The organism is Pseudomonas oryzicola (assembly GCF_014269185.2).
Taxonomy (GTDB): Bacteria; Pseudomonadota; Gammaproteobacteria; order Pseudomonadales; family Pseudomonadaceae; genus Aquipseudomonas; species Aquipseudomonas oryzicola.
In genome coordinates this window covers 876,572-933,891 of the sequence record NZ_JABWRZ020000001.1, presented here as the reverse complement: position 1 = coordinate 933,891, position 57,320 = coordinate 876,572, and the positions used below count along the sequence as shown (strand labels likewise).

51 protein-coding genes and 1 other RNA gene (2 of these 52 running past the window's edge) are annotated in these 57,320 nt (G+C 60.5%); 27 read left to right on the top strand and 25 right to left on the bottom strand.

Annotation, left to right across the window (positions count from 1 at the left end; genetic code table 11):
- The 6 genes from carB to grpE all read right to left on the bottom strand — a co-directional run.
- Positions 1–1,846, bottom strand: partial view of a carbamoyl-phosphate synthase large subunit gene (gene carB / locus HU760_RS04210; RefSeq protein ID WP_186672891.1) — the 5' portion only. It extends 1,376 nt beyond the left edge of the window; the window shows 1,846 of its 3,222 coding nt (coding positions 1–1,846); its start codon is at positions 1,844–1,846; the stop codon falls past the left edge of the window.
- Positions 1,847–1,951: 105 nt separating this feature from the next.
- Positions 1,952–3,088 carry a glutamine-hydrolyzing carbamoyl-phosphate synthase small subunit gene (carA, locus tag HU760_RS04205; RefSeq protein WP_186672883.1) on the bottom strand — a complete coding sequence of 379 codons (1,137 nt, stop codon included), beginning with the start codon at positions 3,086–3,088 and terminating at the stop codon, positions 1,952–1,954.
- A 326-nt stretch (positions 3,089–3,414) separates the two neighbouring features.
- Positions 3,415–4,221: a 4-hydroxy-tetrahydrodipicolinate reductase gene (gene dapB / locus HU760_RS04200; protein WP_186672875.1), complete on the bottom strand. Its 807-nt coding sequence runs from the start codon at positions 4,219–4,221 to the stop codon at positions 3,415–3,417.
- Positions 4,222–4,234: 13 nt separating this feature from the next.
- Positions 4,235–5,359 carry a molecular chaperone DnaJ gene (gene dnaJ, locus HU760_RS04195; RefSeq protein ID WP_186672873.1) on the bottom strand — a complete coding sequence of 375 codons (1,125 nt, stop codon included), beginning with the start codon at positions 5,357–5,359 and terminating at the stop codon, positions 4,235–4,237.
- 197 nt (positions 5,360–5,556) lie between these two features.
- Positions 5,557–7,482, bottom strand: a complete 1,926-nt coding sequence (gene dnaK / locus HU760_RS04190) for a molecular chaperone DnaK (protein ID WP_186672871.1) — start codon at positions 7,480–7,482, stop codon at positions 5,557–5,559.
- Between the two features lie 101 nt (positions 7,483–7,583).
- Positions 7,584–8,141 (bottom strand): nucleotide exchange factor GrpE, encoded by a 558-nt coding sequence (gene grpE, locus HU760_RS04185; protein WP_186672863.1) that lies wholly within the window; start codon positions 8,139–8,141, stop codon positions 7,584–7,586.
- Between the two features lie 193 nt (positions 8,142–8,334).
- On the opposite strand from grpE, the gene recN reads away from it, so the two are divergent.
- Complete coding sequence (recN, locus tag HU760_RS04180) at positions 8,335–10,008, top strand: DNA repair protein RecN (RefSeq protein WP_186672861.1); 1,674 nt, start codon at positions 8,335–8,337, stop codon at positions 10,006–10,008.
- Positions 10,009–10,108: 100 nt separating this feature from the next.
- Here recN and fur read toward each other — a convergent pair whose 3' ends face one another.
- Positions 10,109–10,513, bottom strand: a complete 405-nt coding sequence (gene fur / locus HU760_RS04175; RefSeq protein ID WP_012274258.1) for a ferric iron uptake transcriptional regulator — start codon at positions 10,511–10,513, stop codon at positions 10,109–10,111.
- A 97-nt stretch (positions 10,514–10,610) separates the two neighbouring features.
- On the opposite strand from fur, the gene HU760_RS04170 reads away from it, so the two are divergent.
- Positions 10,611–11,144 (top strand): outer membrane protein assembly factor BamE, encoded by a 534-nt coding sequence (locus HU760_RS04170; RefSeq protein ID WP_186672854.1) that lies wholly within the window; start codon positions 10,611–10,613, stop codon positions 11,142–11,144.
- Between the two features lie 62 nt (positions 11,145–11,206).
- Here HU760_RS04170 and HU760_RS04165 read toward each other — a convergent pair whose 3' ends face one another.
- The gene (locus HU760_RS04165; RefSeq protein WP_186672852.1) at positions 11,207–11,641 is read right to left on the bottom strand and encodes a type II toxin-antitoxin system RatA family toxin; all 435 of its coding nucleotides are present in this window, start codon (positions 11,639–11,641) and stop codon (positions 11,207–11,209) included.
- A gap of 163 nt (positions 11,642–11,804) precedes the next feature.
- Between HU760_RS04165 and smpB the strand changes: the two genes are divergently transcribed.
- On the top strand, positions 11,805–12,287 hold the full coding sequence (gene smpB / locus HU760_RS04160) for an SsrA-binding protein SmpB (RefSeq protein ID WP_013974300.1): 483 nt from the start codon (positions 11,805–11,807) through the stop codon (positions 12,285–12,287).
- Between the two features lie 126 nt (positions 12,288–12,413).
- Here smpB and HU760_RS04155 read toward each other — a convergent pair whose 3' ends face one another.
- On the bottom strand, positions 12,414–13,181 hold the full coding sequence (locus tag HU760_RS04155; RefSeq protein ID WP_170032774.1) for an FCD domain-containing protein: 768 nt from the start codon (positions 13,179–13,181) through the stop codon (positions 12,414–12,416).
- 256 nt (positions 13,182–13,437) lie between these two features.
- On the opposite strand from HU760_RS04155, the gene HU760_RS04150 reads away from it, so the two are divergent.
- The 13 genes from HU760_RS04150 (at position 13,438) to HU760_RS04090 (ending at position 29,142) form a co-directional block, all read left to right on the top strand.
- Entirely contained in the window at positions 13,438–15,108 is a 1,671-nt protein-coding gene (locus HU760_RS04150) for a lactate permease LctP family transporter (protein ID WP_186672850.1), read from the top strand.
- A gap of 63 nt (positions 15,109–15,171) precedes the next feature.
- A complete protein-coding gene (gene lldD, locus HU760_RS04145; RefSeq protein ID WP_186672848.1) occupies positions 15,172–16,317 on the top strand; it encodes an FMN-dependent L-lactate dehydrogenase LldD in 1,146 nt (381 codons plus the stop codon).
- A 74-nt stretch (positions 16,318–16,391) separates the two neighbouring features.
- Positions 16,392–19,202: an FAD-binding and (Fe-S)-binding domain-containing protein gene (locus HU760_RS04140; protein WP_186672840.1), complete on the top strand. Its 2,811-nt coding sequence runs from the start codon at positions 16,392–16,394 to the stop codon at positions 19,200–19,202.
- 214 nt (positions 19,203–19,416) lie between these two features.
- The gene (locus tag HU760_RS04135) at positions 19,417–19,704 is read left to right on the top strand and encodes a PA2433 domain-containing protein (protein ID WP_186672838.1); all 288 of its coding nucleotides are present in this window, start codon (positions 19,417–19,419) and stop codon (positions 19,702–19,704) included.
- Between the two features lie 99 nt (positions 19,705–19,803).
- Positions 19,804–20,195, top strand: a transfer-messenger RNA (tmRNA) gene (gene ssrA, locus HU760_RS04130).
- 245 nt (positions 20,196–20,440) lie between these two features.
- Positions 20,441–20,689, top strand: coding sequence for a helix-turn-helix transcriptional regulator (locus tag HU760_RS04125; RefSeq protein WP_021205333.1), 249 nt, complete (start codon positions 20,441–20,443; stop codon positions 20,687–20,689).
- A complete protein-coding gene (locus HU760_RS04120) occupies positions 20,686–22,191 on the top strand; it encodes a YfjI family protein (protein ID WP_186672836.1) in 1,506 nt (501 codons plus the stop codon). Before HU760_RS04125 ends, HU760_RS04120 begins: the two co-directional genes overlap by 4 nt.
- Before the next feature lie 396 nt (positions 22,192–22,587).
- A complete protein-coding gene (locus HU760_RS04115; RefSeq protein ID WP_186672834.1) occupies positions 22,588–22,962 on the top strand; it encodes a hypothetical protein in 375 nt (124 codons plus the stop codon).
- A 569-nt stretch (positions 22,963–23,531) separates the two neighbouring features.
- The gene (locus HU760_RS04110; RefSeq protein WP_186672832.1) at positions 23,532–24,413 is read left to right on the top strand and encodes a hypothetical protein; all 882 of its coding nucleotides are present in this window, start codon (positions 23,532–23,534) and stop codon (positions 24,411–24,413) included.
- Positions 24,414–24,446: 33 nt separating this feature from the next.
- Positions 24,447–25,415, top strand: a complete 969-nt coding sequence (locus HU760_RS04105; protein WP_186672830.1) for a DUF4145 domain-containing protein — start codon at positions 24,447–24,449, stop codon at positions 25,413–25,415.
- A gap of 838 nt (positions 25,416–26,253) precedes the next feature.
- Positions 26,254–26,727 (top strand): PIN domain-containing protein, encoded by a 474-nt coding sequence (locus tag HU760_RS04100; protein WP_186672828.1) that lies wholly within the window; start codon positions 26,254–26,256, stop codon positions 26,725–26,727.
- A gap of 433 nt (positions 26,728–27,160) precedes the next feature.
- Positions 27,161–27,526, top strand: coding sequence for a hypothetical protein (locus HU760_RS04095; RefSeq protein ID WP_186672821.1), 366 nt, complete (start codon positions 27,161–27,163; stop codon positions 27,524–27,526).
- Positions 27,527–27,963: 437 nt separating this feature from the next.
- The gene (locus HU760_RS04090) at positions 27,964–29,142 is read left to right on the top strand and encodes an Arm DNA-binding domain-containing protein (RefSeq protein WP_186672819.1); all 1,179 of its coding nucleotides are present in this window, start codon (positions 27,964–27,966) and stop codon (positions 29,140–29,142) included.
- On the opposite strand, the gene HU760_RS04085 is transcribed toward HU760_RS04090, so the two are convergent.
- The gene (locus tag HU760_RS04085; RefSeq protein ID WP_186672818.1) at positions 29,128–30,036 is read right to left on the bottom strand and encodes a DUF4365 domain-containing protein; all 909 of its coding nucleotides are present in this window, start codon (positions 30,034–30,036) and stop codon (positions 29,128–29,130) included. The two genes, HU760_RS04090 and HU760_RS04085, sit on opposite strands and share 15 nt — an antisense overlap.
- Before the next feature lie 501 nt (positions 30,037–30,537).
- Here HU760_RS04085 and HU760_RS04080 point away from each other — a divergent pair.
- Entirely contained in the window at positions 30,538–30,780 is a 243-nt protein-coding gene (locus HU760_RS04080) for a hypothetical protein (protein ID WP_186672816.1), read from the top strand.
- Between the two features lie 22 nt (positions 30,781–30,802).
- Positions 30,803–31,066 (top strand): DUF3077 domain-containing protein, encoded by a 264-nt coding sequence (locus HU760_RS04075; RefSeq protein WP_170032786.1) that lies wholly within the window; start codon positions 30,803–30,805, stop codon positions 31,064–31,066.
- 66 nt (positions 31,067–31,132) lie between these two features.
- On the opposite strand, the gene HU760_RS04070 is transcribed toward HU760_RS04075, so the two are convergent.
- The 3 genes from HU760_RS04070 to gabP all read right to left on the bottom strand — a co-directional run bounded on the left by HU760_RS04070 (position 31,133) and on the right by gabP (position 35,864).
- Positions 31,133–31,693: a hypothetical protein gene (locus HU760_RS04070; protein WP_186672814.1), complete on the bottom strand. Its 561-nt coding sequence runs from the start codon at positions 31,691–31,693 to the stop codon at positions 31,133–31,135.
- A 187-nt stretch (positions 31,694–31,880) separates the two neighbouring features.
- Entirely contained in the window at positions 31,881–34,274 is a 2,394-nt protein-coding gene (locus HU760_RS04065; RefSeq protein WP_186672812.1) for a TonB-dependent siderophore receptor, read from the bottom strand.
- A 198-nt stretch (positions 34,275–34,472) separates the two neighbouring features.
- A complete protein-coding gene (gene gabP, locus HU760_RS04060; protein ID WP_186672810.1) occupies positions 34,473–35,864 on the bottom strand; it encodes a GABA permease in 1,392 nt (463 codons plus the stop codon).
- Positions 35,865–36,272: 408 nt separating this feature from the next.
- Between gabP and HU760_RS04055 the strand changes: the two genes are divergently transcribed.
- Positions 36,273–38,987 (top strand): aminotransferase class I/II-fold pyridoxal phosphate-dependent enzyme, encoded by a 2,715-nt coding sequence (locus HU760_RS04055; RefSeq protein WP_202883397.1) that lies wholly within the window; start codon positions 36,273–36,275, stop codon positions 38,985–38,987.
- 48 nt (positions 38,988–39,035) lie between these two features.
- Here HU760_RS04055 and HU760_RS04050 read toward each other — a convergent pair whose 3' ends face one another.
- From HU760_RS04050 to HU760_RS04035, 4 genes are all read right to left on the bottom strand, one after another.
- Positions 39,036–40,046: a zinc-dependent alcohol dehydrogenase family protein gene (locus HU760_RS04050; RefSeq protein WP_186672801.1), complete on the bottom strand. Its 1,011-nt coding sequence runs from the start codon at positions 40,044–40,046 to the stop codon at positions 39,036–39,038.
- A gap of 108 nt (positions 40,047–40,154) precedes the next feature.
- Entirely contained in the window at positions 40,155–40,745 is a 591-nt protein-coding gene (locus HU760_RS04045; protein ID WP_186672799.1) for an HAD family hydrolase, read from the bottom strand.
- Positions 40,742–41,611, bottom strand: a complete 870-nt coding sequence (tesB, locus tag HU760_RS04040; RefSeq protein ID WP_186672797.1) for an acyl-CoA thioesterase II — start codon at positions 41,609–41,611, stop codon at positions 40,742–40,744. The genes HU760_RS04045 and tesB overlap by 4 nt, the downstream gene beginning before the upstream one ends.
- A gap of 95 nt (positions 41,612–41,706) precedes the next feature.
- Positions 41,707–42,276, bottom strand: coding sequence for a GNAT family N-acetyltransferase (locus tag HU760_RS04035; RefSeq protein WP_186672795.1), 570 nt, complete (start codon positions 42,274–42,276; stop codon positions 41,707–41,709).
- A gap of 181 nt (positions 42,277–42,457) precedes the next feature.
- Between HU760_RS04035 and pmrG the strand changes: the two genes are divergently transcribed.
- The 3 genes from pmrG to HU760_RS04020 all read left to right on the top strand — a co-directional run bounded on the left by pmrG (position 42,458) and on the right by HU760_RS04020 (position 45,663).
- Complete coding sequence (gene pmrG / locus HU760_RS04030) at positions 42,458–43,144, top strand: lipopolysaccharide core heptose(II)-phosphate phosphatase PmrG (protein ID WP_186672793.1); 687 nt, start codon at positions 42,458–42,460, stop codon at positions 43,142–43,144.
- Positions 43,145–43,358: 214 nt separating this feature from the next.
- Positions 43,359–44,273 carry a histone deacetylase family protein gene (locus HU760_RS04025; protein WP_186672791.1) on the top strand — a complete coding sequence of 305 codons (915 nt, stop codon included), beginning with the start codon at positions 43,359–43,361 and terminating at the stop codon, positions 44,271–44,273.
- Between the two features lie 148 nt (positions 44,274–44,421).
- On the top strand, positions 44,422–45,663 hold the full coding sequence (locus tag HU760_RS04020; protein WP_186672789.1) for a TIGR03862 family flavoprotein: 1,242 nt from the start codon (positions 44,422–44,424) through the stop codon (positions 45,661–45,663).
- A gap of 35 nt (positions 45,664–45,698) precedes the next feature.
- On the opposite strand, the gene rhlE1 is transcribed toward HU760_RS04020, so the two are convergent.
- Entirely contained in the window at positions 45,699–47,030 is a 1,332-nt protein-coding gene (rhlE1, locus tag HU760_RS04015; protein ID WP_186672787.1) for an RNA helicase RhlE1, read from the bottom strand.
- A 55-nt stretch (positions 47,031–47,085) separates the two neighbouring features.
- Positions 47,086–48,006, bottom strand: a complete 921-nt coding sequence (gene yedA / locus HU760_RS04010; RefSeq protein ID WP_186672780.1) for a drug/metabolite exporter YedA — start codon at positions 48,004–48,006, stop codon at positions 47,086–47,088.
- A gap of 154 nt (positions 48,007–48,160) precedes the next feature.
- Here yedA and HU760_RS04005 point away from each other — a divergent pair, with 154 nt between their 5' ends.
- Positions 48,161–48,610 (top strand): Lrp/AsnC family transcriptional regulator, encoded by a 450-nt coding sequence (locus HU760_RS04005; protein WP_186672778.1) that lies wholly within the window; start codon positions 48,161–48,163, stop codon positions 48,608–48,610.
- Here HU760_RS04005 and HU760_RS04000 read toward each other — a convergent pair.
- The 3 genes from HU760_RS04000 to HU760_RS03990 all read right to left on the bottom strand — a co-directional run bounded on the left by HU760_RS04000 (position 48,607) and on the right by HU760_RS03990 (position 50,533).
- The gene (locus tag HU760_RS04000; RefSeq protein ID WP_186672776.1) at positions 48,607–49,212 is read right to left on the bottom strand and encodes a 3'-5' exonuclease; all 606 of its coding nucleotides are present in this window, start codon (positions 49,210–49,212) and stop codon (positions 48,607–48,609) included. The two genes, HU760_RS04005 and HU760_RS04000, sit on opposite strands and share 4 nt — an antisense overlap.
- Positions 49,213–49,221: 9 nt before the next feature.
- Positions 49,222–49,713 carry a LabA-like NYN domain-containing protein gene (locus HU760_RS03995; RefSeq protein ID WP_186672774.1) on the bottom strand — a complete coding sequence of 164 codons (492 nt, stop codon included), beginning with the start codon at positions 49,711–49,713 and terminating at the stop codon, positions 49,222–49,224.
- Between the two features lie 64 nt (positions 49,714–49,777).
- The gene (locus tag HU760_RS03990; protein WP_186672772.1) at positions 49,778–50,533 is read right to left on the bottom strand and encodes a DUF2076 domain-containing protein; all 756 of its coding nucleotides are present in this window, start codon (positions 50,531–50,533) and stop codon (positions 49,778–49,780) included.
- A 166-nt stretch (positions 50,534–50,699) separates the two neighbouring features.
- On the opposite strand from HU760_RS03990, the gene HU760_RS03985 reads away from it, so the two are divergent.
- Entirely contained in the window at positions 50,700–51,356 is a 657-nt protein-coding gene (locus tag HU760_RS03985) for a YciC family protein (protein WP_186672770.1), read from the top strand.
- Between the two features lie 12 nt (positions 51,357–51,368).
- Here the strand turns inward: HU760_RS03985 and HU760_RS03980 are convergent, their stop codons facing one another.
- The gene (locus HU760_RS03980) at positions 51,369–52,118 is read right to left on the bottom strand and encodes a hypothetical protein (protein WP_186672768.1); all 750 of its coding nucleotides are present in this window, start codon (positions 52,116–52,118) and stop codon (positions 51,369–51,371) included.
- Between the two features lie 135 nt (positions 52,119–52,253).
- On the opposite strand from HU760_RS03980, the gene HU760_RS03975 reads away from it, so the two are divergent.
- Positions 52,254–52,784, top strand: coding sequence for a hypothetical protein (locus HU760_RS03975; protein WP_186672766.1), 531 nt, complete (start codon positions 52,254–52,256; stop codon positions 52,782–52,784).
- 69 nt (positions 52,785–52,853) lie between these two features.
- Here the strand turns inward: HU760_RS03975 and hrpB are convergent, their stop codons facing one another.
- Positions 52,854–55,382: an ATP-dependent helicase HrpB gene (hrpB, locus tag HU760_RS03970; RefSeq protein ID WP_186672758.1), complete on the bottom strand. Its 2,529-nt coding sequence runs from the start codon at positions 55,380–55,382 to the stop codon at positions 52,854–52,856.
- 116 nt (positions 55,383–55,498) lie between these two features.
- Here hrpB and pmcY point away from each other — a divergent pair, with 116 nt between their 5' ends.
- Positions 55,499–55,918, top strand: a complete 420-nt coding sequence (gene pmcY / locus HU760_RS03965; RefSeq protein ID WP_186672756.1) for a periplasmic Zn2+ metallochaperone PmcY — start codon at positions 55,499–55,501, stop codon at positions 55,916–55,918.
- 22 nt (positions 55,919–55,940) lie between these two features.
- Positions 55,941–56,813: a cation diffusion facilitator family transporter gene (locus HU760_RS03960; protein WP_186672754.1), complete on the top strand. Its 873-nt coding sequence runs from the start codon at positions 55,941–55,943 to the stop codon at positions 56,811–56,813.
- Positions 56,814–56,853: 40 nt separating this feature from the next.
- Here the strand turns inward: HU760_RS03960 and HU760_RS03955 are convergent, their stop codons facing one another.
- Positions 56,854–57,320, bottom strand: partial view of a DUF6515 family protein gene (locus HU760_RS03955; protein WP_186672745.1) — the 3' portion only. Its footprint extends 319 nt past the window's final position; only the last 467 of its 786 coding nucleotides appear in the window; its start codon lies off the right edge, out of view; it ends in the stop codon at positions 56,854–56,856.

The window sequence follows — 57,320 nt, the reverse complement described above, 5'->3', positions numbered from 1 at the left end:
ACAGGCGGTCGGAGGTATCGTAGTCGGTGGAGACGGTTTCCGGGTTGCAGTTGACCATGATGGTCTCGTAACCATCTTCACGCAGCGCCAGCGCGGCGTGTACGCAGCAGTAGTCGAACTCGATACCCTGGCCGATACGGTTGGGGCCGCCACCCAGGATCATGATCTTGTCGCGGGTCGACGGGTTGGCCTCGCACTCTTCCTCGTAGGTGGAGTACAGGTAGGCGGTGTCGGTGGCGAACTCGGCAGCGCAGGTGTCGACGCGCTTGTACACCGGGAACACTTCCAGCTTGTGGCGGTGACGGCGCAGGTTCTTGTCGGTGATGCCCAGCAGCTTGGCCAGGCGCTGGTCAGAGAAGCCCTTGCGCTTGAGGCGCAGCATGTAGTCCTTGTCGATCGACGACAGAGCCAGGGTCTTGACCTTCTCTTCTTCCTTGATCAGATCTTCCATCTGCACCAGGAACCACATGTCGATGCCGGTCAGGTCGAAGATCTGCTCGCAGGTCATGCCGGCGCGCATGGCATCGGCCACATACCAGATACGCTCGGCGCCCGGTACGGTCAGTTCACGCTTGAGGATGCTGCCGGCTTCCGGGTTGGCCAGGTCGACTTTCGGGTCGAGGCCGCAGGCGCCGACTTCCAGGCCGCGCAGGGCTTTCTGCAGGGACTCCTGGAAGGTACGGCCGATGGCCATGACTTCACCCACGGATTTCATTTGGGTGGTCAGGCGGGCGTCGGCTTTCGGGAATTTCTCGAAGGCGAAGCGCGGCAGCTTGGTGACGACGTAGTCGATCGACGGCTCGAAGGACGCCGGGGTACGGCCGCCGGTGATGTCGTTCTGCAGTTCGTCGAGGGTGTAGCCGACCGCCAGCTTGGCAGCGATCTTGGCGATCGGGAAGCCGGTGGCCTTGGAGGCCAGTGCCGAGGAACGCGACACACGCGGGTTCATCTCGATCACGACCATGCGACCGGTGTTCGGGCAGATACCGAACTGCACGTTGGAACCGCCGGTTTCCACACCGATCTCACGCAGCACCGCCAGCGAGGCGTTGCGCATGATCTGGTATTCCTTGTCGGTCAGGGTCTGCGCCGGGGCAACGGTGATCGAGTCGCCGGTGTGCACGCCCATCGGGTCGAAGTTCTCGATCGAGCAGACGATGATGCAGTTGTCCTTCTTGTCGCGGACCACCTCCATCTCGTATTCCTTCCAGCCGATCAGCGATTCGTCGATCAGCAGTTCCTTGGTCGGCGACAGGTCCAGACCACGGGCGCAGATTTCCTCGAATTCTTCACGGTTGTAGGCGATGCCGCCACCGGTACCGCCCATGGTGAACGACGGACGGATGATGCACGGGAAGCCCAGGCGCTCGAGCACCGCGTTGGCTTCTTCCATGCTGTGGGCGATACCGGAGCGCGGGCACTCCAGGCCGATGTCCTTCATGGCCTTGTCGAAGCGCGAGCGGTCTTCGGCCTTGTCGATGGTGTCGGCGTTGGCGCCGATCATTTCCACGCCGAACTTTTCCAGAACGCCGTGGCGCTCCAGGTCCAGGGCGCAGTTCAGTGCGGTCTGGCCACCCATGGTCGGCAGCAGCGCGTCAGGGCGCTCTTTCTCGATGATCTTGGCCACCGACTGCCATTTGATCGGCTCGATGTAAGTGGCGTCGGCCATGGCCGGGTCGGTCATGATGGTGGCCGGGTTGGAGTTCACCAGGATGACGCGGAAACCTTCCTCGCGCAGGGCTTTACAGGCCTGGGCGCCGGAGTAGTCGAACTCGCAGGCCTGGCCGATCACGATCGGGCCGGCGCCGAGAATCAGGATGCTTTTGATGTCTGTACGTTTTGGCATGGTTGTCACTCAAATCCGGGGTCAGTCGGCAAGCCGCCTTGAACAATCTGGGTCAGGCGCTTCCGGGCGCGGCGAGAGCCGGCCCGGGGCCTTGCAGCAGGATGCTCAGCGGCGCTTGGCCATGGCATCGATGAAACGATCGAACAGAGGCGCGACATCGGTCGGGCCCGGGCTCGCTTCAGGGTGACCCTGGAAGCTGAACGCGCTCTTGTCGGTGCGCTCGATACCCTGCAGGGTGCCGTCGAACAGCGACTTGTGGATGGCGCGGACGTTGCCCGGCAGGGTGGCCTCGTCAACGGCAAAGCCGTGGTTCTGGCTGGTGATCATGACCACGCCGGTGTCCAGGTCCTGGACCGGGTGGTTGGCACCGTGGTGGCCGTGGCCCATCTTCACGGTCTTGGCGCCGGAGGCCAAGGCCAGCAGCTGGTGGCCGAGGCAGATGCCGAACACCGGGATCTCGGTCTCGAGAATTTCCTTGATCGCCTGGATGGCGTAGTCGCACGGCTCGGGGTCGCCAGGGCCGTTGGACAGGAACACGCCGTCCGGGTTGAGTGCCAGCACTTCGCTGGCCGGGGTCTGGGCCGGCACCACGGTCACGCGGCAGCCACGGGCGACCAGCATGCGCAGGATGTTCAGCTTGACGCCGTAGTCGAAGGCGACCACGTGGTACGGCAGGTCGGCAGCGTCGATGGTCGGGTGGCTGTCGGTCTTCAGCTCCCACACGCTGGAGCGCCACTCGTAGCGTTCCTTGGTGGAAACGACCTTGGCCAGGTCCATGCCCTTCAGGCCCGGGAAGGCACGGGCAGCGGCGATGGCGGCTTCTTCGCTGATGTTGTCACCGGCGAGGATGCAACCGTTCTGAGCGCCCTTTTCACGCAGGATTCGGGTCAGGCGACGGGTGTCGATGCCGGCGATGGCGACGACGTTGTTGGCCTTGAGGTACTCAGGCAGCGACTGGGTGTTACGCCAGTTGCTGGCCAGCAGCGGCAGGTCACGAATGACCAGGCCAGCGGACCAGACGCGGTTGGACTCGGCGTCTTCCGGGGTAGTACCGGTATTGCCGATGTGCGGGTAGGTCAGGGTTACGATTTGCTGCGCATAGGAAGGGTCTGTAAGGATTTCCTGGTAGCCGGTCATAGCGGTGTTGAAGACCACCTCACCAACGGTCTGACCGTCGGCACCAATGGCTTCACCGCGGAAAATACTGCCGTCGGCAAGGGCGAGTATGGCTGGCTTTGTCAAGAAGACCTCCCGTAAATCAAGCATGAAAGGGCGATCGCAGGTTGCAAAAAAGCGGAGTGACGTATGGACACGTCACCCCGCTTTCATGTGCTGAATTCAATTCGCTGCGCGCTTTTAGTGGACACACTAAAGCTGTAGCTTACAGAAAAGTGCGTTTTCGGTCTACCGCAGATGTGTCTCTAAAACACATCAATGCGACAGGCTGACATCTGTGTTGGGTTCTTCGCGGGCTTGCCCGCTCCCACAGGACCCCACAAACCTCCAGGCTTGCGCTATCCCTGTGGGAGCGGGCAAGCCCGCGAAGAACCCAACACCACTCCAACTGCTTAACGCAGCTCGAGCACATCCTGCATGTCGTACAGGCCAGGCTTACGCCCATCCAGCCACAGCGCCGCACGTACGGCACCCTTGGCGAAGGTCATGCGGCTGGAAGCCTTGTGGGTGATTTCCACGCGTTCGCCTTCGGCGGCGAACAGCACCGTATGGTCACCCACCACATCTCCAGCACGCACGGTGGCGAAGCCGATGGTCTGACGCTCACGCGCTCCGGTCTGCCCTTCACGGCCGTACACGGCCACTTCCTGCAGGTTGCGACCCAGCGCCTGGGCAACCACTTCACCCATGCGCAGCGCGGTGCCCGACGGCGCATCGACCTTGTGCCGGTGGTGCGCTTCGAGGATTTCGATATCCACATCGTCACCCAGCACGCGCGCCGCGGTGTCCAGCAGCTTCAGGCACAGGTTGACGCCAACGCTGAAGTTGGCCGCGAAGACGATCGGGATTTCCTTGCCGGCGTCGACCAGTTGCTGCTTCTCTTCCGGCGTGAAGCCCGTGGTACCGATGACCATGGCCTTGCCCGCCTTGCGGCAGAACGCCAGGTTTTTCAGGGTGACGGAGGGGTGGGTGAAGTCGATCAGCACGTCGAACTCGTCGACCACCTTGGCCAGGTCGTCGGAAATTGGCACGCCGATACGACCCAGGGCCGCCAGCTCACCGGCATCAGCCCCCACCAGCGTACTGTCCGGGCGATCGATCGCCGCGGTCAGGCCAGCCTGTGGCGCCTGTTGCTGCACGGCCTCGACGAGGGTCTTGCCCATTCGCCCTGCCGCGCCCATCACTGCAATACGTCGCATAGCCATTTCCTTGTCAGAGGTCGCCGAAGAAGCGCTTCACGCCATCGAACCAGCCACTGGCCTTGGGCGAGTGGGAGCTGTCGCCTTCCAGCGAATCACGCAGCTCTTCAAGCAGCTCGCGCTGGCGGCGGCTGAGGTTGACCGGGGTTTCCACCGCCACGCGGCACAACAGGTCACCGGCACCACCGCCGCGCACCGGGGCAACGCCCTTGCCGCGCAGACGGAACTGCTTGCCGGTCTGGGTGCCTTCGGGGATTTTCAGCTTCACACGACCATCTAGGGTAGGCACTTCCAGCTCGCCCCCCAGGGCGGCATCGGTGTAGCTGATCGGCACTTCGCAGTACAGGTGCTTGCCATCACGCTGAAAGATCTCGTGCTCACGCACATTGATCACCACGTACAGGTCGCCGGTCGGGCCACCATGGGTACCGGCCTCGCCCTCGCCCGACAGGCGGATACGGTCGCCGGTATCGACACCCGCCGGCACCTTGACCGACAGCATCTTGTATTCCTCGACACGCCCTTCGCCGTGGCACGAGGTGCACGGGTCGGTGATGATCTTGCCCTGGCCATGGCAGCGCGGGCAGGTCTGCTGCACCGAGAAGAAGCCTTGCTGCATGCGCACCTGGCCGATACCGCCACAGGTCGGGCAGGTCGACGGCGTGGAGCCCTTCTTGGCACCGGAGCCGTCGCAAGGCTGGCAGTTGACCAGGGTGGGCACACGGATACTGACCGTGGTGCCACGCACCGCTTCTTCCAGGTTCAGTTCCAGGGTGTAGCGCAGGTCGCTGCCACGCTGGGCACCGCCACGTCCACCGCCGCGGCCACCACCGAAGAAGTCGCTGAACACATCGCCAAAGATGTCGGAGAAGTTGGCACCGCCGAAGCCGGCACCACCGCCACCCATGCTCGGGTCCACGCCAGCATGACCATACTGGTCGAACGCCGCGCGCTTGCTCGCATCAGACAGCACTTCGTAGGCCTCGTTGGCCTCCTTGAACTTGTCTTCCGACTCTTTGTCGCCGGGGTTGCGGTCAGGGTGGTACTTCATCGCCAGACGGCGATAAGCCTTCTTGAGGTCAGCTTCACTGGCGCCGCGCTCGACACCCAGGACCTCATAATAATCACGCTTGGACATAGGTCATTTGCACCTTGTTGGGCGTCTGGCATCTGCGCCACGCCATCAGCACCTGCCTTTTGCCCACCGGGGCCGCTGACAGATGCTGTAAAGATTCTCGAATTCCAGATACGCCAACGCGGGAGCAAGCCCCCGCGCGGCGACATCCTACCAGCTCACCGGCAAACGACGGTGAACTGGCCGACAACATGCAGGGATTACTGCTTGTTGTTGTCTTTCACTTCTTCGAACTCGGCGTCAACCACATCATCGTGCTTGGCTTCCGGCTCGGCGTGCTGCGCGCCACCCTGAGGCTGTTCGGCCGACTGCTCGGCGTACATCTTCTGGGCAACCGGAGCCGAAACCTTGGACAGCTCTTCGACCTTGGCGTCGATGGCAGCCTTGTCGTCGCCTTTGACAGCGGCTTCCAGGGCAACCACGGCAGCCTCGATGGCGGTTTTCTCTTCGGCGGTAACCTTGTCACCGGCGTCAGCGACCATCTTGCGGGTCGAGTGAACCAGCGCGTCACCCTGGTTACGGGCAGCGGCCAACTCTTCGAACTTGCGGTCTTCCTCGGCGTTGGCCTCGGCGTCACGCACCATGCGCTCGATTTCTTCGTCCGACAGGCCGGAGTTGGCCTTGATCACGATCGACTGCGACTTGCCGGTGGCCTTGTCCTTGGCGCTGACGTGCAGGATGCCGTTGGCGTCGATGTCGAAGGTCACTTCGATCTGCGGTACGCCACGCGGAGCCGGCGGGATGTCAGCCAGGTCGAACTTGCCCAGCGACTTGTTCTGGGCAGCCTGCTTGCGCTCACCCTGCAGCACGTGAATGGTCACCGCAGCCTGGTTGTCGTCGGCAGTCGAGAACACCTGCGACTTCTTGGTCGGGATGGTGGTGTTCTTCTCGATCAGCGAAGTCATCACGCCACCCATGGTTTCGATACCCAGGGTCAGCGGGCTGACGTCCAGCAGCAGTACGTCCTTGACGTCACCGGCCAGTACGGCGCCCTGGATGGCGGCACCCATGGCCACGGCTTCGTCCGGGTTGACGTCCTTGCGGGCTTCCTTGCCGAAGAAGTCGGCAACGGCTTTCTGTACCAGCGGCATGCGGGTCTGGCCACCGACCAGGATCACGTCGTCGATCTTGGCGACGTCGATGCCAGCGTCTTTCAGGGCGATGCGGCACGGCTCGATGGTACGCTGAACCAGGTCTTCGACCAGCGACTCCAGCTTGGCGCGGGAGATCTTCACGTTCAGGTGCTTCGGACCGGTAGCGTCTGCAGTGATGTACGGCAGGTTGACGTCGGTCGACTGCGAGGACGACAGCTCGATCTTGGCCTTCTCGGCAGCTTCCTTCAGGCGCTGCAGAGCCAGCGGATCGTTCTTCAGGTCCATGCCGGACTCTTTCTTGAACTCGTCGACGAGGTAGTCGATCAGGCGCATGTCGAAGTCTTCACCACCGAGGAAGGTGTCACCGTTGGTGGCCAGTACTTCGAACTGATGCTCACCGTCGACTTCGGCGATTTCGATGACCGACACGTCGAAGGTACCACCACCGAGGTCATAGACGATGACGGTGTGGTCGCCCTTGGCCTTGTCCATGCCATAGGCCAGCGCAGCGGCGGTCGGTTCGTTGATGATGCGCTTCACGTCCAGGCCGGCGATACGACCGGCGTCCTTGGTGGCCTGGCGCTGGCTGTCGTTGAAGTAGGCCGGAACGGTGATGACCGCTTCGGTGACTGGCTCGCCGAGGTAGTCTTCGGCGGTCTTTTTCATCTTCTTCAGGACTTCGGCACTGATCTGCGGCGGCGCCATGTCCTTGCCACTGGCCTGTACCCAGGCGTCGCCATTGCCGGCCTTGACGATCTTGTACGGCACCAGCTTGATGTCTTTCTGCACGACATCTTCTTCGAAGCGGCGGCCGATCAGGCGCTTCACTGCGAACAGGGTGTTGTGCGGGTTGGTTACAGCCTGGCGCTTGGCCGACTGACCTACCAGGATTTCGCCGTCGTTGGCGTAGGCCACGATCGAAGGGGTGGTACGCGCGCCTTCGGCGTTTTCGATGACCTTGACGTTACCGTTTTCCAGAACGGAGACGCACGAGTTGGTGGTCCCCAGGTCGATACCGATGATTTTGCCCATGTTAACTCTCCCGAAACTTGAATTTGGTAGCAGCGACTACTTTGGCCAACTGCGGTAATACTTGAAGGCTTGACACCTAGATGGGGATGCCCGGAAGGATTTCAAGCCTTTTCATCGATAGAGGGTTGCGGTGCGCTCGGCGCCTTGCTGACCACCACCATGGCGGGGCGCAGCAGACGGCCGTTGAGCAGGTAACCCTTCTGGAACACGTTGAGCACGCTGTTCGGCTCCACCTCGGCGTTTTCCTGCATGGCCATGGCCTGGTGATGCTCAGGGTTGAACGGCTGGCCATGCGGGTCGATGGCTTCGAGGTTGTAGCGCTTGAGGGTGTCCTGGAACATCTTCAGGGTCAGCTCCACACCTTCGCGGATCTGCTTGACGTTCTCGTCATCGGCACTGGAGTGGGCCAGGGCCAGTTCCAGGCTGTCGATCACCGGCAGCAGGTCGCCGGAGAATTTCTCCAGGGCGAACTTGTGGGCCTTCTCGACATCCTGCTCGGCACGACGACGCGCATTCTGCACGTCGGCAACGGCGCGCAGCGCCTGATCCTTGGCTGCGGCCAGCTGTTCCTCGAGTTCCAGAACACGGGCGTCAGCAGTATTGCCTGCACCGGCTTCTTCCACGTTAAGGTCTTTCTCGTTCAGCTGCTCATCAGCCATGGGGTCTCTCCTGCGCAAATTTGTGGACTGCGAGCCACGCTCGCCTTGGATGTCGGCTATATGGGGCCGGAAAAACCAGCTTCAAGGGGGCAAGGTGGTTTTCCGCCCGGCAACACAATCCGGCAAAGGGCATTGGCAGGCCTGAAAAAAGTACTGTATAAATAACCAGACCTGACTTTCGGGAGCTGCCCTCATGCTGGTGCACCTGTCCATTCACAACTACGCCATCGTCGAACACCTCGACCTCGAGATCGCACGCGGCATGTCCGTCATCACCGGCGAAACCGGCGCCGGCAAATCGATCATGCTCGATGCCCTCGGCCTGGCCCTGGGCGACCGGGCCGACAGCGGCGTGGTGCGCCCCGGCACGGACAAGGCGGACATCCTCGCCACCTTCGACCTGGTGGACATTCCCGAGGCCCATGCCTGGCTGGCCGAGCGCGACCTGGACAACGACGGCCTGTGCATCCTGCGCCGGGTGATCACCGCCGAAGGCCGCAGCCGCGGCTACATCAACGGCACGCCCTGCCCGCTCGGCGACCTCAAGGCACTGGGCGAGCTGCTGATCGACATCCACAGCCAGCATGAGCACCAGTCGCTGCTGAAGACCGACACCCACCGCCGCCTGCTCGACGAGTACGCCGGCGCCGTCGACCTGGCCTGCCAGGTGCAGCTGGCCGCCAAGCGCTGGAACCAGACCCGCCTGGAGCTGGAGCGCCTGTCCAATTCCGGCGACGAGCAACGCGCCCGCCACCAGTTGCTCAGCTACCAGCTGGAAGAACTCGACAACCTCGGCCTGGGCGAGCACGAACTGGAGCAACTGGAGCAGGAACACAAGCAGCTGACCAGCGCCGAAGCCCTGTTCGGCATCTGCCGCCAGGTGATCGACCAGTGCAGCGAAAGCGACTCGGGCAATGTGCTCAGCGCCCTCACCGCCAGCCTCAACCGCCTGGGGGCCGCCACCCACTCGCCCAAGGCACTGAGCGAGGCGGCCAACCTGATCGCCAGCGCGCAGATCCAGGTCGAGGAAGCCGTCGGCGAGCTCAACCGCTTCCTCGACAACTTCGATGCCGACCCCATGCGCCTGCAGGCCCTGGAAGAGCGCCTCGACACCATCTATACGCTGGCGCGCAAACACCGCGTACACCCCACCGAACTGCCCCACCTGCAGCAGCAGCTGATGGAAGAACTGGAAGGCCTGAACGCCAGCGACGAGTCGATCGAGCGGCTGGGCGAGGAGCTGGCTGCCTTCGCCCAACACTATAAGGAGAAGGCCCGCGAGCTCAGCGCCCTGCGCCAGCAGGCCGCGCAACAGCTGGCGGTGGCCGTCGAGCAGGAAATCCAGCGCCTGGGCATGCCCGGTGGGCGCTTCTGCATCGCCCTGACGCCAAACGAGGGCACCGACCTGTCACCTCATGGCCTGGAGCAGATCGAACTGCTGGTCAGCGCCAACCCCGGCCAGCCGCTCAAGGGCCTGGCCAAGGTCGCCTCAGGTGGTGAGCTTTCGCGCATCAGCCTGGCGATCCAGGTGATTACCGCGCAGACCTCGCGCATTCCTACCCTGGTGTTCGACGAAGTCGACGTCGGCATCGGTGGGCCGACTGCAGAAATCGTCGGCCAGCTGTTGCGCCGCCTGGGCGAACGCGGCCAGGTGCTGACCGTGACTCACCTGCCGCAGGTTGCAGCACAAGGGCATCATCACCTGTTCGTGCACAAGGTGCGTAACAGCGACACCACCCACACTGCCGTGACCAGCCTGGGCAAGCGCGAGCGGGTCGAGGAAGTAGCGCGTATGCTCGGCGGCATCGACCTGACCAAGGAATCGCTGGCGCATGCGCGCAAGATGGTGGTTTCCGGCAAGGTTTGATGCCGGCGGCAGTGCAGGTCGACTGCATTTTCCTGCCGAGCCTATAAAGCACAAAGGCGACCCGAAGGTCGCCTTTGTCATTCATAACGATAGAAAATCGTTACTTCTTCTTACGCACATACAGGACCAGATTGTGGTCCACCAGCTCATAGCCATGCTCGGCCACGATTTCGCGCTGACGCTTCTCGATCTCGGCATCCATGAACTCGATGACTTCGCTGGTATCCACGTTGACCATATGATCGTGGTGGCCACCGTCAGCCAGTTCGAATACTGCATGACCGCCGTCGAAGTTGTGGCGAACCACCAGACCCGCCGCTTCGAACTGGGTCAGTACGCGATAGACGGTGGCCAGGCCCACGTCTTCGCCAGCTTCCATCAGCGCCTTGTAGACATCCTCGGCGCTCATGTGGCGCTGCTCGGTCGAGTCGAGCATCTGTAGGATCTTGACTCGAGGCAGGGTCACCTTGAGACCGGCTTTGCGCAATTCGCTATTTTCAACCATGGTCAGCTTTCTCGCCGATGCTGCTTCGCAGCTTCTCTTAATACGGGTATGATCGGGGTTTACGTTGTCCAGCCAAGATAGTGGAAGTCGCCCACCGATGCAAAACACCAAGCTCTTGCTAACCAGCCTCACCCTAGTGGGACTGCTCGCACTCGCCGGTTGCTCGTTTCCCGGGGTTTACAAAATCGACATCCAGCAGGGCAATGTCGTTACGCAAGACATGATAGACCAATTGCGCCCCGGAATGACCCGTCGGCAAGTAAGGTTTATCATGGGTAACCCGCTGATCCAGGACACCTTCCACACCAATCGCTGGGATTACCTGTACAGCATCCAGCCAGGCGGCGGCAAACGTCAGCAGGAACGCATGAGCGTGTTCTTCAACGAAAGCGACCAGCTGGTGAGCCTGTCCGGCGACTTCATGCCAGGCGTCAGCCGCGACCAGGAAATCCTCGGTGGCAGCGGCGACACCACGGTCAGCCCGGCCACTCAACCAGGGCAGCCAAGCGCGCAGCCAGAAGAGAAACCGGCCAAGCCAGGTTCGGTGGAAGAATCCATCCAGCGCGAGATCGACACCATCGAGACCACCCCGGTGCCAACCCCCGCACCGCTGGAAACCTCGCCTCAGTAAGCGGCGGGCAGGTACAAAAAAGCCCGGACCAGTTCCGGGCTTTTTTATTGCCGCTTTTGCAGTCAGCTGTTCAGCTGCTTGGCACGCTGGCAGAACGCATCGACCAGGGTGTTGGCCGCCTGGTTGAACAGCGGGCCCAGCGTGGCACGCACGATCGGCCCGGCGTAATCAAACGACAGGTCGAGGCTGATCTTGCAGGCCTTTTCCCCCAGCGGCTTGAACACCCACAGGCCATGCAACTGGGTGAACGGCCCTTCCTCAAGATTCATCTCGATGGACTGCCCCGGCACCAGCACGTTACGTGTAACGAACTGCTGGCTCATGCCGCCCTTGGCCACCTCAAGCTTGGCGCGCATTTGCGTGTCGCTGGCTTCGAGCACCGTGGAGTCGGAGCACCAAGGCAGGAAATCCGGGTAGCTGGCGACATCGTTGACCAGGTCGTAAAGCGCCTTGGCGGGGTATGGCAGCAGGGCGGAGCGTTGAATATGGGTAGTCATCCAGGCGTCACTTCCAGGGCTGGGTGGCGGTGCTTCGCAGCGTGCCGAAAACAGTTTGTGTAGCTATGACAGCGTCCGTATTGTCCGGTATTCATTCCGGTGGCTCAAGCACACCGAAATCCCATAGCGGACGACGCTCCGACTTGCCTATAATGCCGCCCCTATGGCTAAGCAAAAAAAACATCCGACCGGGACCATCGCGCAAAACAAGAAGGCGCGACACGATTACTTCATCGAACACAAGTTCGAGGCCGGGCTGGTCCTGTCCGGCTGGGAAGTAAAAAGCCTGCGAGCCGGCAAGGCCCACCTGACTGACAGCTACGTACTGCTGAAGGACGGTGAAGCCTGGCTGTTCGGCAGCCACATCACCCCGCTGACCACGGCCAGCACCCACGTCATCGCCGACCCAATCCGTACGCGCAAGCTGCTGCTGAACAAGCGCGAGCTGGAACGCCTGGAAGCGGCCGTGGCGCAAAAAGGCTATACCTGTGTGGCCTTGGCGCTGTACTGGAGCAAGCACCTGATCAAGTGCGAGATCGCACTGGGCAAGGGCAAGAAGGAATTCGACAAGCGCGACACCATGCGCGAGCGCGATTCCAACCGCGAGCTGCAGCGGGCCGTGCGGAACAAGGGCAAGGAAGAGTAATACCTCTTCTTCAGCCTGCTCCGGCCTCTTCGCGGGCTCGCCCGCTCCCACAGGTATCGCGCCACCTTCGGGTCCGGCGCATATCCTGTGGGAGCGGGCAAGCCCGCGAAGAATCCAACACCGATCTCAACGCCCGCTACGCCGCTCCGCCCGCGCCACCCGCTGCGCTTCTTCCTGCGCCTCTTCCAGCACTTCCTGCACATACAGAATGTGCCGGCTGGACACCTCCCGCGCATCGTCCGCCCTGCCCTCGACAATCGCCAGGTACAGCTCCCGATGCTGGCTGATCAGCATGTCGCGGGTCTCGGCACGTTGCTGATACATGCCGCCGATGTTGGTCACCACGTTGCGCTTGAGCAGGTCGAACAAGCCACGAATGGTGTGCAGCAGCACGGCGTTATGGCTGGCCTCGGCAATCGCCAGGTGGAAGCGCGCATCGGCTGCACCCTCCTCTACCCGGGTCACTTCATCGGCCCGGGCATAACAGTCCTGCAATGCATCAAAGGCCGCCTTCAGGCGCGCCCGGTCCGGCTCGGTGGCACGCTGGGCGGCGTAATAGGCGCAGGAAGCTTCCAGGGTATGGCGAAACTCCAGCAGGTCACGTTGCGCCTCGGCGCTGTGTTCGAGCAACTGCAACAATGGGTCGCTGAAGGTCGAGCCCAGCGACTCGGCAACGAAATTGCCCCCACCCTGGCGGCTGACCAACAACCCCTTGGCCACCAGCTTCTGGATCGCCTCACGCAGTGACGGGCGGGACACACCGAACTGCTCGGCCAGGACGCGCTCGGCCGGCAGCCGCTGCCCGGAGGTCAGCGTGCCTTCCAGAATCATCCCTTCCAACCGATCGACGATGTCATCGGACAGGCGCCGTTGGCGGACCTGATCAAAAACCATCACATGCTCTCCACAAACCCCCGGCAGATTTCCAGGGGTGTCTATTCTCGCCGATCCAGGGTTGTGCAAACACCATCAGGTGACATTTTTCCCTGCCCATCAGGTGCCCACTCATCGGCACACGACCAAAGTTTTGCGCGAGACAAATTGACACACCCACGACAGCGCTCTTAACCTAGCGACCAGTCATTGTAAATTGGTATTACCAATTATCCAATGCCAGTGCCTGACCAACAACAATTAGGGGCCACCCCATATGCAAACCTGGCAACAATTCTATAGCCCGCTTGGTAGTCTCGGCCTGTCCGCACTGGCGGCGGTCATCCCCATCGTCTTCTTCTTCCTTGCCCTAGCCGTGTTCCGCCTCAAAGGCCACGTGGCCGGCAGCATCACCCTGGCGTTGTCGATCCTGGTGGCAATCTTTGCCTTCCAGATGCCTGTCGACATGGCGTTCGCCGCCGCAGGGTACGGCTTCCTCTATGGCCTCTGGCCAATCGCCTGGATCATCGTTGCCGCGGTGTTCCTGTACAAACTCACGGTCAAGAGCGGCCAGTTCGAAGTGATCCGCAGCTCGGTGCTGTCGATTACCGATGACCAGCGCCTGCAAGTGCTGCTGATCGGCTTCTGCTTTGGCGCCTTCCTGGAAGGTGCGGCGGGCTTTGGCGCACCGGTGGCAATCACTGCCGCGCTGCTGGTGGGCCTGGGCTTCAACCCACTGTATGCCGCCGGCCTGTGCCTGATCGCCAACACCGCGCCAGTGGCCTTCGGCGCGCTGGGCATCCCGATCATCGTGGCCGGCCAGGTCACCGGCATCGACGCCTTCCACATCGGCGCCATGACCGGTCGCCAGCTGCCGCTGCTGTCGCTGTTCGTGCCGTTCTGGCTGGTATTCATGATGGACGGCCTGCGCGGCGTGAAGGAAACCTGGCCTGCCGCCCTGGTTGCCGGCCTGAGCTTCGCCGTTACCCAGTACTTCACCTCGAACTTCATCGGCCCGGAGCTGCCGGACATCACCTCGGCCCTGGCCAGCCTGATCGCCCTGACCCTGTTCCTGAAAGTCTGGCAGCCCAAGCGCTCGTTCGCCGAAGCCAAAGGCAGCGTGGGCGCCGCCGTGGTGCAGCCAAGTGGCAGCCAGCCAAGCCCCTACAGCCTTGGCGAGATCTTCAAGGCCTGGTCGCCGTTCCTGATCCTCACCGTACTGGTCACCATCTGGACCCTGAAGCCGTTCAAGGCGGCCTTCGCGGCAGGCGGTTCGATGTACAACTTCGTGTTCAACTTCGCCATCCCGCACCTCGACCAACTGGTGATCAAGGCCGCACCGATCGTGGCTGCGCCAACCGCCATGCCGGCGGTGTTCAAGCTTGACCCGATCTCCGCCACCGGCACCGCGATCTTCCTCTCGGCGCTGATTTCCATGGCGGTGCTGAAGATCAACGTCAAAACTGGTCTGACCACTTTCAAGGAAACCTTCTGGGAACTGCGCTGGCCGATCCTGTCGATCGGCATGGTGCTGGCCTTCGCCTTCGTCACCAACTACTCGGGCATGTCCTCGACCATGGCCCTTGTGCTGGCCGGTACCGGCGCTGCGTTCCCGTTCTTCTCGCCGTTCCTCGGCTGGCTGGGCGTATTCCTGACCGGCTCGGACACCTCGTCCAACGCCCTGTTCAGCTCGCTGCAGGCCACCACCGCGCACCAGATCGGGGTCAACGACACCTTGCTGGTTGCAGCCAACACCAGCGGCGGGGTAACCGGCAAGATGATCTCGCCGCAATCGATCGCCGTGGCCTGCGCCGCCACCGGCCTGGTCGGCAAGGAATCCGACCTGTTCCGCTTCACCGTCAAGCACAGCCTGTTCTTCGCCACCATCGTCGGCCTGATCACCCTGATCCAGGCCTACTGGCTGACCGGCATGCTGGTCCATCACTAAAGTGAAAGGGGCCGGGCGCCCTGTTGCGCCCGGCAATCCCCACAAGCAACGCTGCGAGAATCCATGATCATTTCCGCCTCTACCGACTATCGCGCCGCGGCCCAACGCAAGCTGCCTCCTTTCCTGTTCCACTATGCCGACGGCGGCGCCTACGCCGAGCACACCCTGCGCCACAACGTCTCGGACCTGGCCGGCATCGCCCTGCGCCAGCGCGTGCTGAAGAACATGTCCGAGCTCAGCCTCGAAACCCACCTGTTCGACGAAACCCTGAGCATGCCGGTGGCCCTGGCCCCGGTCGGCCTCACCGGCATGTACGCCCGCCGCGGCGAAGTGCAGGCGGCGCGCGCGGCGGCGGCGCATGGCATTCCGTTCACCATGTCCACGGTGTCGGTGTGCCCGATCGAAGAAGTAGCGCCGGCCATCGACCGGCCGATGTGGTTCCAGCTGTACGTGCTCAAGGACCGCGGCTTCATGCGCAACGCCCTGGAGCGGGCCAAGGCTGCCGGGGTCAAGACCCTGGTGTTCACCGTCGACATGCCCACCCCCGGCGCCCGCTACCGCGACGCGCATTCCGGCATGAGCGGCAAGCACGGCCCACTGCGCCGCGTGCTGCAGGCCATGACCCACCCCGAGTGGGCGTGGGATGTCGGCGTGATGGGCCGCCCGCACGACCTGGGCAATATTTCCGCTTACCGTGGCAACCCTACCGGCCTGGCCGACTACATCGGCTGGCTGGCCAACAACTTCGACCCGTCGATCTCCTGGAAAGACCTGGAATGGATCCGCGACTTCTGGGACGGTCCGATGATCATCAAGGGCATCCTCGATGCCGATGATGCCCGCGATGCGGTCAGGTTCGGTGCCGACGGTATTGTCGTGTCCAACCATGGCGGCCGTCAGCTCGACGGCGTGCTGTCCAGCGCCCGTGCCTTGCCGGCGATTGCCGACGCGGTCAAGGGTGAGCTGAAGATCCTGGCTGACTCGGGCATCCGCAGCGGCCTCGACGTGGTGCGCATGATCGCCCTGGGCGCCGACACCGTGCTGATCGGCCGCGCCTTCCTCTACGCCTTGGCCGTACACGGCCAGGCCGGGGTGAAGAACCTGCTGGAGCTGTTCGAGAAGGAAATGCGCGTGGCCATGGTGCTGACCGGTGCCAAGTCGATCAGCGAAATCACCCGCGACTCGCTGGTACGCGAACTGGGCGCCTGACGCCTGCAAGAACGACCGCCTGATTGACCCGGGGCATGTGGCGCACAGACGCCACAGCCCCGCGAGGAGACTGCATGAGCCTGCCTGCCGCGTTCCTGCGTGATGCCGAGCGCCTGATCCCTGCCGAACGCCGTTTCGACGACCCCACTGCCACCCTGGCCTTCGGCACTGACGCCAGCTTCTACCGGCTGATCCCCAAACTGGTGGTACGCGTCGAAACCGAGGACGAGGTGGTCGGCCTGATCAGACTGGCCCAGCGCGAGCGGGTGCCGGTCACCTTCCGCGCCGCCGGCACCAGCCTGTCCGGCCAAGCCATCAGCGACTCGGTGCTGATCGTGCTCGGCGACAACTGGAACGGCCGCGAAATCCGCGGCCAGGGTGAGCAGATCCGCCTGCAGCCGGGGGTCATCGGCGCCCAGGCCAACGCCTGGCTGGCCCCGTTCGGGCGCAAGATCGGCCCCGACCCGGCCTCGATCAACGCCTGCAAGATCGGCGGTATCGTCGCCAACAATGCCAGTGGCATGTGCTGCGGCACCGCGCAGAACACCTACCACACCCTGGCCGGCCTGCGCCTGGTGCTGGCCGATGGCACGCGCCTGGACAGCGAAGACCCGGCCAGTGTCGCCGCCTTCGAAGCCAGCCACGCCGAGCTGCTGGAAGCACTGGCCCGCCTGGGCCGCGAAACCCGTGCCAACACCGCATTGGCCGAGCGCATCCGGCACAAGTACCGGCTGAAAAACACCACCGGCCTGTCGCTGAATGCACTGGTCGACTACGACCAACCGCTGGACATCCTGCAGCACCTGCTGGTCGGCTCCGAAGGCACCCTCGGCTTCATCAGCGCAGTCACCTACAACACCGTGCCCGACCACCCGCACAAGGCCAGCGCCCTGCTGGTGTTCCCCAGCGTCGAAAGCTGCTGCCGCGCGGTGACCGTGCTCAAGCAGCAACCAGTTTCGGCGGTAGAGCTGCTCGACCGCCGCAGCCTGCGCTCGGTGCAGAACATGCCCGGCATGCCGCTGTGGGTCAAAGGCCTGTCGGACCACGCCTGTGCCCTGCTGATCGAATCCCGCGCCGCCAGCCAGAGCCTGCTGCACGAACAGTTGCAACAGGTAATGGCCGCGATCGCCGATTTCCCGCTGGAACAACAGGTCGACTTCAGCGAAGACCCAGTCGTGTACAACCAGTTGTGGAAAATCCGCAAGGACACCTTCCCCGCCGTCGGCGCCGTGCGCCAGACCGGCACCACGGTGATCATCGAAGACGTCACCTTCCCGGTCGAGCAGCTGGCCGAAGGCGTCAACCGCCTGATCCAGCTGTTCGACAAGCACCGCTATGACGAAGCGATCATTTTCGGCCACGCGCTGGAAGGCAACCTGCACTTCGTTTTCACCCAAGGTTTCAACAGCGCCGCGGAAGTCGCCCGTTACCAGGCGTTCATGGACGACGTGGCACAGCTGGTGGCGGTGGAGTTCGGTGGCTCGCTCAAGGCCGAGCATGGCACTGGGCGCAACATGGCGCCGTTCGTCGAGCTGGAATGGGGCAGTGACGCCTACCAGCTGATGTGGAAACTCAAGCGCCTGCTCGACCCCAACGGCATCCTCAACCCAGACGTGGTGCTGAGCGAAGACCCGGACATCCACCTGAAGAACCTCAAGCCGCTGCCCGCCGCCGACGAGATCGTCGACAAGTGCATCGAGTGCGGTTTCTGCGAGCCGGTGTGCCCCTCCAAGGGCCTGACGCTCAGCCCGCGCCAACGCATCGTCATGTGGCGTGACATCCAGGCCAAGCAACGCGCCGGCATCGACACCCGGGAGCTGCGCCGGGCCTACCAGTACCAGGGCATCGACACCTGCGCCGCCACCGGCCTGTGCGCCCAGCGCTGCCCGGTGGGCATCAACACCGGCGAACTGGTGAAGAAACTGCGCAGCCAGGCCGCTGACCACACCAAGACCGCCGACTGGCTGGCCGACAACTTCCACACCGCCCTCGGCGGCGCGCGCCTGACCCTGACCGCTGCCAACACCGCGCGCAAACTGCTGGGGGCCCCGCGCCTGGGTCGCCTGAGCGCCACGTTGAGCAAGGCCAGCAAAGGCCGCCTGCCGCAGTGGACCCCGGCCATGCCGCAACCCCTGCGCCCGCTGCCCTTCGGCCCGGCCAGCCACGACGCCCGCCCCCGCGTGGTGTACCTGGCCGCCTGCGTTTCACGGGTGATGGGCCCGGCCTATGCCGACCGCGAGCAAAGTTCGCTGCTGGACAAGACCCGCGCGCTGCTGGAAAAGGCCGGCTACCAGGTGGTGTTTCCCGACAACGCCGACAGTCTGTGCTGCGGCCAGCCGTTCGCCTCCAAGGGCTACCCCAAGCAGGCCGAACACAAGCGCCAGGAGCTGATCAATGCGCTGCTGCACGCCAGCCGCGGAGGCCTCGACCCGATCTACTGCGACACCAGCCCGTGCACTCTGCGCCTGGTCCAGGACCTGGGCGAAAGCCGGCTGGACCTGTACGACCCGGTGCGCTTCATCCGCACCCATCTGCTCGACCGCCTGGAGTTCACCCCTCAGGACGAGCCCGTGGCCGTGCACGTGACCTGCAGTACCCAGCACCTGGGTGAAAGCCAGGCGCTGATCGACCTGGCACGGCGTTGCAGCACGCAAGTGGTGATCCCGGAAGGCATTCATTGCTGCGGCTTTGCCGGTGACAAAGGCTTCACCACCCCCGAACTCAACGCCCACTCGCTGCGCAGCCTCAAGGACGCGGTGCAGTATTGCAGCGAAGGCATCTCCACCAGCCGCACCTGCGAGATCGGGCTGTCCAGCCACAGCGGTATCGACTACCACGGCCTGGTCTACCTGGTAGACCGCGTCACCCGCCCGCGCAGCAGCTGACGGCAGATACCATCCAGGTGGGAGCGGGCACACCCGCTCCCACAGATACTGCTCCGGCTTTGGGCCCAGGCTGTGCTTGCAGGCGCGGCTTCAGCCGCGAACACCGGCACGCCGGTGCCATCCCCAGCACCGCCACTTTCCCGATTGAACCCCCGCCAATCCCCCGCAGTCCACCTTACAGGCCCACCTTCCAGAGGCCCCAGAGGAGACTCCCATGAAAGGTACCGCGCTTTCGGCCCTGTTCGCGGCCGCCACCCTGCTGGCTTCACCGGTGTTCGCCGCCGAAGACCTCTGCGCCACCAACCTGCAGAAAATCGACGACAACATGGCCACCCTCGGCGCCACCTCCGAGGGCCTGGACAAGGCCATCACCGAGCACGTCGACAAGGCCAAGGCCGCCCAGGCCGCAGGCGACACCAAGGAATGCATCGCTATCACCAGCAAGGTGCTGGAGCGCCTGGACAAGACCGAAAAAGGCAGCGACAGCAACAGCGGCTCGTGACGCCAGGCGCGGGCGACGGGACCTGCTGTCGACGTCGCCCGCACAATGGCGTATACTCTGCCTCACGTGCCGTAAGGTGCGTTAGCTTAGAGCTAGTGTGGGGCCGATTAGGATTCGACGCCGGTAGCGAAACTCTAGGTGCATGCCGAGTTGGTAACAGAACTCGTAAATCCACTGTTGCAACTTTCTATAGTTGCCAATGACGAAAACTACGAGGGTTACGCTCTCGCTGCGTAAGCAGCTGAGCCCGCTCTCCTGGTAGCTTCGGCTCCAGCAATCATCAGGGGATGCCTGTAAACCCGAAATGATTGTCATACAGAACAGGATCGTCGTGTAGCACGTTGGGGGCAAAGCGACTAAAACTTACCCAACTCGTCCAAAGCACCCTGCCCGTCGGGCGGCTGCGGATTAACTCAGTAGACACGGCTAAGCATGTAGTACCGACAGCGGAGTACTGGCGGACGGGGGTTCAAATCCCCCCGGCTCCACCAAATAATCCTTACAAAACAGGCACTTAGCGAATTTCGCAAGTGCCTTTTTTGTGCCTAAATGGGTTGTTTTGGCTCGGTAATGCCAGCTTTATGACAGCCTTCCTGGCCAATTCCACATCTGCGGCTAAGCCCCCCATCGCATCAACCGTCACTGCGTTTTCCGACGATTTTTCGGTTTGAAATCGAGCCACAGCGGTCTGGCAGGGGTATTAAATCTGTGTCGGCTTACACACAGAGACCCACACATGCCGACACATGCCCCCAAGAAGTACCTGATCAGTCACGCCTCGCTGCAGCACTGCTTTGACAAGAGCCGCTCTGGCCTCGAGAAGCTGCGCGAAAGCGACCCCAGCTTCCCTCGCCCCATCAAGTTTGGCCCGAGCAAACAGGCTGGCGTTTACTTCGTCGTCGCGGAGGTGGAAGCCTGGCTGGAGAGCAAGATCAGCGAGCGTGATGGAGTCACTCGGGCTCTCTCTGAGAGAGATGAGCAATGACCACACACGAGCAGCTACCGTCGTTCTTGGCGGAAATGCCCGAGGCAGCACGTGCCTCTTATCTGAATCCAAGCATCGTGCCAAAGCCACTGCCGAGCGGATTGGCCAGGGTTATGCCCTGGCGTGGAGAGCTACTGCCTGCTGTTCTTCAAGAATACGTGCGGGATGTCGCCGAGCGCACTCAGTGCCCACCGGATTTTGTTGGGGTCACGCTTGTGGTTGCTGTAAGCGCCGTAGTCGGACGCAAATTCACCATCCACCCAAAGCAACATGATGACTGGACAGTCGTTCCCAACCAATGGGGGGTCATCATTGGACGGCCGTCTGCGATGAAAACACCAGCGCTCAAGCAAGCGCTTCGTCCCTTGGACGCATTGGAGACAAGAGAGCGAAATCAGCACTCCATGGCGTTGGAGGAGTACAGGACCAACACTGAGCTGCTCGACATCGAGCGCAAGGCTGCTAAGAGCAAGGCGACGAAACTTGTAAGCAGCGGTGACAAACTTGGAGCGCGGGCGGAACTCACCAAGGTTTCGAGTGATGTGCTGCCTCCAGTGCAGCGTCGTTACACCGTCAACGACTCAACGGTAGAAAAGCTCGGTGAGCTGCTCAACGAGAACCCAAACGGCCTGCTGCTAGTACGTGACGAGCTCGGGGGCTGGCTCGCAACAATACAGAGTGAGGACGGCTCAGTGGCACGCGCTTTCTACTTGGAGTGCTTCGATGGCAACGGCTCATTTACCTACGATCGTATTGGCCGAGGCACCCTGTTCATCGAGTCATGTTGTTTATCGCTGATAGGCGGAATTCAACCCTCACGAATCGCATCCCTCGTGAACGCCGCGATCAGCGGCGAAGTGGATGACGGCCTGATTCAGCGCCTACAGCTCGCCGTCTATCCCGACGACATCCGTGAGTGGCGTCTGATCGATCGCTGGCCGAACCAAGCTGCCGCTAAGCAGGTGGAACAGATTATTAACCACCTCGACCAGCTCCCATCCGAGCCTCGTGCTGCTCTCAGGTTCAGCCCAGAAGCACAGGAAATATTTAACGCCTGGTATACGCGTCATATGCGACAAAGCCGGAGCGAAGAACTTCACCCAGCATTGCAATCCCATTATCTAAAAATGCCGCAGACCATTGCGGGGTTGGCCCTACTGTTCGAACTGGTCGATGGTGGACAGAGAGCCGTGGGCACAGAGTCCACGTCCCGCGCCATTAACTGGGCGAGCTACCTGATGAGCCATGCCTTGCGACTCTACGGCGCAGCTATCAACGCCCCACTACTCGGTGCCAGGTTGATCCTAGAGCGTAAACAGAAATTACACGAACCGTTTACCACACGCGAGGTGCGCCAGAAAGACTGGATGGGATTGGGCTCTCAGGACGCTGTGAACAAAGCACTCGCTGTTCTGGCTGAGCACGACTTAATCATTGGCTACGAGGTGGCCGGAGAAAAAGGTGGCCGCCCATCCACACGCTACATCTGGCGAAAAAGGTAACCTCGACCCAACCTGTTTACCAAAAGGCAGATAGGGCAGCCTACAGAACCTACGAAACTAAGTTCTGTAGGTTTTGTAGGTTGCCCTTTTCCTGGTTGGGAGAAGTAATCAGCGCCCAGATGGACTTACCTGAGCGCTTGGAACAGTTGCCAGTGCTTGCGAATCGGCCGCTCTGATTCTGTCGAGTCAGGCCGGAGTCGGCCAGATGCGGCCCTTTACCTTGCTGTCTTTTTTACCAAGCAGAGCAGCCCAATAGATTAAGGACTTCATCGGCGACCGGATTGTAGTTGGCATGCGACAGATCAAAAAGTACAGCGACTATCCAAGGGATAGACGATATGATGGCTTTTCGCCTATATTCGGCCATATCTATGCAAAAAACAAGGATCAATGAGTATGCTCGACCAACAAATCGCACAAGAACTTGCACTAAAAATGGCAAGCGACGCACAGTTCTGGGCTGCACTTATTGGCTTTATTGGGGTAGTAGTTGGCTCTATTCTTTCAATAGCGGGAAACCTTTTATTCCATTGGTATCAAAATCGCAGAGCTAACTCCCTAGACAATCTAAGAAAAAACCTGCTAAGACAAATGCTTGAGAACTCCAAGTTTCCAGAGGGACGCTCACTTGAGACTCTCTCTAGAGTCACAGGTGCCGAGCCTGAAGAATGTAGACGTCTATTAATTGAGATTGGGGCTCGAGGCTTCACACTCGCACGTGGGGTTGAGGGTTGGACATACGTAAAAAATCGCCAATGGTCAGAACAATAGACTAAGTTGGTTAATTGCACTGATTTGACCACCTGTTTGCATTCGACTTGACCAGCCATTTGCATCGGATGTGACAAGCGCACGGGTACGTCTTGACCAGCAGGAGTCGACCCATAGCAGACAATCGAATGACCCCAAGATGGTGTGATTCAGAATCGGAGTACCGCCCTAGTGTTTTCATTGGCCTTGCTGAGCGCCGATCTTAAGCTATCGACTGCGCCATCATCTCTGCGGGGGAGCGCTGCGAGCCTTACCTTACCCTGATGCCTCGCAGTAAATGCACATGATAGAAACCACCTTCGCGGTCAGTCTTGGGACTGCTTTGAGAATTGCATCGTTTACCCTTTATTCCTCGATAGGGTTAGAACAAGATTAAGCCGAGATGAACAGGAAATCAGAATATTCTGCAAACAGAGTCCGGATCTCTAAGCACCTAACGACTTAAAAGCGCATCACAACCCCTTAGCAACGAGGGTCGATGATGGCATAATGCCTTTTCAGCGAAATTTCGGAGTGCTAGGCTCAGGCTTACGCCTGCAAAGCAGGAAACCGAATTAGGGATGAGGTATATGCGTTTACATTCAATATCTAGCACTGCCGTTGCATTATTCACCGCCACGGCGTTGATTACGATAAGCACTCTGTCAACCATTGTGGCGACTAGTAACGCATGGTTCGAACTCAACGAAAATCAAATCATGTACTTGTATTCGACATCCGCCCAGGTAATTGCAGCAGTTTATGGGCTGACTCTTACCGGATACTTATTCTTCCGAAGCGAACTACTTCGCGAGGCTCGAAACGATGAAACTCGAGCAGTCTCCATCGAAAAAGTGGAGGGCCGCTACCTCAAGCAGCTAATAGTGATCACGCTATTGGTAGGACTTACCATCATTCTAACCAACTTAATCATCGCTCAAGAGGGAGCTAAGAGCACTTTGCTCCTAACGGCGTTGATGAACACAGCACAGACAAGCTTTGCTATTTCATTTGCAGCAATCTCCGTTTTTGTTTTAGACGTGGTAACTCCGCATAACGTGGAAGCGGCCAGCCAAGCGATTCAAAACGAAATCGACCCAGGCCATAGCCTCCACAATACTGAAGGCAGCCTAGAAAATTTCTTGCGAATATATAATGAAATCGAAAGAGTTCTGGTCGACACTACTGGCTCGCTGAAGCCCTTCATTGAAGCAATGGACTCATCACCCAAATATAAGCGCACCTCTAATGTTCGCCTCGCGGAGATGCTTTGGCGAGGAAGAAGAATTAAGCATCATCTTTTCACTCAATTGAAAGATCTGATTACGCTTAGAAACGCAATCATTCATGGGGCGGAGCCTGTCGTTAGTCGCGAAATGGTTGATAAGTCCCAGGTCGTATTACTTGAACTTAGAGAGGCCTTACAGGATACGGCGCCCAGCAAAAACGCCGAAGCACCAAATTACTTATAGTTCGATTTTTTTGCATTGAAAAAGGAAAGACTCATGCGCTATTTTGATTGTACAAGATTCGACTACAAGAACATTACAGCGGAGGAATCTAAAGCTCTTACGAAACGAGACAAGTCCGCCTATAAACACTCATTCACCACTTGGATCAACAATGAAATCGAACAAATAACTGAACGAAAGTGGCAGATTGACAACATCGGCGTGGTGGAGGAGACAGGGGACTTTATTCGCCTCATTAAAGAAGCAGAACTTACTTACGCACTGGGAGCATTTTATAGCACCATTGCTCTAACTGGAATTGCGAGTGAAGATCTCTGCAAATACTTTGCAAAAAAAACGGGCCACATCGATCTGCAAAGCCTCACGCAACACGTTCGCCTCCAGAAGCTGAAAGAACGGGGAGAGTTATCTGAGGAAACGCACAAAGCATTTGATGCCATACGGATTGTTCGGAACGACTGCCTCCATTTCAATGATGATTTTAAAACCCGCGATCAAAGCACCTTAGGCGCTGAAGCGCTTAACTGCATTAACAGCCTAAAGGCGATTTACAAAGAACTATTCTCACCGTCAAATTCACAGTACAAATCCGGAGAAATTATTACAAAGATAATCGAGGACTTTGCTCGCCAGCAGGTCTACAAAACTTCGTTTGGCGACACGCTGAATCAAGAAGAATTTACTATGAAACTGCGCTATTTTATGGCCAAGGAGCTTCAAATAGATGTCGCCATCTCCAATCCTGGAGATAAAATAACGCAAACAGACTTATTTAGAATAGAGGAAATAGATCTTGAAGTAACGCCCAAGGAAATCACACTGCACCACATACCGCTAGGAATTTACACCACAATTGATCTAGCCGATGAAGACATCAAAAAAATTCAAGACCTGGGTCTGAGCGAAGATGACACAATATTTGCCAGCATCTATTCGATACTTAATCATCAGGGGATGTCAGCGACTTGGTATTTTGAGACATTTATCGCCTTCAAAAGCTAAATCACTTGTGAATAAATTTCTAGCTAAAGGCGGGTGCAAGATAAGCGACGGCACCAATCTTGAATGAATGCAACCGTAAGTTTTCCTAAGTTCCCTAGGCACATCGAAGGGCTGCTATGGGTCGGAAGCGGTCTCTCGCGACCGTCCGCTATCGACCCGTAGCTGCCTCTCGCGAAGGACAGCAACCGGTCAGAAGCAGTCGTCCATATTGGCCCACTGAGCCCTGCTCGGCTGTCCGCCATACGCAGGAGTTTTCGCTATTCGAGCTAACCATGGTGGTGTGGTACGAGCGGAGCTGGATGCATTTTCTTCCTGGCTGATAGCACCACTTCACAAGAATTATTGAGAACGACCAAAGCACGCCTGGCTCTCTAAGGGTACGCAAGCGTGGATCCGTTGCTTATCGATCCCAACCCAACGCTCACCATCACCCATCAGGAAGGCGCCGGCTGGAGAAGGCCTGAATACTGTCATCCGGTCATTATCCGGAAGGCCAGCATTTGATCGTCCTTCCGCGATCAGCTCACAACGCTAGTCACCAGATCATCAAAATGCCATCATCCAATCCATGCGATTGACTACAAAGCAATAATCCTTTTAGCAGGAATACAAGGGTGAGTTGATGACCGCAGAAAGCCCAATGGAATTTTATCGCTTCGCCCCATCCATCGCCTGCTCGGAGAGCAGGGCACAACGGAGGTAGTGGGGGATGGCTCATGTGTCGAACCCGCTAAACCGGCCAAGATCGGCGAATTGGCCTCTCAATCACCCAATATGATAGCCGGGATCAGAAAATCCTGATTCAGTAGTTATCGTTCAAATCCAAAGTGAAAGCGGCATGAACATCGATCCTGCATATTTTCAAGCTCTGCGTCAAAAACTTATTTGTGGTCAAATAACGGCGGTCACTTTTGACACGCAGGCTTTTGATCGTAATGGGAGGACCTTCAGGGGAGGGCTGATAGGTCATTTGAGTCAGCTAAAAAATTCGAACATCAAGCTGGTGATCACTGAGTTGGTGCGCGATGAAGCCGAAAAGCACATGTTGGACATGCACCGAGCAAAGAGCAAAAAGGTCGATGATGCCTTTGCACTTGTGAGTCAATACTTGAGTGTCGAGCTGCGCGATGAATTGTGCGAAGAGCTCGACGAACGACCTAATCCAGAGCAAATAATTTTCCATGAATTTAATGATTTTTACCTGGCGACCGATGCGCTACAACCTGAGTTGCACGCACCGGATCGCTCGACCCACCCAACAGCATCAAGCCCAAGCCAATTCCCGCTGCTGCGCCACCACTCAAGCTTGTAGGTGGCGAAGCGAAGCTAACCGCGCTTAATCCAGCATCCCCGAGCACTGTTCCAGAGCCGCTAGCTGGGCTCACCCTTTCAACTGCCCCTGCCAACTCGATTGGAACATCACGCTGCCCTGAAATCCCCATGGCGGTCAGAACATGCATAGCATCCGACCATTTTTCCCTCGGTACATCTCTCGGCTCAGGAAGCTGCGCAGTGCTAGTCCCCCGGGTGCCAGAACACCCAACCAGAAGAGCTACTGTCGCGGCCAGCAAGCCGATTCGGATCGTGGTTGATTTGTTACCCATGGCGCCACTCCCTGTTTTGATTGCCACAGCTTATGAAGGCCCTCTGGAAACCCAACTGCATCTGTACTCGATTTGTGCCGGCTTGGGTTTTCCATGAACTGGCATAGGGTGCTATGCAACTCAATGCACGGGAGATCCACCATGGAATTTCGTCACCTCGGTAACGGGCAGACGTTTCCTCCCATAGCACCCAACGGCCGGATTTACGCCGTACCTGTTACAAAGGAAAACCAAGTAGAAATTTTCTGCCTGACATCTGAAGGAATTGTTGGATGCGGTGTTACGGCCAACTGGGCTGATATCACTGGCGCCTACTACGACGATGAGTCTTGGGAAATCATCCTTCGCAATTACATCGGCAGGGGAATGCGCTTCCGGCGGGGAGTGCCCTGCGGAATCGTCGAAGACGGCCACGAAATTCTCAAAACCAATATCCAAGGGTTTGCAATTCCAGTCTGCGTAATGAACCGCATCGCATTTGAGCAGAAAAAGCTGCATCCGAGGTGACTTTGGCCTTGGGCTTTGAGAGCCAACAATCTGGTTGCGTCATGCGGCTTGTGCATGCCCCTGGTTGGAGGATTTCCAGACTTCTAATTTCCGTCGATTTTTTTGCCTGAAAGCGAAACACAAGCCTGGGAGCCGTACGTAGGCTGTATCCGAGCAGACAAAGGGAGTCGGATATGAGCAACAGTACCGTTAGACGCTGCTTACGCGAGCAAGCCGAGAACGACAAATCGATACGTGGCCGCTGCGCACTCGCTACCCCTGAATAACCAGGACTGACGACTCATGCGCTACGTAACCGTCAGGAAATTTGCTGCCGAGTCTGGCTACAGCGAGGACGCGATCCGCTCCAAGATCCGCGATGGTGTATGGCGGCTTGGTGAGATTTGGTTGAAAGCGCCGGACGGCCGGACGCTTATCGATATGGAAGGATATGAAACATGGGTAGAGGCGGGAGTGGGGTCAGGGCAGTCTCAGACTCGAGCATCGAGATCACGTTCATGTTCCGGGGTGTTAGGTGCCGCGAGCGCGTTGCGCTCAAGCCCACCGCCACTAAACTGAAGAAGGCCCAGCAGCACAAGGCGGCGATCGAGCATGCCATCGCCCAGGGGACGTTCGACTATTCCATCACCTTCCCGGGCTCCCCCCGGGCTGCCAAGTTCGCACCGGAAACCAGTCAGGAAACGGTCGGTGGCTATCTTACCAGGTGGCTAGAGACGAAGAAGAAGCACATATCCAGCAGCACCTTCGAGGGCTATCGAAAAATCGTCGAGCTCCGGCTCGTTCCTGCCCTTGGCTACCATCTTGTCCTCGACCTTAAGAGGAAGACGATTAAGGACTGGCTGGATAAGCTGCAGGTCGGCAACAAGACCCTGAGCAATATCCAGAGCTGCCTGCGCTCTGCACTCAATGACGCAGTCGATGAGGAACTGCTGGATACGAATCCGCTGACTGGCTGGACATATGTCAGGAAAGAAGCCCCACCGAAGGATGACGATGTGGACCCGTTCACGCCCGAGGAGCAGCAGGCAATTCTCGTAGCCTTAGCCGGACAGGCCAGGAACATGGTGCAGTTCGCGCTCTGGACGGGGCTCCGTACAAGCGAGCTCGTCGCGCTTGATTGGGGGGATGTGGACTGGGTGCGAGGAGAAGTGATGATCAGCCGGGCAATGACCCAAGCCGCAGGTGGAGAGGCCGAGGTGACAAAGACTGCCGCTGGCCGGCGGTCCGTGAAACTGCTGCGGCCCGCTCTTGAAGCGCTGACGGCGCAGAAGGTGCACACGTTCCTGGCTGATAAAGAGGTATTTCAGAACCCGCGAACGCTTGAGCGCTGGACAGGCGACCAGCCGATCCGCAAGACGATGTGGCATCCGGCAATGAAGAAGGCCGGCGTTCGGTACCGACGCCCCTATCAAACTCGGCATACCTACGCTTCGATGATGCTGTCAGCGGGCGAGCACCCGATGTGGGTGGCAAAGCAGATGGGGCATAGCGACTGGACCATGATCGCACGGGTCTATGGACGATGGATGCCGTCAGCCGACGCAGAAGCTGGTGGCAAAGCGGAAATGCTTTGGCAGCCTGAACTTTCCGATTCAGTGTCATCAATCATTAAATAACTTCTCCCTCTTGGGCCTGGCTAAATATTCGGATATCACAAGATATGATTCTCCGATTTTGTTAAGCCCAAGCTTGATCCGATAATAATCAACTTCGTTACATGCATTTGTATAGGGATAAAATTTATTCTTGGGCGGACGACAATCATCCTCCCACGAGTAGTCATCTTCCCCAAACCGGTCCCAGCTCACCTCATAAAAATCTTCATCAATACTAGCAGTTGACCAAGGAAAAAGCTCTAGAGTTAAAGCTTCGATGTCAAAACGACTATGAAACACATAACCATATTCCTTGACGGTCTCACTACCATCGTCGTGCTCCATATATACAGTAACCGGAGTTCTACCGAGGGATTTATTTATCCAATCTTCAAGCTCTACAGAAACCTTACCTCCTTTTTTTACATGCCTCATAAGAGGCTCATCCATTGCAAGGCGCCTTAATTTTTGCTGAGACTCCGAGCCTTCAAAGATTTGCGAAAGGCTTCTTCTCTTCGCTTCACCGAAAATATTTTTCCGTGATATTTCTATTTTCCAGGCCTTAGGAGTTAACTCGACGTTTTCTTCTGAGACATGAGCCCAGCAGGTCTCACCAGTCTCAGGAAGATGCGCAATAATAATTACAGGCAGAGAGTGATTGAGCCAATACTCCCTATGCTCGATGCTCCCGTAGTAGACAAGGCAATCGTCTTTTACCGTGAAGTTACCGGGACCAGTCTTTATCTGTAAACCTATGAGCTTGCCCGACGGATGACCGTCTTCAACTAACTCAAGATGAGCATCAATGCCCATGTCCGCAATCATCTGCTCACGGAAGATCCATTTAAGCTCTCTTGCCGCGATAAGCTCGATCGCGCTAACCCCGATGCGTTCTGTCTCACTGTACCTAGCCATGTTGCCCCCTGTGCCTTTTCGCCAATGTCGCCGATGGCGTGCACACATTCAAGGGTGGCCATTCTGAAATGACAGCAAAATGACAGCTTTTGCCTTGCAAGCCCCGGAATCAAAGGGCAAGACGCGGGTTCAAATCCCCCCGGCTCCACCAAATTCCAAAGAATAAGACGCCCTAGGGCGTCTTTTTTTGTGTCTGGATTTTGGAATGCGAGCCCAAAAATCAGATTTACCCCCTTCCTTGTAGGCCGTTTCCCAAAGATACTCCCAGCGCCTGTTTTCCGTTGCGGTCGTTATTTCAGGGTTTTAGGCTCGGTGGGTCGTTGCACATCAACGACCAGCTTTGACAGGCTGATAACGACCGAACACACGGTTTTGCCTATGGCAGCTGTGTGTGGGGCACCTCGTGTGCGCCGGTTTGGTCTTCACCGGTCTGTCAACCCATACACAGCTGCCACCACTTGTTTGACAGCAAGCGCTGGTCGCTCCACTGAGGACCAAATAATGCTGAAGATCGTCCCCGATCCGCCCCACCACCTCCACTCGCTGGAGGACACCCTCATGCTCGCCTCGGACTACGCGCTCTGTGCAGAAGCCGTAGCCCAGCAAGCGATGCTGATGCAGCCACGATCACCCGTGTCGCTATTGATGATGGCATCGATGCACGAGCTTGAAGCCCTGCGCAAACTGCTTGAATCAGCACTCGCGCAAATACACAGACCAGCGGATCCGCAAGCACTGCACTGACGCTTACCGGGGAGATTGAACAATGGCTACCGAAGACAACAAATGCACTGTCGGTAAAACCATCTTCTACCAAGGTGAAAACCAGACCCACCCACTGTTCCGCATCGAGCCCGGCATCCCCTGCCAGAACGCCCGCGAGCAAGCCTCGGAACTGATGGGCTATGCGCGGGACCTGACAATAGAGGGTTTGATGGAAGACAAACCGAAGCTGATCTGGGCCGCGCATTACTTGTGCGCCTTGGGCAAGGCGCTGCTGGATGATGCCGAACTGGGCATGATGCGCTGAACACCGCACGGCCCTGCTCCCTGCAGGGCCATTATCAGAAACGGCCTCAACCGAGTCGGTCCGCCACTATGAAGCGGTGGTCTCCAGCGTACCGGCGCTGCTGGCGACCACCAGCGCGACGATACAAGCCAGCAAAGCGAATGCCGTGAACACCGCCATCACGTGCATGCATGGCATGACATGGTTCCAGGCTCGAGCCACCCCCAGGAAAGCGGCAAACAACCAACCACTCATGGAGAACGCGCCCAGGAGTGCAAGACGGCCACGGTCGGAACGCGGCAACAGGACGAAAGGCGCTTTTTGCAACAATGGGAAGCCGATGCGATGCAACAGGCCGCCGTTCAGCGTCAGCAGCGTGACGACGGCAACCTTGGCCCAGAGTTTCTGGTTGAGCAAATAGGCCGTGCCCTCAAGAAGATACCCCTGAAGTATCAGCAACAGACCACTGCCCCAAAGGGCCAGTAACGCGAGGGTGGCGATTTTCCTGGTTTCTTCCAGGTACTCATGCTTTGCCTGGTCCAGCGATTCTTTGCGCCAGCTCCAAAGTTTGTGATCGGCAAGCAATACCCTGCCCAGGGCAATACAGGTGGCGATCAGGTGAACGTACACGAGGAGCATCTTCAGCATTCTTTTGGACCTTGTTTTTATAGGGACAAATGCGCTCCTTGCATGGCGAATGTTAATGATAGCGATTAACTGTTGCAATATTATGTTGCAAAATTATCTCGCCGCTCCCCATCGGTACGGTATTCCGAAATCTCACTTGCGCACGCCCAGCATCCCGGCGTCAGGCCGGGATGCGGCGCCCTCAGCCCTACCAGCTATAACTCAGCTTGGCCGTCACCTCCCGCCCCGGGTTGTAGTAGTTCGCTGTCCCCGAGCCAACCACATGCTGCTCGTCAAACAGGTTGCTGACGTTAAGCGCCAGGTCAGTCCCCTTGGCGATCTGGTAATTCAGCGCAGCGTCGAACAACGTAGTGCCATCGCTCTTCCTGGTGTTGGCCGCATCCATGTAATAAGCCCCCACATAGCGCGCCCCGAGGCCAACGCTCACATCAGTACCCGGAATGCTGTAGTAGCCCCACAACGAACCCGAGTGCTTCGGTGCCGTGGCGAATTCGTTGCCCTTGAGCGAAGACCCGTCGTACAACGCCCCGCGCAGCACTTCGGACTGCATGTACGAATAGGCGCCAATCACGCTGAAGTCCTGGGTAACCTGCGCCTTGGCTTCCAGGTCCAGGCCGCGCACGCGCGACTCGCCCACCGTCTGCTGCTCGATGATGCCGCTGGGCAGTACCACGGCGATGGTGACGTTCTCCTGGGTCAGGTCATACACCGCCGCCGAGAACAACGCGTCCATCCCCATCGGCGAGTACTTCACACCCACTTCGTACTGCTTGCCCGTTTGCGGTGTAACGCCAACCTGGGGCGGCGATACGGATTCCACCATGCTCACGTAGGTGGAAACCTCGTCGTTGACGATATAGGTCAACGCAGCCCGGTAGGAGGTTTCCGAGAAGTTGTCCTTCTCTTCCTGAATACCGCCGACGTATTCCTTGCTCGACAGGTCCATCGAGTCATTGCGCACGCCGGCAGTGGCGATCACGCGGTCATGGAACGACAGGTTCTGCTGCAGGAAAACAGCCTTGGTAGTGGCATCGTTCTTCTGCCGGGTATAGGGCGTGAGACCGCCCGGTACGCCGGTGAATACCGGATTGGCAATGTCGATGGAAGGCGCCAGGCCGTAGATCGAGCTTTGTCTGGTAGTCGAATCGAGGTACTCCACACCGACCAACGTGCTGCTGTCGACATGCTCGAACTGCGCATCGTATTGCAGCATCAGGTTACCGTTGAGCTGGTCGGCATCGCTGTCGGTGCCGAACACGTAACGCGGAATGACGGTGCCGACCCGCGCGGGGTTGTCGCTCAGGTAGGCGTAACCGAAGTCATCGGTCAACTCGCTGTAGCGCAGGTTGCTGCGCAGCACAAAGCCATTGTCGAAGTCGTGGGTGATGCTGCCGCTCAGGCTGGTGCGCTCCACGTCATGGAAGTTGTAGCCTGGCTCACCATAGAAATCGCTGCGGTCGTATTCCTTGTCCAGCGGATAGCCACCGCTGTTCGGCGAACTGTTGGTTTTCAGGTAATCCACGATCATCGTGGCCGAGGTGTAGTCCGTGGGTGCCCAGGTCAGCCCGCCCATCACGAAGCGGTTGTCATCCTCGGAGTGGTCATATTCACGGTCGCTGTTCTGCATCTTGGCAGTGAAGCGGCCGGCCAAGGTCTTTTCCTCGTTCAGCGCATCGCCGACATCGATGCCGGTTTCGGCATGGTCGAAGGAGCCATAGGTCACGTAGCCCTGGCCAAACTGCTCGAAACGCGGCTGCTTGCTCACGAAGTTGACCGAGCCTCCCGGGTCTGCCGGGCCAAACAGGGTGGAGTTGGCGCCGCGCAACACCTCGATACGCTCGTAGGCGTAGGGGTCTTCACGCACACCACGCATGGAGCTCAGGGTCAGGCCGTCACGGTAGGTAGTGGCCTGAAAGCCGCGGATCAGGAAGTAGTCGTTGCGGTCGTCCGAACCGTAGTAATCACTGACGACCCCCGGCGTATATTGCAGCGCCTCTTCCGTGGTGCTGACACTGCGCTGCTGCATTTCCTTGCTGGTAACCACAGACACGGAAGCGGGCGTATTAAGGATGCTGGTGGCCACCTTGCCCCCCACCCACAGCTCCTTGGCGACCACCGAGTTGCTGTCATCGTCGGCGCTGGCCTTGACCTTGGCATTGATGATCACCGGTGCCAGGCGGTAGTCCTCGGTGGTGCCGAGTTCCAGCGGGCCGGCAGGTACGGGTTGTGGCGCCACGAAGTAGGCGCCCGGCCCTTGTTGCTCCGCCTGAAGCGGCGTGCCCTGTAGCAGCGACGAGAGTGCAGCCGACGTACCCAGCGTCCCCTGCACCCCTGCAGTGGTGCGGTTGGCCAAGGTCTGTGCATCGAAGGACAGGCTGACACCTGCCTGACGGGCAAACCGGTCAAGCGCTGGCGCCAGCGGGCCAGCAGGAATATTCCACTGCTGTAGCTGGCTGTCAGGCTCAGACATTGCAGATTGCGCCAGCACAGGTAGCGCACAACTGCTGACAACCAGGCTCAGGAAAACACTGTGTAAAGCACGGCTCAAGGGATGGCGCTGTGGAACCGGGGTCGAACTCATTTTCTCGCTCCGTAGAGGGATCGGCAGACTGGCCTGTATTCCGGCCTTCCCTACAAGCCGAACGAGAATGAGAAATCACCTCATTTATTTTTAAAGATTGTCGCATCCGTGGCAGGACTTTTTCGTGGTAGCGGTAAACCTGAAAAACAAAGGGCACCCTCCATTGGTGCCCTTTGCCTTACCGCCAGGTGAACCCAATCACCCCATCGAACGCACCCCTACGGGTTGCGCATGGCCTCGCGAAGTGACGATCCCGAGGAAGGAAATCACGATCGCCAGGCCTAACGTCGAGCTGACTTCCGCCCGGTGTTCAGGCGTAAACATCATCACCGCCAGTGCCCCGCCAATGAATAGGATCACCGCCCAGGTCAGGTACGGGAACAGCCACATGCGGAACTTCAGCTCGGTGTTCTCGCGCTCCAGGCGGCGGCGCATGCGCAGCTGGGAGATGGCGATGACCATGTACACCAGCAAGGCGATGGCACCGGAGCTGGCCAGCAGGAACTCGAACACGCCCTTCGGCGCGAAGTAGTTGAGAACAGCGATGGCCGCGCCGATCAGGGTGCTGCCGAACACTGCGGCACGCGGTACGCCAACCTTGGAAGTCTTGTTGAGCATGGCCGGTGCGTCACCACGCTTGGCCAGCGAATACATCATCCGCGAGGCGATATAGATCGACGAGTTCATGCAGCTGGTCACTGCCACCAGCACCACCAGGTCGACCATGAAGGCTGCGTTGGGGATGTCCATGATCTCCAGTGCGCGCTGGTACGAGCCCACCACGGCCAGTTGCGGGTCGTTCCACGGCACCACCGAAATGATCACGAAGATCGACAGGATGTAGAAGGTGCTGATGCGCCAGATCACCGAGCGGGTGGCCTTGGCGATATTGCGCGACGGGTCGCTGGACTCGGAGGCGGCGATGGTCACCGCCTCGGTACCGATGAAGCTGAACATCACGGTAATGAACGCCCCGACCACCGCCGACCAGCCCTTCGGTGCGAAGCCGCCATGCTCGGCCATCAGGCTGCTCAGGCCGCTGACTTCGCGGTTGGGCAACCAGCCCATCAGCGCAGCGAAGCCCAGGCCGATGAAACCGAGAATGGCGGTGACCTTGAGGATCGCGAACCAGAACTCGAACTCACCGTACTTGGCCACGCTGAACAGGTTGGTGCCGGCCAGCAGCAGCACCGAGGCCAGGGCGAAGATCCAGCTATCCACCTGCGGGAACCACGCGTTCAGTACATGGCCGGCGGCCAGTGCTTCGATGGGAATTACCAGAACCCAGAACCACCAGTACAGCCAACCAATGGTGTAGCCGGCCCAGCGGCCGATGGCCTGGTCGGCATAGGTCGAAAACGAACCGGTGTCAGGATGTGCAACGGCCATTTCGCCGAGCATGCGCATGACCAGTACCACCAGGGCCCCGGCCACGAAATAGGAAAGTATGGTAGCTGGTCCGGCTGCCGCGATGGCATGGCCAGAGCCGACGAAAAGTCCGGCGCCGATGATGCCGGCGATGGACAGCATCGTTACATGACGAGGCTTGAAACCTTGGGCAAGGTTGCCATCAGATCCCACGGTGTTCATTGATGTTGTTCTCTTTTTGCTGACACAAGGAAGGACGGGCAGGCGTAGGCGAAAGTATCTCCTTTGAAATCAATAAGTCGACACATTACTCGCGCACTGTTGTTGATATTTGGCACGCGTCACAGAGCAAGTGTCCGCATAGGTCGGGGGTCATTTAAGCCGCGCAGGGCTGTGGGTAATTACACGAGAACGCCCCGGAACTGTTCGATCACGACAGCTCGTTTGCTCTGCCCTGAGCGCGGTGAACGGCGGCAGAGGTAATGCGGCAGGAGTGAGCGCTGCCGGAAGCACTTTCACGTCAGGTGGAAAAGTCTCGTGCTGTGTTCGGTTCCGCCTCGCCGGGCAGACTCTGGCCCTTCCGAAGTGGCCAGTTTCTCCGGCCACGCTACCAGGCCAGGAGCCGAAACCATGTTGACGAATGTCCTCGACCAGTCTGCAGAGTACCTGTTTTCAACCCGACATGAACGCTTGGACCTGTGGTGCGACCTGCTGCAAAGATGCCGCGACTGGGTTGCGGCAAGCTGCTGCGATGCAAAAGAGCAAAAACGTAGGGAGGTGGTGCGCATAGGGCAGCATCTGCAAACTCTCGAACGTTATCACGCCTACCCTGGTCAACGGCTGATGGCCATTTTCGAGCAACGAATCGGCGAACATGACGATGTCGGTACACTGCGGCTGGCACGGCGCATCTGCAGCTCTTTGCTCGATTCGAGCTATCGCCATGATGCCAACGACTGGGAACCGGCTGACGACTTGCCCGACGCTTCTGCAGCGCGCTACAGCATCAATCAACCGTCCGCTCAGCTTCGCCCGTACTTCGAGCTGTTAATCGTCAGCTCTGACGCCTCAAGCACCTGGGCGCAGAAGCAGCAAGACATCCGCAACCTGCGGCGACATGACGATGCGTTCATCTACCAACCGATCATCGTCGGCACCTACGAAGACGCCTTGATGGCCGTGATGCTCAACCCCGACGTGCAGGTGGTGGCGATCCATGACGGTTTTCAGCGTAATGCCAATCTGTCGGCCCGTCTGCGCGTAATGCTCGACCAATATCAATCGTTGGTTGGCTCGGAAACCTACGAAGACCCCTCGCTGGATCTGTCGGTGGCGCTTAAACAGTTACGCCCGGAGCTGGACATAATCCTGCTCAGAGACCGCAACATCGAACGGACAGCCGGCAATCCGCAGATGGCATTCATCAACCGCGTTTTCTATGAGTTCGAAGAGCCCATGGAAGTGCACCTGTGTGTTGTCGAAGGCATTGCCAACCGCTACCGCACGCCATTCTTCGATAACCTCAAACGTTATGCGCAACGCCCGATTGGCACCTTCCACGCCCTGCCGATCGCCCGGGGAAAATCCATTTTCAAGTCCAACTGGATTCGCGACATGGGAGCGTTCTACGGCGCCAACCTTTTCCTGGCGGAAAGCTCCGCAACCACCGGCGGGCTCGATAGCCTGCTCGAACCTACGGGCAACATAAGGCAGGCCCAACTGATGGCCGCCAGCACGTTTGGCGCGCAGGCGGCGTTCTTCGTCACCAACGGGACCTCAACAGCGAACAAGATTGTCGAACAGGCACTCCTGGCACCGGGCGACATCGTGCTGATCGACCGCAACTGTCACAAGTCGCATCACTATGCCGCAGTGCTGACCGGCGCCTACCCGCTGTATATCGATGCCTATCCTTTGAGCGAGTATTCGATGTACGGAGGCGTGACGCTGGCTTCACTTAAGCAGGCGCTATTGAACCTGAAACGGGACGGAAAACTCGAACGTGCAAAAATGATGGTGCTGACCAACTGCACGTTCGATGGGCATGTCTACAACCCGCTGCGGGTGATGGAAGAATGCCTGGCCATCAAACCCGACCTCATTTTTCTTTGGGATGAGGCATGGTTCGGTTTTGCTCGCTTTTCACCGCTATTGCGCCAACGCACGGCCATGCATGCAGCAACCGAGTTACGCAAACGGTTGAAAAGCCCCCGCTATCGCCAGCAATACACCGAGCAATGCACGGCTCAGGATGCATTTACAGACGAAGAGATGCAGCACAACCGCCTGCTGATGGACCCTGAACACACCCAAGTGCGTGTGTACCAGACCTCTTCCGTCCACAAGTCGATGTCAGCCTTGCGGCAAGGCTCGATGATACTGGTTAGCGATGATGCCTTCGCGCAAACGGAAGGCGCCTTCCGCGAAGCGGTATTCACCCATACTTCTACCTCACCCAACCAGCAGATCATCGCTTCGCTGGACATTGCCCGCCGGCAGATGAACCTCGAAGGCTATGACCTGGTGATGCGTGCCACGCAGTTGGCCTTCGTCATACGCAAGCAGGTCAATAACCACCCATTGATCTCTCGCTACTTCAAGATCCTGGACGTTGCGGACCTTATTCCCGAACCGTTGCGCGGCTCGAAGATCGCCAGCTACGTGCATGACAAAGCCCACTGGAGTACGCTCAGCCAGGCAATCATCAACGACGAATTCTTCCTTGACCCAACGCGTCTTACATTATCGTGTGGACACGCCGGTTTCGACGGCACTCAATTCAAACAATTGCTGGCCGGGCGATACAATATTCAATTGAACAAGACGTCCCGCAACAGCGTGCTGTTGCAGACCAACATCAACAATACCCGCAGCGATGTGGCACACCTGATACAAGTGCTGGTGCAAATATGCCGGGACATCGACGATAGCATCGCAGATGATGAAAACCAGGCCCTGCAATTACGAAGCAGGGTCACCCGCCTAGTCGAAGATTTACCTGCATTGCCAGACTTCAGCTGCTTCCATCCGGAGTTTCGCAGCGATGCACTGGAGAACACGATCGAAGGCGACATCCGCAAGGCCTTCTACAAGGCTTACGATCTCGAGGCCTGCGAGTACCTGAAACTGTCCGACAGCATGATCGACCAGCGCCTGGAAAACGGCCCGCCGCTGGTGTCGGCAAATTTCGTGATTCCTTACCCGCCTGGTTTCCCGATCATGGTGCCTGGCCAAGTGATCACCGCACCGATCATTGATTTCATGCGAAACCTGGATGTACAGGAGATCCACGGCTACAGCAGCAGCCAGGGGTTGAAACTGCTAAAGCCCGAACATATCGAGTAACCCACCTGCCGCAGGCCGTTCCGCAAGGGCACGGCCTGTGGCGGCCATTCAGAACGTGAGGCAGATCTTGCCGAAATGGCGGTTGCTTTCCTGGTAGCGGAACGCCTCGACGATCTGTTCCAGCTCGAAGTGTTTGTCCACCACTGGCCGCAAGCCATTGGCATCGATCGCCCGCACCATGGCCTGCTGCTGCGCGCGGCTGCCCACCAACACGCCCTGCAGGCGAATCTGCCGCACCAGCGCCTGCACCAGCGGCAACTGCCCGGCCACGCCAGTGAGGATACCGATCAACGACACCTGCCCACCAATGCGCGTGGCGATCATCGATTGCTCCAGCGTCGCCGGGCCGCCCACTTCGATCACATGGTCGACACCACGATTGCCGGTCAGCTCGCGCACTTTCTCACCCCAGGCCGGGGTGCTTTTGTAGTTGATCAGGTGGTCGGCCCCCAAGGCCTTGAGGCGCTCGAGCTTGGTGTCGCTGGACGAGGTGGCGATCACCGTGGCGCCGGCGAGCTTGGCGAACTGCAGGGCGAAGATCGACACGCCACCGGTACCTTGCACCAGTACTGTATCACCGGGTTTGAGGTGGTCATCGCTCATCAGCGCACGCCAGGCGGTAAGGCCGGCGGTGGTCAGGGTGGCGGCTTCGGCGTGGCTGAAGCCCTTGGGCGCCAGGGTGAACGCAGTGGCGCGGGCAGTGACCTGTTCGCGGGCGTAACCATCGATACCATCGCCGGGTACCCTGGCGAAGCCTTCGACATTGGCCTGGCCGTCGAGCCAGTCGGGGAAGAAGGTGCTGACCACATTGTCGCCGACCTGGAATTCGCTGACCCCGCTACCCACCGCCACCACTTCACCCGCGCCATCAGCCATGGGAATGCGCCGCTCGCTCGGCCCCCACATGCCGCTGACCACGGCGAAGTCGTGGTAGTTGAGGGAGTTGGCGTGCAGCCGAACGGTGATCTCGTCGGCCTGGGGTGCGGGGGCCTCGCAAGTGCCGACTTCGACCTTGTCGTAGCCGCCGCCGGGTTGAATGTAGATGGCCTTGCTGGTCATGGGTAGGGTCTCCGTTCAGGGAAAAGTTTGAGGTTCAGCATAGACAGGTCCGGCCCCTTCGCGGGCAACCCCGTCCCTGCGAAGCGGGTAGCACAGGCAGAACAATGTTCAGCCCAGCATCACCTTCAATGCCCGGCAATCGGCCGCATGCCAGTCCACCAGTTCCGGCCATGGGTTGTCCGGCAAGTTCACCAGCACCGTGCGCGCCCCTGCCGCACGCCCACAAACCAGGTCAAACCGGTAATCCCCCACCATCACCAGCTCGTGGGGTGCCACGCCCCAGGCACCGGCGATCTTCAGCAACCCGTCCGGGCTCGGCTTGGGCACTGCTTCGTCGCGCCCGAGAATGTGCGCGACCGGGAAGCAGTCCGCCAGGCCGATGGCCTCCAGCGTTACCTGAGCCAGGTCGCGCGCATTGCGGGTCAGAATGCCCAATCGACAACCACGCTCGGCCAGTTCGCGCACCAGTTCCACCGCCCCGATGGCCGCCGTGGCAGCAACCGCCAGGTCGCGCTCGTGCTCCAGCAGCCAGGCATGCTTGGCCGCCGCTTCGTCCGCCGGCAGGGCTGCCAGGTGCGTCAGAATGTCGTGCTCGGTCGGGATGCCCAGCGCCACGCGGATGGCGGCATAGTCGTGCACGGCCACGGTCAGGGTGCCGTCCATGTCGAACACCCAGTTGCGGACCGCGCCCAGGCTCATGCCCAGTCCTGGCGATGGCGGATCAGGCCTTCCTGGCACGACGACGCCACCAGTTGCCCGGCCTGGTTGAAGATGTTGCCACGGCAGAAGCCACGGGCATTGCCCGCCCAGGGGCTGTCGGTGGCGTACAGCAGCCACTCATCGGCACGCAGGTTGCCGTGGAACCACAACGAATGATCAAGGCTGGCGATCTGCATGTCGCGCTGCCACACCGATTTGCCGTGCGGCAGCAACGCCGTGGTCAGCAGGCCGAAGTCCGAGGCGTAGGCCAGCAGGTATTTGTGCAATGCGGGAATGTCGGGCAAGTTGCCGTCGGCGCGGAACCAGGCGTACTTCACCGGGTCGCCGGGCTTGGGGTTGAACGGGTCACGCTCGGTGACCGGGCGGATCTCGATGGGTTTGGCGCACAGCACCTTGTCGCGAATGCGCTCGGGCAGCTGGTCAGCCATGGCCCGGGCCAGTTCCACCTCGGTGGGCAGGTTCTCCGGGCCGACTACCTCGGGCATCGGTGCCTGGTGCTGGAAACCGTCCTCGTCGTACTGGAACGAGGCGCTGCAGGTGAAGATGGTCTGGCCTTTCTGGATCGCCGTCACCCGTCGGGTGCTGAAGCTGCCACCATCACGCACGCGGTCCACCGAATACACCACCGGCAGGCTGGCATCGCCAGGACGCAGGAAGTAACCGTGCAACGAATGCACATGGCGTGCGTCCTCGACCGTCTGGCTGGCTGCCGACAACGACTGGCCCAGTACTTGCCCACCATACAACTGGCGGAAGCCCAGGTCCTGGCTGCGTCCACGGAACAGGTTCTCCTCGATGGACTCGAGGCTCAACAGGTCGACCAGGTCGTCCAACACATGACTCATCGGGGGTTCTCCTAGCAAGGCAACACGTCTCTACAGCACTGTTATGAGGGCAAATGATACAGGGTTTGTCATTCGCGCCGGGCATGGGGCTGCATTCAGGCGCGCAGGGTACGTTCCCAGTGTGCGCGGTCGATGCGGTACAGCACATGCGGGCGCAATGGGTGGCCCACCGGCAGGCGGGGGTGCTGGAAACTGCCGTTCAGGTCCTGCTGCATGCCGATGGCCTGCATGACCTTCTGGGAAGGCAGGTTGCTCTCGCTAGTGAACGACACCACCTCTTCCAGGCGCAATTGGGCGAAAGCACAACGCAGGCAGGTCCACGCTGCTTCGCTGGCAAAACCCAGGCCCCAGTGGCGGCGTGCCAGGCGCCAGCCGATTTCCACCGCAGGTGTGAAATGGGCATCGAAGCCCACGTGCAACAGCCCGGTCATGCCAATGAACGCACCGCTGTCCTTACGCTCCAGCGCCCACAGGCCGAAGCCGTACTCGTTGAAATGCCCGCGCACGCGGCCAATCAGGGCGGCCGCCTCCAGGCGTGTCAACGGTGCCGGAAAGTAGCGCATCACCTGCGGGTCGGCGCACAGCGCGGCGAACTCGCGCAGGTCTTCGTCGCGCCATTGGCGCAGCACCAGGCGTGCGCTTTCGAGTTGCAGGATCGGGGTCATGAGGCGTGCTCCGGTTTTACTGTCTTGCAGTTTACAGCGTAGGCGCGGGCGTGGCTTTCACCTAGCCGGTGCGCACCCGAATGCAATTTTCACATGGCCTTCACCGCCCCCCGACAGGCGGCCTGACAGGATGCCGCCATTCACCGCCGCGCCAGGCGCGGCCAAGCCAACGGAGCCATGCATGCTATCGAGCAACACCCTGGGGCACCCTGCCATCCACGCCCGGCGCAAGCGACGCCTGATCCGCAAGACCCTCGGCGCCGCGCTTGGCCTGTGCATGGTCGTGGCGGCGTTGACCACCTGGTTGGCGACGAGGACGCATATCGTGGACCTTGGCAACGGGCACCAACTGAGCGATAGCGGCCTGCTGCAGGACTGGGCCGACGGTGCGGTGATCGTGATGATCCGTCACGCCGAGCGCTGCGACAGCGCCCCCGGGCCGTGCCTGGACGACCCCACCGGTATCACCGTGGCCGGCAGCCAGGCCGCCAGCCGTGTTGGCCAAGGGCTGCAACGGTTGGGCCTGGACAACGCCGATATGCTCAGCAGCCCGAAACTGCGCACACGGCAGACTGCGCATTTCATTCTGGGCCAGGCGGTGGCCAGTGAGGACTGGCTGGAAGGGTGCGACAGCCAGTTCGCTCGTGAAGCGATGGCGCGCAAGCGGCCCGGGCATAACCTGGTGCTGGTCACCCACAATGGTTGCATCGACCATTTTGCCCGCCAGCAGAAGGTGGTGGGTGGCGAGCGTGAAAGTGGATACGCCAGTGCGCTGTTCGTCTCGGTGGATGGCAATGGCAAGGCGCGCATTCTCGGGCGCTTGAACGAACCCGACTGGCAGCGGGTACTGTCCAGCATTGCGAAATAACCGCGCCCTTGTAGGGGCGGATTCATCCGCGATGCAGGCAACGCGGTGGCTGGCACCGGCCTTGCCGGTGACCGCGGCTGAAGCCGCTTCTACACGCGCGGCGTCAACCCGGCTTGTTGAAAGCCATGGAATCTCCTGCAGGGCTCGCATTCGCGATAGCAACCACAACCCCGGAACTGGCAAGATCAGCACTGGCCCCGATTGCGAAACCGCCATGCCGTTGCCGCTGATCTACCACGAAGACTACAGCCCGGAGTTCCCTGCCGAACACCGCTTCCCGATGGACAAGTTCCGCCTGCTGCACGACTACCTGGTTGACAGCGGGCTGACCACCGACCAGGCCCTGCTGCGCCCGGAGATCTGTCCCAACGACATCCTCGCCCTGGCTCACGACCGCAGCTACATCGAGCGCTACCTGAACGGCGACCTGTCACGTGAGGACCAGCGTCGCCTCGGCCTGCCCTGGAGCGAAGCCCTGGCCCGGCGCACCGTCCGCGCGGTAGGTGGCTCGTTGCTGAGCGCCGAGATGGCACTGCAGCACGGCATCGCCTGCCACCTTGCCGGTGGCACCCACCATGCCCATTTCGATCACCCTGCCGGCTTCTGCATCTTCAACGACCTGGCAGTGATCAGCCGCTACCTGCTGGAGGCCGGCCGGGTTCACCGGGTGCTGATTTTCGACTGCGATGTGCACCAGGGCGACGGCACCGCGCGCATCCTGCACGACACGCCAGACGCCATTACCGTATCACTGCACTGCGAACAGAACTTCCCGGCACGCAAGGCGCAAAGCGACTGGGACATCCCCTTGCCACGCGGTATGGGCGACACGGCCTACCTGAAGGTGGTCGACGATGCCCTGAACTACCTGCTGCCGCTCTATCGTCCCGACCTGGTGCTGTATGACGCCGGGGTCGATGTGCACAAGGACGACGCCCTGGGCTACCTGCAACTGACCGATGCAGGCGTTGCCGCGCGTGACGAAGCGGTGCTGCGCCACTGCCTGGGCCGCGATATACCGGTGATGGGTGTGATCGGCGGCGGTTACAGCAAAGACCGTGTGGCGCTGGCCAAGCGTCATGGCATCCTCCACCACAGTGCGGCTCGTGTCATCGGTTGTTCACAATGACTGTGGAGCCGCTTGTGGATAACCTGCGGGAAAGGCGCTACAGCCCTTGATGGCCGAGGCCTGCAGGTGACTGATTATTTTTTGATCAGTGCTTCCATAGGCCACGCTGCGCTAGAATGCGCCTCTTTTCCACAGCCTGCTGCCCACCATGTCCGATCTGAAACCCGCCGCCCCTTCCCTTGCTGTCGTCATCGGTGCTGGCCCCGCCGGCCTGATGGCCGCAGAAGCACTGGCCCAGGCGGGCCTTGCGGTGGAAGTGTACGACGCCATGCCCTCGGTCGGCCGCAAGTTCCTGCTGGCGGGTGTCGGCGGTATGAACATCACCCATTCCGAACCTTACCCGGCCTTCGTCAGCCGCTATGCCGAGCGCCAGAACAACATCGACGCGCTGCTGCGCGACTTCGACGCTGAGGCCTTGCGCCAGTGGATTCATGGCCTGGGCATCGAGACCTTTGTCGGCACCTCGGGCCGGGTCTTCCCCACCGACATGAAAGCCGCGCCATTGCTGCGCGCCTGGCTCAAGCGCCTGCGTGACAGCGGAGTAGTTATCCACACCCGTCACCGCTGGCTGGGCTGGAATGCCGAAGGGGCGTTGCGGATGGCTTATCCACAGGGTGAACGGCTGCTTACCCCCGCCGTGGTGGTATTGGCATTGGGTGGCGGCAGTTGGGCGCGACTGGGGTCCGACGGCAGCTGGCAAGCGCTGCTGGCCGAACAGGGTGTGGATATCTCGCCCCTGCAGCCGAGCAACTGCGGTTTCGAAGTGGCAGGCTGGAGCGCGCTGCTCAAGGAAAAGTTCGCCGGTGCGCCGCTGAAGAACATAGCCCTGAGCGTTCCCGGCAGCGCGCCGCGCAAAGGTGAGTTCATTCTCACTGCCCAGGGTGTGGAAGGCAGCCTGGTGTATGCCTGGTCAGCGCCGGTGCGCGAGGCCATCAACCGTACCGGCCAAGGGCAGTTGCTGCTTGACCTGTTGCCGGACAAACCGGTGGACAAAATCGCCCAGGCGCTGGCCAGGCCACGGGGCTCGCGCTCCATGGCCAAGCACCTGCACAGCCAGCTGGGTATCGATGGGGTCAAGGCGGCGCTGTTGCGCGAACTGACCGATCAGGCGACTTTTGCCGCCGCTGACGCGCTGGCGAGGGCGATCAAGGCATTGCCAATCACGCTGGTACGCACACGGCCACTGGATGAAGCGATCAGCAGTGCGGGAGGGGTGCGTTTCGAGGCCCTGGATGAAGGCCTGATGCTGCAGAGCATGCCGGGAGTGTTCTGTGCCGGTGAGATGCTGGACTGGGAAGCACCGACCGGGGGCTATCTGCTGACGGCGTGCTTTGCCAGCGGGTTGCGCGCCGGGCGGGCGGCGGCGGATTGGCTCATGCGGGTTTCCTGACAGATTGCCGGGGCCGCAAAGCGGCCCCAAAAACCTCAAGGCTTACGCTTGCGCGGCCCACCATTGAAGCTCGGCACCTTGCGCACCGCCTTCACCGCCGGCGCTGCACTGCCCGCCTCGGCACTGTCCATCCAGCGCCCCAAACCGCGCTTGGCGCTATTTTCTTTCGGCTTCTTGGGCTTCTTCGGTTTCTTGATCACCTGGCCGCTGGCGTCGGTCATCGGCACCCGGTGGTCGGGGATGAAATCCGGCTCCTCATGACGCGGCAGGGTCTGCCGGGTCAGCACTTCGATCGCCGCCAGCAACTGCACTTCATCGGCACACACCAGCGAGATTGCCTCACCCTTGTTGCCCGCACGCCCGGTACGCCCGATGCGGTGCACATAGTCCTCGGCAACGATCGGCAGGTCGAGGTTGACCACCAGTGGCAAGTCATCGATATCGAGGCCGCGGGCCGCCACGTCGGTGGCCACCAGCACCTGGATTTCGCGGGCCTTGAAGCTGTCCAGGGCGCGCTGGCGAGTGGCCTGCGGGCGGTCACCGTGGATGCCGTCGGCATTCACACCTTCGGCCAGCAAGCGTTCCACCAGCTGGTCGACGCCATTGCGGGTCTTGGCGAACACCAGCACCTGCTTCCAGCGCTGCTTGCGCAGCAGGTGGCAGAACAGGTCGACCTTGCGCTTCTTGTCCACGGGCACCAACCACTGCTTGACGCTGCTGGCCGTGGCATTGCGCGGGGTGACTTCGATGCTCAGCGGGTCATTCAGGGCCAGCCCGGCCAGCATGCGGATCTGCTCGGAGAAGGTGGCGGAGAACAGCAGCGTCTGGCGCTTGCGTGGCAGTGCGGCGTACACCGACTGCAGCTCTTCGGCAAAGCCCAGGTCGAGCATGCGGTCAGCTTCGTCCAGCACCAGAGTTTGCACCTGGTTGAACTTCACCGCGTTCTGGCGGAACAGGTCGAGCAAACGCCCCGGGGTAGCCACCAGCAGGTCGACACCGCGACGCAGGCGCATCATTTGTGGGTTGATGCTGACGCCGCCGTACACCGCGTAGGTGCTCAGCGGCAGGTTCTCGGCGTATTCGCGCACATTGTTGTGCACCTGCTCGGCCAGTTCGCGGGTAGGCACCAGCACCAGCGCGCGGATCGAGTTGCTGGCCACCTTCTCGCCTTCCAGCGCCAGGCGCTGCAGCACGGGCAGGGCAAAGCCGGCGGTCTTGCCGGTACCGGTCTGGGCTGCGGCCATCAGGTCACGACCAGCCAGCACGGCGGGAATGGCTTTGGCCTGCACCGGGGTCGGGGTGGTGTAGTCCAACTGCTGAAGGGTGCGCAGCAGCGGTTCGATCAGGCCGAGTTTGGCGAAATTCATGGCAATACCGTCAGGGGGTTCAGCGAAGGCGGCAAGTCTACCGCATCGCCCCTGTCTACTTGCAGATTTCACCTTTCAGTGGCTGCGCAGCTGCGGGGGCCTTGCGCCACTGCGGCAGGCCGATCAACACCACAGCGCCGATGATCACCGCCATCGCCACGCACTCTTCGGCACCGATCTGCTCGCCGGCGAAGACAATGCCCAGCAGCACCGCCACCGCCGGGTTGACATAGGCATAGCTGGTGGCGGCCGCCGGGCGCACATGCTTGAGCAGGTACATGTAGGCACTGAAGGCCAGGATCGAGCCGAACAGCACCAGGTAGGCCAACGCCCCCCAGCCGGCGGCGGTTGGCATCTGTGTCATGCGTTCGCCAGACAGCACGCTGCCCAGCAACAGCACGGCACCACCGACCAGCATTTCCGCAGCACTGGCCATCGGCCCCTGGGGTAACGGCAGGGTCTTGCTCCACACCGAGCCGAATGCCCAGGACGCTGCGGCAAAAATGATCAACGCCGCGCCTATCGGGCTGGCCTGCAGGTTGGAGCCCAGGTTCAGCAGGCCGATACCCACCAGCCCAAGGGCGATGCCCGCCCACTCCAGCCTGGAGTTGCGGTGCCCGAACAGCAGGCCGAACAGCAAGGTAAACAGCGGCACCGTCGCCACCGCCAGCGCCGCCACGCCCGAGGCCACCCCGGCATGCTCGGCCACGGTCACGCCGCCGTTGCCGCAACTGAGCAGCAGGAAACCGATCGCCCCCGCCGCCCGCCACTGCAGCCAGGTCGGTGCCGGCACACCGCGCCAGCGCAGGAAGCCATACAGCAAGCCGCCGGCAATCAGGAAGCGTACCCCGGCCATGAGCATCGGCGGCCAGCTTTCGACACCGATACGGATGAACAGGTAGGTAGACCCCCAGACCAGATACAAGGCCAGGAAAGCGCCAATGAGCAACAACGGGAAGCGACGGGAGGCAGGCATGGGGCACACTCGAAATCCGTTTACGGGTGGCTTAGTTTAGAAAGGCAGCCAGGTAAACTTAAGTTACAAAACCGCTTTAAATTGCCAGAACACTTTGTATTGCATGGTTGTTCAGGCAATTTTCCAGCGAATCGAAACCAGGAAGGAACAACCCATGGACAAATACGACCGCATGCTGCTCGCCGCCCTGCTCGACAACGGCCGCGCCACCTATGCACAACTGGCGCGCCAGGTGAACCTGTCGGCGCCGGCGGTGGCCGAGCGGGTGGCCAAGCTGGAAGCCTGCGGGGTCATCACCGGCTACCAGGCCAAGGTCGACATGAGCAAGATCGGCCTGCCGATCCAGTGCGTGATTGAGCTACGCCTGGCCAGCCACGGTAACCAGCAGGCCTATGAAGCATTGACGCAGATTCCCCAGCTGACCGAATGCCACCGGGTCACCGGTGACCCCTGCGTGATCATGCAGGCAGCGGTGGGCTCGATGCCCGAGCCGGAAGAGCTGATCAACCGGGTCGCGCAGTTCGGCTTCAGCAAAACTTCGATCATTCTTTCCAGCGCCGTGGAGCGGCGAGTGCCGCTGGCGCAGCTGGAAAAGAAGCCCTAATTGTACCTGGCCAGGGTTTCGCGAACTTTCGCCGCAGGGGTTTTCTGCAGGCGACAGAGCAGCTCGTGGGACAGTTGCTGCACACCATGGCTCTGGCGCAGCACGCCGGCCAGGTGCTGCAACAGGTTGGCGGCCATTTCGGCATCGGCCATGGCCCGGTGCGCGGTCCCCGTATCCGGCAGCGCGGCCCAGCGGGTCAAGGTACCCAGCTTGTGGTTCGGTGCCGCCGGCAGCAGACGCCGGGACAACAACAGGGAACAGGCAAAGGCCTGGCTACGGCTACGGCCGATGCGGCTCAGTTCATAGTCCCAGAACTTCTGGTCGAACGCAGCGTTGTGCGCCAGCAACGGCGTACTGCCCACGAACTCGGCCACTTCGTTCATCACCTGGTCTACCGGCGGCGCACTGCGCAGCATGGCGGTGGTGATGCCGGTCAGCCCGGCAACGAAAGCGGGCACTGGAACACCTGCGTTCATCAGGCTCTGGTAGCGCTCGACGATGCGTCCGCGCTCCAGCATCACCACCGCCACCTCGGTGGCGCGGCAGCCGGCGCCGGGGCTGATGCCGGTGGTTTCAAAGTCGATGACAGCGATACGTTCCATGCAAGGGCCTCAGTGTTTGAGCAACAGCGCACCCTCGATGGGCACATAACGGGTGGCGGCACGGATCAGCGACAATGCCGTGAGCCCGGGCACACCATACACCACCGCCTCGGTGCCATGGCGCTGGATCACCCGCTCCAGCAGGAGGTCGAAATCACCGTCGCCAGAGGCCAGCACCACCTGGTCGACACGGCTGGCGGCATCCATCACGTCCAGGGTAATGCCGACATCCCAGTCACCTTTGGCCGAGCCGTCGCTGCGCTGGATGAAGGGCTTGAGCCGCACGTCGAAACCGAGGTTGCGCAAGATCTGCTGGAACTGTTGCTGCTTGCTGTCGCCACGGTCGATGGCATAGGCCACGGCTTCGACGATCTGGCCTTCGCGGCTGACAGCGCTCCACAACGCGGTGTAGTTGAAATGGCAACCGTAGGCCTGGCGCACGGTGTAGTAGAGGTTCTGCACATCGGCGAACAGCGCGATCTTTTTCACCTGAAACCTCATGTCTGGCCTGGAATGCCGGGGCTGCCAAGCAGCCCCCAAAATTGCCAGCAGTATGCCAGACCTGTCAGACGTACGAATCGTCGTCCGAGAAGAACCCACCATCATCGCTACCATAATCGCTGTCGGCATAACCGCCCTGGTCACTGCCCCAACCACCATTGTCGGCAACGTGCTGCTGTGCACCCGAGTCATTCCAGCCACCGCTGTCACTGGCGGGTGCCGGCTCTTCCTTGATCACTTCGACCACTTCCTGCGGCTGCGCATCATGGTGGAACAGGCTGCTGATACCCTGCGCCAGCAACACACCGCCGGCCACGCCGGCTGCGGTCTGCATCGCCCCACCAAGGAAACTGCTGGCACCACTGCGTGCTGGCGCGGCTGCAAAACCGGGCTGCTGCATTTGCGGTTGGGAATAGCCGGGCGCCGCCGGTTCGCGCCAGCCGCCAGTCGACGACGCCGGGGCGGCAACGGCTGGTTGCGGTTGCACGGCCGGAGCTGCATTGCGTCCACCCGAACCAAAAATGCTGGAAAGAAAACCACCACCACCACTGCTTGGCGCGCTGCTGGCGCGTGCGGCCTCAGCCTGGGCACGCGCCTGCTTCAGTTCAGCTTCCAGTTGCTTGTTCTGCTCGTCGAGGCGCTTGATCGCAGCCTCCTGGACCAGAATCGCCTGGGCCATGTAATAAGGTGCCGCCGGCTGCTGGCGCAGATGCTCTTCGATGCGTGCCTGAGCCCGAGCATCACGTGGCTGGCTCGGGTCCTCGGCTTGCCTGATACGGCTGAACAGGCCGTCGATCAAGGTTTGTTCTTCAGTATTCATGGGGCGACCTCATGGGGTAGCGGGACAACGGACAGCGTCAAAGATGAGGTGTGCAGGCGGGGGATTCAATCACGGCGGCGTGAAACTTTTTTCAGCAAATGACAGCCGCGAGCCTGCTTTGGGCTAAAGTTAGCTCCCTGTTTTTACTGCCATGCGATGTTGACCGATGAATCCGCTGAGCGTCTTGCGCGACTCCCTGTACTTCTTCCGCCGCCACCTGCCGAACATCCTCCAGCTGTGCCTGCCACTGGTGGTGCTGGAAGCGTTGTTCACCCAGCTGCTGTACCGGCAGATGGGCGACCAGGCATCGCCGGCCTATGGCATGCTGGTCAGCCTGCTGTTCTACCCGCTGTACAGCGCCGCGCTGATCCTGTACCTCGATACCCGCAGCAATGGCCATGAAACACCCAAGCGCGACCTGTTCGCGCGTGCCGTGCAACTGTGGCCGCAACTCGCATTGCTGATACTGATCAGTTCGCTGCTGATCATGGCGGGCCTTGCGCTATTCATCTTCCCGGGCGTGTGGATCATGATCAATCTGGTGTTCGCCGAGTACTTGCTGGTATTGCGCGGCCGGCCAGTGGTGCAGGCGATGCGCGAAAGCGCCAGCATGACCACCGGCCATTTCATGCGCATCATGATTTGCGTGGTCGGCGTGCTGGCACCGATCTGGCTGATCGACGGGCTGCTGCTGATGGCCTTCCCCGAGCCAGCGCCAGGAGTCGAATTGGCCTTGGATAGCCTGAGCGGGTTCCTGCAGCTGTTCAGCACGGTAGTGCTGTATCGGCTGTTCATGCTGCTGGAACCCCTGCCTGACCGTTGATACGCAGCAGGCTCACCCGATTGGTGTTATCAGGAACTCGGTAGTACCCGTGATTTTGACGTTCAGATGATCGAGATAACCACCTTGCCGATCGTAACTTCTACCATCACTCGGATTGTCACCTATTTCCACAGTCTGCCCAAGGTGGTCTCGCCACCGGCAACGAAGCTGCTGTCCATCCCACGCAAGGGGTTGGAGCTTGAAGATGTTGATCGCATCAGCAGCGGTATACATACCTACATAGCCTTTATGGCTACAGGCCAGCCGGCGCCCTTTGCGGCTTGAAGTACCACCAATCAGGTAGTGCAACCGATCACTGGTTTTTGAGCGGAAATGGAATTTGAAGATACGACGGTCATCGTCATACGCTTGGCCAGGGTCGCCTTTGATCAGCCAGTCCCAACGCCCAGGGACGATGGATTCGGCATAGTCCTCCTCTACGCTGAGCACTATCGGATAGGCGACTCCTTGGTGAAGCGCATGAATGGTGCAATTGAAAATTTTCAGTGCATCGAAGGACATCGGATCATCGGTGGAGATATCGCTGAGATTCATCGTGTAGAGCCTCAAAGATGTGAATGGGACGAAAGGCAGCTGACGCCGCCTCACTCCATTCTTTTCATTGCTGCGGCCCAACATCAGCACGAAAAGGTTCCCGTTCGGTAGCCTCACATGCCGGACATCCTTCCGAACGCCACGCCCCGCCGCCTTGAATGCCACAGTTTCCTCATGTTCCTCGGCACGTGCCGTCGCCTCGGCCACCAATGGGTCATCCGGCCATGGACAGCCTCTGCGGCTTCCTGCAGTAGGAAGCACTTCAAGCTTCGGCCCGGTCCGCCGCCTTACTACTGTACCCACGCAGAGGGAGCTCACCTCCCTTATTGATGGAGAACAGTCATGAGTAACAGCATTACCCACTGGATCGCAGAAGCAAAATCTTTCGAGGCGCACATATATTGTCAGTCGGCCTGGAAATACTGGGACGACGCCCAGGCCAGGTACAAAGAAATAATGATGTTCGACTCACCAGGGAAAGATGAACCAGTCCGGCTGAGCGACGCTTCCGGGCTCGGCCTGGAGGAGGGCTGGCTGATCACCGGACGCCAAGCAGCGCCCACCACGTTCAACATCGAATACCACTCCGAGACTACGGAGCGGATCCATGTCTACATCAACGGCACGGGCACCGACAGCGACCGAAAGGTCGAGATCAGCCGCAACGGCTATCTTGGCTTGTACCAAACCAACTCATCGGTCGACCTGATAAAACTCGAGCCGCTGGAATGGGGCCCTGACACACTGCGCTGCCGCCTGCGCGACCATACAGGCCGTACCGTGAAAACGCTGTATCACATGCCTCCGGACAGTAATGTCTATCTGAATACGAACGATGGCGACATCGCGACATTCCTCATCACGCGCCGATAGCTGCCAGGCGGCATCTTCCCCCCTGACAGGTTGCCCCTGGAAAACCCCGAGGTACACGGCCATGCGATGTCAGGTACCTCTGGGTTTGGCCCGTGCCGTCGCCTCGGCGACTAGCGGGTCATCCGGCCAGTAATGCTTCGGATAACGCCCCTTCAGATCTTTCTTCACCTCGGCATAGGTCGTACGCCAGAAGTTGGCCAGGTCCTGGGTCACCTGCACCGGCCGGCGTGCCGGTGACAGCAGGTGCAGCTTGACCTGCTGGCGGCCATTGGCGATGCGTGGGGTGTCGGCCAGGCCGAACAGCTCTTGCAGGCGCACCGCGAGGATCGGCGGGTTTTCGCTGTAATCCAGGCGGATGTTCGAGCCGGACGGTACCGCCAGGTGCGCGGGGGCCTGCTCCTCCAGACGCTGCGGCAGCGGCCATGGCAACAGGTTGCGCAGCATCGACGGCAAGTCCAGTGCGGCGAAATGGCTGAGGCGCGACACCTTGCCCAGGTAGGGCTGCAACCAGTCTTCCAGGCTGGCGAGCAAGGCCTCGTCAGCCAGGTCGGGCCATTCGCTGTGGCCGTCCTTGGCCAGGTCCAGTTGACGCAGCAAGGCCACGCGCGCCTGCCATTGCCGCAGCTCGGGGGTCCAGGTCAGCAGGTTCAGGCCTTTGCGCCGGACCAGGCCAAGCAGAGCGCGAGCCCGCGCTTCTTCATCCAGGCCAGGCAGCGGTTCGCGGCTGAGCACCAGCTCGCCGACCTTGACTTGGCGCTCGGCGCGCAACACCTGCTCGCGTTCGTCCCAATCGAGGATATCGACCCGCTCGACCTGCTCAGCGAGCACGCCATCGAGCAGCGCCGGATCGAACTCGGCGGCCAGATAGATGCGTTCTTCGCGCTGGCCCTGGCGGCTGCCCAGGTCGGCGATCACCAGCCACGGGCACTTCATCAATGCATCGACTTCGGCAAACAGCGCCGCACGGCCGTTGGCCAGTCGGTATTCCGCACCGCCCTCGCGGCGCTGCTGGGCGACGCGGTCGGGGTAGGCCAGCGCCAGCAGCGCGCCCAGCCAGCGCGGGTGATCGGGGTCGGCAACCGGCGAACCTGGTTTGCCACGCAGCAGGCCACGGTACTGGCGAGCCAGTTGACGCGCACGCTGCACGCCGCCGTGGCTGCCACGGGCAGCTTTGCTTTCGCCACTGACCAGCGCCAGCCGGCTGTGCAAATCTGCACCACCGCCGCGCTGGATATCCCGCTCGCCCAGCAGCGCAGCCACATCACAGGCCATCTGTGCCAGGCCCAGATCCTGGCCGCGCAACAGCAGATGCGCGATACGCGGATGCGCCGGCAACTCGGCCATGGCCTGGCCATGTTCGCTGAGGTTGTCACGGCTGCCAGGTTTGAAGGCATTGAGCCGTGCCAGCAGGTCCTGGGCCTGGGCGAAGGCGGCCGTGGGGGGCTGGTCGAGCCAGCGCAACTGCTCGGGCGTCACACCCCAGCGCGCCAGTTGCAGGGCCAGGCCGGCCAGGTCGGCCTGCAGGATCTCGGCGCTGCCGTGTGCGGCCAGCTGGTCATGCTGGGCCTCGGACCACAGGCGATAGCACACGCCGGGCTCCAGGCGGCCAGCACGGCCAGCGCGCTGAGTGGCACTGGCGCGAGAGATGCGATGGGTGTCCAGACGAGTCATGCCGCTGCCGGGGTCGAAACGCGGTACCCGGGCCAGGCCTGCGTCGATCACCACGCGCACGCCGTCGATGGTCAGGCTGGTCTCGGCGATGTTGGTAGCCAGCACCACCTTGCGCAGGCCCTCGGGCGCCGGGTCGATGGCCGCACGCTGGGCGTCGAGATCGAGCTCGCCATGCAGCGGGCAAAGCAGGATCTCGGGGCGCTCGCCCAACGCTTCCTGCAGGCTCTGGTGCACCCGGCGGATCTCGGCCTGACCTGGCAGGAATACCAGCACACTGCCGGTCTGGTCAGCCAGTGCCTGCAACACGCTGTCGACAACCCGTGGCTCGATGAACTCACCCGGTTGGAAAGGCCGCCCCCAACGGATGTCGACAGGGTGCATGCGGCCTTCGCTGCTGACCACCGGGGCATCATCCAGCAGCCGCGAAAGGCGCTCGCCCTCCAGGGTTGCAGACATCAGCAAAACCTTCAGTGGCGGATCGTCCCGCAGCAATTCCCGGCCATTCAGGCTCAATGCCAGGGCCAGGTCGGCATCAAGGCTGCGCTCGTGAAATTCGTCGAAGATCAGCAACCCCACCCCCTCCAGCGCCGGGTCGGCCTGCAGGCGGCGGGTGAGGATGCCTTCGGTCACTACCTCGATGCGGGTTTTCGGCCCGACCTTGCTGTCCAGCCGGATGCGGTAGCCAACCGTTTCGCCGACCTTTTCGCCCAGCTCGCTGGCCAGACGCTCGGCCGCAGCTCGGGCCGCCAGGCGCCGTGGTTCGAGCATCAGAATGCTCTGCCCGGCCAGCCAGGGCTCGCTGAGCAGCGCCAACGGTACGCGGGTGGTCTTGCCGGCGCCGGGCGGCGCCTCGAGCACCGCTTCGTCACGGTTTTCCAAGGCTTGGCGCAAGGCGGGCAAGACAACATCGATTGGTAATGAAATCATGGTGGTCCTCGAACAATCCCGCGAGTATAACGGCGAACCCAGCCTGCTCTATCATGGTCTTAGCTTCAGGTGCAGGCGCTTCGCTTGCCCTGCTGAACACCTTTTCGGAGATTCACATGCGCATCCCAACCCGCGTCATCGGTAGCGCCCTCATCGTCACCTTGCTGACCCAACTGACCGCTTGCGGCACCATTCTCTACCCGGAACGTCGCGGCCAGATCGGCGGCAAGATCGACCCAGTGGTTGCCGCAATGGATGCCATCGGCATCCTGTTCTACGTGATCCCGGGGCTGATCGCCTTCGGCATCGACTTCGCCACGGGCGCCATCTATTACTCAGGCGGGCGATCCGCCCAGGTCGACCCGGTCAAGCTGCGTGAGGCCGTGAGCCCCGACGGCAAGGTCGACAACCTGAAGTTGCAAGCCATTCTCGAGAGCGAACTGGGCCAACGCCTGCCGTTGAACGACCCACGGCTGATCCAGCATCGCGGCAGCATCGAGCAACTTGCCACCCTGGACCTGATACCGTCGGCCTGAACCGCAAGGACACTGCCCAAGGATGACCACCACCCCGGCTGAACACCAGCGCCTGCTGCGCCTGGCCACGCGCGCCTCACTGGCAGTGGCCAGCATCCTGGTCCTGAGCAAGGCCGTAGCCTGGTGGCTGAGTGGCTCGGTCAGCCTGCTGGCCGGGCTGACCGACTCGGCACTGGACGCCGTTGCCTCGTTCCTCAACCTGCTCGCCGTGCACTACGCCCTGCGTCCGGCCGACGACGACCACCGTTACGGCCATGGCAAGGCCGAAGCCCTGGCCGGCATGGCGCAGGCGCTGTTCATCGGGGTCAGCGCGGTGCTGATCGGGGTGCAGGCGGTTGAACGCCTGCACACCCCGCAACCCTTGGGCGATACCGCCGTCGGTATCGGGGTAATGCTGCTGTCGCTGGTGCTGACACTCGCCCTGCTGGCTTTGCAGTACAAGGTCATCCGCCTGACCGGCTCCACGGCGGTGCGGGCCGACTCCCTGCACTACCGCTCGGACCTGTTGCTCAATGGCAGCATTCTCCTGGCGTTGCTGCTGGCACGCTTTGGCTGGCCGCAACTGGACGCACTGTTCGGCCTGGGCATTGCCGCCTACATCCTGTGGAGTGCGTTGCAGATCGCCAGGGAGAGCACAGCCATCCTGATGGACAAGGAACTGCCCGGTGATGTCGGCGAGGATATGGCCACGCTGGTGCTGGCCATACCCGGCGTGAAAGGCGTGCACGACGTGCGTACGCGGGTGTCAGGCAACCAGTGGTTCGTGCAGTTGCACCTGGAACTGCCGGGGATGTTGCCGCTGGATGAAGCGCATGGCTTGTGCGTGGAAGCCTCGAAAGTCATCCGCCAGCGCTATCCGCAGGCGGATGTGATGGTGCATGCCGACCCGGTGTGAACCTGCCGGCGATGAGGGCGGAGCAGGCAGCACATCTGGTTCAGTTGATGCTATAGCCTCGGCCACTGAAGCACGCCCTCAGCGCTCGCCGATAGTTATCGGCCACATTGGCCGGCGGCGCATACGCCGCTGTCGCCGGGTCGAACCCAGACTCACTCACCGCCCAGCGGTGGCACTGATAGCGGTCCTGTTCCTGCTGCTCCGGCCCTTGCCCATACATCGGGTAAGCCACCACATCGTAGCCACCGCTCACCGAGGGCGGCGGCGCAGCAACAGGCGGGTTGACCACAACGTATTCGCGGCTGTCGGCCAGGTACCGGTAATAGGTATCGGCCACCACGAAGAACAACACCCCACCCAACCAGACTTCCCGCGCATAGGGCGGCAGGTAATCGACCCGCACGCCGTAGGGCGGAGTCACCACGACATACCTGCCCGCTTGCGGGCGGAACCAGTAACCACCGGAGTAAAAATAATCGTCGCCACGGTAGGGCACTTTCCAGTAAC

What these genes read in the sequence shown, in the direction of transcription:
- HU760_RS03960 (WP_186672754.1), top strand. Translation starts at nt 55,941, where the DNA reads ATGACCACCACCCCGGCTGAACACCAGCGCCTGCTGCGCCTGGCCACG.
- HU760_RS03990 (WP_186672772.1), bottom strand. Translation starts at nt 50,533, where the DNA reads ATGAATACTGAAGAACAAACCTTGATCGACGGCCTGTTCAGCCGTATC.
- lldD (WP_186672848.1), top strand. Translation starts at nt 15,172, where the DNA reads ATGATCATTTCCGCCTCTACCGACTATCGCGCCGCGGCCCAACGCAAG.
- HU760_RS04065 (WP_186672812.1), bottom strand. Translation starts at nt 34,274, where the DNA reads ATGAGTTCGACCCCGGTTCCACAGCGCCATCCCTTGAGCCGTGCTTTA.
- HU760_RS03975 (WP_186672766.1), top strand. Translation starts at nt 52,254, where the DNA reads ATGAGTAACAGCATTACCCACTGGATCGCAGAAGCAAAATCTTTCGAG.
- HU760_RS04115 (WP_186672834.1), top strand. Translation starts at nt 22,588, where the DNA reads ATGCTCGACCAACAAATCGCACAAGAACTTGCACTAAAAATGGCAAGC.
- recN (WP_186672861.1), top strand. Translation starts at nt 8,335, where the DNA reads ATGCTGGTGCACCTGTCCATTCACAACTACGCCATCGTCGAACACCTC.
- HU760_RS04035 (WP_186672795.1), bottom strand. Translation starts at nt 42,276, where the DNA reads ATGACCCCGATCCTGCAACTCGAAAGCGCACGCCTGGTGCTGCGCCAA.
- HU760_RS04090 (WP_186672819.1), top strand. Translation starts at nt 27,964, where the DNA reads ATGGGTAGAGGCGGGAGTGGGGTCAGGGCAGTCTCAGACTCGAGCATC.
- HU760_RS04095 (WP_186672821.1), top strand. Translation starts at nt 27,161, where the DNA reads ATGGAATTTCGTCACCTCGGTAACGGGCAGACGTTTCCTCCCATAGCA.
- yedA (WP_186672780.1), bottom strand. Translation starts at nt 48,006, where the DNA reads ATGCCTGCCTCCCGTCGCTTCCCGTTGTTGCTCATTGGCGCTTTCCTG.
- HU760_RS04165 (WP_186672852.1), bottom strand. Translation starts at nt 11,641, where the DNA reads ATGACTACCCATATTCAACGCTCCGCCCTGCTGCCATACCCCGCCAAG.
- pmrG (WP_186672793.1), top strand. Translation starts at nt 42,458, where the DNA reads ATGCTATCGAGCAACACCCTGGGGCACCCTGCCATCCACGCCCGGCGC.
- fur (WP_012274258.1), bottom strand. Translation starts at nt 10,513, where the DNA reads ATGGTTGAAAATAGCGAATTGCGCAAAGCCGGTCTCAAGGTGACCCTG.
- pmcY (WP_186672756.1), top strand. Translation starts at nt 55,499, where the DNA reads ATGCGCATCCCAACCCGCGTCATCGGTAGCGCCCTCATCGTCACCTTG.
- HU760_RS04020 (WP_186672789.1), top strand. Translation starts at nt 44,422, where the DNA reads ATGTCCGATCTGAAACCCGCCGCCCCTTCCCTTGCTGTCGTCATCGGT.
- dnaJ (WP_186672873.1), bottom strand. Translation starts at nt 5,359, where the DNA reads ATGTCCAAGCGTGATTATTATGAGGTCCTGGGTGTCGAGCGCGGCGCC.
- dapB (WP_186672875.1), bottom strand. Translation starts at nt 4,221, where the DNA reads ATGCGACGTATTGCAGTGATGGGCGCGGCAGGGCGAATGGGCAAGACC.
- HU760_RS04025 (WP_186672791.1), top strand. Translation starts at nt 43,359, where the DNA reads ATGCCGTTGCCGCTGATCTACCACGAAGACTACAGCCCGGAGTTCCCT.
- HU760_RS03995 (WP_186672774.1), bottom strand. Translation starts at nt 49,713, where the DNA reads ATGAGGTTTCAGGTGAAAAAGATCGCGCTGTTCGCCGATGTGCAGAAC.
- HU760_RS04045 (WP_186672799.1), bottom strand. Translation starts at nt 40,745, where the DNA reads ATGAGCCTGGGCGCGGTCCGCAACTGGGTGTTCGACATGGACGGCACC.
- HU760_RS04125 (WP_021205333.1), top strand. Translation starts at nt 20,441, where the DNA reads ATGCCGACACATGCCCCCAAGAAGTACCTGATCAGTCACGCCTCGCTG.
- HU760_RS04085 (WP_186672818.1), bottom strand. Translation starts at nt 30,036, where the DNA reads ATGGCTAGGTACAGTGAGACAGAACGCATCGGGGTTAGCGCGATCGAG.
- HU760_RS04050 (WP_186672801.1), bottom strand. Translation starts at nt 40,046, where the DNA reads ATGACCAGCAAGGCCATCTACATTCAACCCGGCGGCGGCTACGACAAG.
- HU760_RS04105 (WP_186672830.1), top strand. Translation starts at nt 24,447, where the DNA reads ATGCGCTATTTTGATTGTACAAGATTCGACTACAAGAACATTACAGCG.
- HU760_RS04055 (WP_202883397.1), top strand. Translation starts at nt 36,273, where the DNA reads ATGTTGACGAATGTCCTCGACCAGTCTGCAGAGTACCTGTTTTCAACC.
- tesB (WP_186672797.1), bottom strand. Translation starts at nt 41,611, where the DNA reads ATGAGTCATGTGTTGGACGACCTGGTCGACCTGTTGAGCCTCGAGTCC.
- dnaK (WP_186672871.1), bottom strand. Translation starts at nt 7,482, where the DNA reads ATGGGCAAAATCATCGGTATCGACCTGGGGACCACCAACTCGTGCGTC.
- HU760_RS04170 (WP_186672854.1), top strand. Translation starts at nt 10,611, where the DNA reads ATGCAAAACACCAAGCTCTTGCTAACCAGCCTCACCCTAGTGGGACTG.
- HU760_RS04150 (WP_186672850.1), top strand. Translation starts at nt 13,438, where the DNA reads ATGCAAACCTGGCAACAATTCTATAGCCCGCTTGGTAGTCTCGGCCTG.
- hrpB (WP_186672758.1), bottom strand. Translation starts at nt 55,382, where the DNA reads ATGATTTCATTACCAATCGATGTTGTCTTGCCCGCCTTGCGCCAAGCC.
- rhlE1 (WP_186672787.1), bottom strand. Translation starts at nt 47,030, where the DNA reads ATGAATTTCGCCAAACTCGGCCTGATCGAACCGCTGCTGCGCACCCTT.
- HU760_RS04140 (WP_186672840.1), top strand. Translation starts at nt 16,392, where the DNA reads ATGAGCCTGCCTGCCGCGTTCCTGCGTGATGCCGAGCGCCTGATCCCT.
- HU760_RS04070 (WP_186672814.1), bottom strand. Translation starts at nt 31,693, where the DNA reads ATGCTGAAGATGCTCCTCGTGTACGTTCACCTGATCGCCACCTGTATT.
- HU760_RS03985 (WP_186672770.1), top strand. Translation starts at nt 50,700, where the DNA reads ATGAATCCGCTGAGCGTCTTGCGCGACTCCCTGTACTTCTTCCGCCGC.
- smpB (WP_013974300.1), top strand. Translation starts at nt 11,805, where the DNA reads ATGGCTAAGCAAAAAAAACATCCGACCGGGACCATCGCGCAAAACAAG.
- HU760_RS04135 (WP_186672838.1), top strand. Translation starts at nt 19,417, where the DNA reads ATGAAAGGTACCGCGCTTTCGGCCCTGTTCGCGGCCGCCACCCTGCTG.
- HU760_RS04120 (WP_186672836.1), top strand. Translation starts at nt 20,686, where the DNA reads ATGACCACACACGAGCAGCTACCGTCGTTCTTGGCGGAAATGCCCGAG.
- HU760_RS04100 (WP_186672828.1), top strand. Translation starts at nt 26,254, where the DNA reads ATGAACATCGATCCTGCATATTTTCAAGCTCTGCGTCAAAAACTTATT.
- HU760_RS04005 (WP_186672778.1), top strand. Translation starts at nt 48,161, where the DNA reads ATGGACAAATACGACCGCATGCTGCTCGCCGCCCTGCTCGACAACGGC.
- HU760_RS04110 (WP_186672832.1), top strand. Translation starts at nt 23,532, where the DNA reads ATGCGTTTACATTCAATATCTAGCACTGCCGTTGCATTATTCACCGCC.
- grpE (WP_186672863.1), bottom strand. Translation starts at nt 8,141, where the DNA reads ATGGCTGATGAGCAGCTGAACGAGAAAGACCTTAACGTGGAAGAAGCC.
- HU760_RS04080 (WP_186672816.1), top strand. Translation starts at nt 30,538, where the DNA reads ATGCTGAAGATCGTCCCCGATCCGCCCCACCACCTCCACTCGCTGGAG.
- gabP (WP_186672810.1), bottom strand. Translation starts at nt 35,864, where the DNA reads ATGAACACCGTGGGATCTGATGGCAACCTTGCCCAAGGTTTCAAGCCT.
- HU760_RS04000 (WP_186672776.1), bottom strand. Translation starts at nt 49,212, where the DNA reads ATGGAACGTATCGCTGTCATCGACTTTGAAACCACCGGCATCAGCCCC.
- HU760_RS04075 (WP_170032786.1), top strand. Translation starts at nt 30,803, where the DNA reads ATGGCTACCGAAGACAACAAATGCACTGTCGGTAAAACCATCTTCTAC.
- HU760_RS04155 (WP_170032774.1), bottom strand. Translation starts at nt 13,181, where the DNA reads ATGGTTTTTGATCAGGTCCGCCAACGGCGCCTGTCCGATGACATCGTC.